This window comes from Nocardia wallacei, from assembly GCF_029868745.1.
Classification (GTDB): Bacteria; Actinomycetota; Actinomycetes; order Mycobacteriales; family Mycobacteriaceae; genus Nocardia; species Nocardia wallacei_B.
Window position 1 is genome coordinate 1 of sequence record NZ_JARWOP010000292.1, and the last position, 47,297, is coordinate 47,297.

Genomic DNA, 47,297 nt, shown 5'->3' on the forward strand with positions numbered 1-47,297 from the left:
CCCCCCCGCCCCCCGGCCCTGCGGTAAAACCTGTACTACACAAACCACCATAACCCCAAACCCCCGCCGCAACTCCGGCGGCGTTTCGCATTCACCGGCAATACTGCCAAGGCGGTTGCCCCGCAAGCACGAAAACAGCAACCACACTTCCCTCGTCCGAACAACGCGTGCTGCCCTCATCCAAAGGTGCACTCCCCCACCGGGGGCCGCCCCGGGCCTGGACTGACGGAGCGGGGGAGCGAAGCGGAGGAGGGAAGGCCCGGGGTCACGAGGCCCCCGGCCGCCGGAGCGAAGCGGAGGCCAAAAACACATGACCCAGTTGGTGCTGATATTCGTGCTGGCGTTCGCGACCATCCTCGCGCAACCATTGGGCCGCCGAATCGGACTCGCACCGGCCGTCCTGATGACGGTGTTCGGCCTCGCACTCGCGGTGATTCCGGCCGTGCCCAACCTCGATATCAACCCCGAACTGATCCTCCCGCTGGTGTTGCCGCCGCTGCTGTACGCCTCCGCGCGGCGGACCTCGTGGCAGCAGTTCGCGGCCAATGCCGGGCCGATCCTGCTGCGCGCGGTCGGGCTGGTGATCGCCACGGCCGCGGCGGTGGCGGCGGTGTTCCACGCCTGGTATCCGGGCGTGCCGCTGGCTACCGCGGTGGCGCTGGGTGCGGTGGTGGCGCCGCCGGATCCGGTGGCGGCCAGCGCGGTCGCCGATCGGCTGGGGCTGCCGCGCCGATTGGTCGCGGTGCTGGAGGGCGAGGGCCTGTTCAACGATGTCACGGCGGTGGTGCTCTACAACGTGGCGGTGCAGGCGGTGGTCACCGGGCGATTCTCGGCCTGGCACACCGCGCTCGATTTCCTGGTGTCGGCGGTGGTGGCGATCGCGGTCGGGCTCGCTCTGGGCTGGGCAGGAAGTCGCCTGATGCGCACATTGAGCGAGGCCGCCTGGCAGGTGGCGCTCGGCCTGCTGCTGCCGTTCGCCGCGTACGGGCTGGCGGAGGCGTGGCACGGGTCGGCGGTGCTGGCCGTGCTGGTGTGCGCGCTGTACCTCACCGACGCGGCCGCGGATTTCAGCGACAGCGCGTACCGCATCGTCGGCGATTCGTTCTGGGATGTGATCGACCTGCTGGTGACCGGCGTGGCCTTCGGCCTGATCGGTCTCGAGCTCACCACCATCCTGGCCGCGACGGGACCGGACTGGCAGCGGCTGCTGGGCGGCGCGGCCGCGGTGGTCGCCGTGGTGGTGCTGCTGCGCCTGGTCTGGCTGCTGGTCACCACCGAGGTGTTCCAGCGCTGGTGGGGTCGGCGCGACACCGACGAGCCGCACACCTGGCGGGAGTCGGTCGTGACGTGGTGGGCGGGGATGCGCGGCGTGGTCACCGTCGCGCTGGCGGTGGCGCTGCCCCTGACGACCGACGCGGGCGCGGACTTCCCGGGACGGGCCGAGGTGCTGTTCATCGCGTTCACCGTGGTCCTGTTCACGCTGCTGGTGCAGGGGCCGACGCTGCCCGCCGTGGTGCGCGGCACCCACGTGCAGGCCGACACCGAGCAGGAGCGAATGCTGGAGCGCCGCTTGTGGATTCGCATCCTGCGCGCCGAACTGGCCCGGCTCGAGGAGATCGCCGACAGCGAGGATCTGCCCGACGAGATCTATCAGCGCATGCGTGAGGGGTTCGAACGGCGTCTGGTCCGCGCGGATCCGGAGGCGGCCGAGGCCGCCGACGACAGCAAGTCGGTCGATCGGAGCCTGCGTTTCACCGGCAAGATGCGGGCCATCAGCAACGAGGTGCTCGAGGCGGGCCGCACCGAGGCGCTGGCCGCCCGCCGCGAACCCGGCATCCCGCCCGACCTGGTCGATCGAATGATGCATCGGCTGGATCTGCGGCCGATGTCCCCGATGTAGGGACTCATGAACGGTGCGGTCGGTTTGCCCGTCGCCTCGCGTGCGTCAAGGGGGGTGAACACCAGATCATGCGGTGGACTCGAGTTTCGACACGCCCGCTACCTGCGCGCATCCGGCCCAGCAAACTCAGCTAATTTCCCTAATAGTTCTGCTGCAAATTTACTACCAGCGAGTACGCCGCTACTGTTCCGGCGTGCCGCCGTAATGCAGTCGGCGGGAAGCGTTCTGGCAAGGAGTCCGCATGCTGGAAGTCAATCACTTCACGTACGGGTGGCTGACGCCCGCACTGGCCTATCTGATGTCCGTCACCGGCTCGTTGCTGGCGCTGCGCTGCATGGTCCGCGCCCGCGGTAGCAGCCGACCCGACGGCTGGATCGTCACGGCGGCCATCGCGCTCGGCGGGACCGGGATCTGGGTCATGCATTTCATTGCGATGCTGGGCTTTTCGGTGCGCAATGCGACGATTCGCTACAACATCCCGATCACCCTGGTGAGCGCAGCGATCGCGATGGGCGTGGTGTGGGTGGGCCTGTCCATCGTCCTCCGGCGGCGGGGCGGCGGTTACGCGCTGCTGACCGGCGGTACCGTCACCGGGCTCGGCGTCGGCGCCATGCACTACGCCGGGATGTACGCCATGAAGACCGACGTCGCGGTGCACTTCGACCCCTGGATCGTGCTGTTGTCGCTGATCATCGCGGTGGTCGCGGCGACGGCGGCACTGTGGTTCGCGTTGCACGTGCGTGGGCTCGCCGCCACCGTCGGCGCGGCGCTGATCATGGGGCTGGCGGTGTGCGGCATGCATTACACCGGCATGTTCGCGATGCAGGCGCAGATGACCGGGCATCTGCACGCTCCGGGCGGCGCACAGGCGCATCAACTGCTGACGCCGCTGATCGTCGGGGTCAGCATGGTCACGCTGCTGCTGTTGCTGCAGGTGGGCATCACCGATGTCGACGAACCGGATCTCACCCGCATCCGCGGCCAGCACGCCAGCCGGTACTGGCCGAGCCGCACGCAGACCCTCGACGGGCCGCCGGACGACTTCGACAGGCGCCGATGGTGAAGCCCATCACGTGTCGATGATCCGACCCGCCGTCGCAGCCACCTCGGCGCGGCCGGAGGTGTCCTTGAGTTCCACCCCGGAGCGGCCCAGCCGCCGCGCCCCGGCCACCAGACCGGCGACCACCTGCGCGGCCGCCGCATAGCCCAGCCCCTCCGGCGGATGGATGTTCGAGACGCAATTACGTTGGGAGTCGGCACATCCGGGCCGCGGCCGGTGGGTGAGGTAGACGCCGAGACTGTCGGCCACCGACAGTCCCGGCCGCTCGCCGATGAGCACCAGGACGGTATCCGCCCGCAGAGCTTGTCCGATGTGATCGCCCAGCGCGACCCGGGCCTGGGTGGCGATGACCGGCGGCGCCAGCCGATATCGCTGTGCCAGTTCGTCTTTCAACGCGGCGAGCACGGCCGGTCCGTGCTCGTGCACGGCGCGGGGCGACAGTCCGTCCGCCAGGATCACCGCGATATCACAACCGTCCGGCGAAAGCTCTTGCGCGAGGTCGGTTTCCGGTAGCCTGCCCAGGTCCGGCCGCCGCAGGTACTCCGATCGGTCGGCGGCGCGGCTGCGCACGTGTATCGGGCGGCCGAGTCCGAGTTCGGTCACGGCTGCCGTCAGGGACGTCACGTCGAGCGGGGTGTGCACCGCGTCGCGGGCCTCGGCGTGCGCCGCCGCGAGCTCCAGCACCCGCCACGTCGGTAGCGCGTCGCCCGCCCGACCCAGTCCGATTCGCGCCTGAGTGACCTTGCGAAGCTCGTCCCAGAAGTCTTGCGCCGCAGCCTGGTTCATCGCCACCGAGCCGACCGGCGGGGACACATCCGCGGCACCGCCGGTCATCGGATCGTCTCGGTTCGCGTTTATCACGACTCCGCCAGCGCGCGCAGGGGCGAGGACAGTGGCGGCACCTCGCGAATGCGGCCGTGGGCGTCCCGCAGGCCGAGCCGGTCGAGCCAGGCCGCGAATTCCGGCGCGGGGTCGAGACCGAGTACCGCGCGGGCGTACAGCGCGTCGTGGAAGCTCAGGCTCTGGTAACCGAGCATGACGTCGTCGGCGCCGGGTACCGCGATGACGAAGGCCGCGCCCGCGGCCCCCAGCAGGGTCAGCAACGTGTCCATATCGTCGGAGTCGGCCTCGGCGTGGTTGGTGTAGCACACGTCGACGCCCATCGGCAGGCCCAGCAGCTTGCCGCAGCAGTGGTCCTCGAGTCCCGCGCGGATGATCTGCTTGCCGTCGTAGAGGTACTCGGGCCCGATGAAACCCACCACCGTATTCACCAGCAGCGGATCCAACGCGCGCGCGACGCCGTACGCCCGGACCTCCAAGGTCTGCTGGTCGACCGGCTTGCCGCCGGTGCCCAGATGCGCGCCCGCGCTCAGCGCCGAGCCCTGGCCGGTCTCGAAGTACATCACGTTGTCGCCGACGGTGCCCCGCCGCAGCGACCGCCCCGCCTCGTCGGCCTCGCGCAGCAGCGAGATGTCCACGCCGAAGCCGGAATTGGCGCCCTCGGTGCCGCCGATCGACTGGAACACCAGATCGACCGGCGCACCGGACGCGATCAGGTCGAGCGTGGTCGTGACATGCGCGAGCACGCAGGACTGGGCCGGAATGTCGTAGCGCAGGCGCACGTCGTCCAGCAGGCGCAGCAGATCCGCTGTGGCCCTGGGGGAATCGGTCGCCGGGTTCACGCCGATGACGGCATCGCCGCAGCCGAGCAGCAGCCCGTCCAGGACGGCCGCGGCGATCCCGCGCGGGTCGTCGGTGGGATGGTTGGGCTGCAACCGGGTGGCGAGGGTCCCGGGATGTCCGATGGTGGTCCGGAATCCGGAGCGCACCCGCACCGCGCGGGCCACCGCGATCAGATCTTGGTTGCGCATGAGTTTGCTTACTGCGGCCACCATTTCGGGAGTCAGGCCTGGGGACACCGCCGTCAGTGCGGTCGAGTCGCCTCGCGCCGCCGCCGACAGCAGCCAATCGCGCAGCCCGCCGACGCTCAGATGTGCCACCGGCGCGAACGCGGCCCGATCGTGGGTGTCGATGATCAATCGGGTGACCTCGTCGGTTTCGTAGGGCACCACCGGCTCGGTCAGGAACTCGCGCAGCGGCACCTCGGCCAGCGCCCACTGCGCGGCGGCCCGTTCGGCGTCGGACTGTGCCGCGCATCCGGCCAGTTCGTCCCCGCTGCGGCGCGGTGTCGCCTTGGCGAGCAATTCCACCAGCCCGTCGAACGCGTAGGTGGTGCCGCCCAAGCTTTGGCGGTATATCGTCACGCGGTCCTCCTGCGGCACTCGGTCGGCGTCCTCCGCGCCGATTCTGGTCCGGCGATGTTGCCGTTCGGTTGGCGTTTGTTGCCGGGGTATGACCCGACACCAACCCGGCCCGAACGTCGGCGTGCCACGCAGGCCCCGGCGTGCGGTGCCGCCGGGGTCGGGGCGCGCCGCCGCGCGAGGGGGCTCGGGACAGGTCACACTTGCTGACGTGCCCGCCTCCGTCCTGCGCCACTATCACTCACCGTGGACCCGGACCGTCGACCTCGGGCACGGCGTGCGGGTGGTGCGGGAGTGGTGGCACGGCCGCCTCCGGGTGTACCGCGCGGCGCGGGCGGTACATGACCATCTCGGTGGCGCCCCGGCCGCCTGCGCGTACGCCTTCACGCTGTTCGTGACCTGGTGGACGATGCGGGGCATCAGCGATATCGCCGGGCACCGCCTGATCCTGTCGGTGTCGACCAATCTGCACAACATGCGCGATGACCCGGTGCAGGTGCTGGTCGCCTCGGCGTTCTGGACCGAGGGCGGCTTCCCGTGGACGATCGTGCTCGGGTTCCTGACCGTGATGGCGTGGGCCGAACGCTGGCTGGGCACCGTGCGCTGGGTGCTGGTCTTCGCCGCGGGGCACGTCGGCGCGACGCTGATCACGGTCACGGGCATCGCCTACGCCGTCGATCACCGGCTGATTCCGCTGAAGGTGGCGGTCGTCTCGGATGTCGGTGCGTCCTATGGCTTCTCGGCCGTCCTGGCGGCGCTGGCGTACCACTTGTCCGGCGTGGCGCGGCTGGTGTGGGCGGGCGGGCTGGTGGCCTGGTTCGGGCTACTCGCCTGGCGCGGGCGCACTTTCACCGATTACGGCCATCTGACCGCGGTGCTGATCGGATTACTGGTCGGGGCGGTAGCGCTCACGGTCGCGCGCCGACTGGAACGGCGGACCAGACGACGCCATGCCACGCCCGAAACCACACGCGGCGAGGCGAATTCGGCCTGATCGTCCGGCCGGGCACGACGGCGCGGCGGCCCGGCCGGCTCAACCGTCCGCGGGCGCGCGGCGAAACGACCGCTGCGCCAGCCCCACCACGGGCTCGACGATCCGCGCGGCGATCGGACCCAGCACGGCCATCAGGAACACGTAAGCCGACGCCAGCGCGGCCAGCTCACCGTCCACCGCGCCCACCGTCACCGCCAGACCCGCGATGACGATGGAGAATTCGCCCCGCGCGACGAGCGCGGCCCCGGCCCGCGCCCGGCCCATCCGCCGGATTCCCTGTCCCGCGGACGCCAGCCAGCCGGTCGCCACCTTCGTCAGCACGGACACCACGGCCAGCAGCACCGCCCAGCCAAGCACCGGCGGAATGGCCCGGGGGTCGGTGTTGAGCCCGAACGCCACGAAGAAGATCGCGGCGAACAGATCGCGCAGCGGTTCCAGCAGCTTCGCCGCGTTCTGCGCGGTCGACCCGGAGATGGCGATGCCGAGCAGGAACGCGCCGACCGCCGCCGACACGTTCAGCGCCGACGCCAGCCCGGCCACCAGCAGCGCGGCGCCGAACAGCTTGAGCAGGAACACTTCTTTGTCGGCGGAATCCACGATGGCCGACACGAACCGCCCGTAGCGCAACGCCACCACCAGCACGCAGGCGATGGCCAGCAGCGCGATCGCCAGCGACCGCAGCCCCGCCAGATAACCCACCCCGGCCAGCAACGTGGTGAGCAGCGGCAGGTACACCGCCATCGTCAGATCCTCGAACACCAGGATCGACAGCACCACCGGCGTCTCCCGGTTACCCAGCCGCCCCAGATCGTTGAGCACCTTGGCCGCGATCCCGGACGAGGAGATGTAGGTGACGCCGCCCATCGTCACCGCGCCGACCACGCCCCAGCCGAGCAGCAGCGCCACCACCACTCCCGGTGTCGCGTTGGCGACGATGTCGAACAGGCCCGCCGCCCAGGAGCGGCGCAGCCCGGTCACCAGTTCGGCCGCGGTGTATTCCAGGCCGAGCAGCAACAGCAGCAGCACCACGCCGATCTCGCCGGCGACATGGCCGAATTCGGCCGCCGATTCCAGCCGGATGACCCCACCGTCGCCGAAGGCCAAGCCGCCCAGCAGATACAGCGGGATCGGGGACATTCCGAAGCCTCCGGCCACGCGCCCGAGCACTCCGAGAACGAACAGGATCGAACCGAGCTGGATCAGCGCGAGCGCGGTGGAGCCCACCGGGTCACCCGTCGGTCAAGATCGCCAGGGCCGCGTCCAGACCGTCGGGTGTGCCGACAACGACCAGCAGGTCACCGGCCGCGAGCACGAAGTCCGGCCCCGGTGACGGATGCACCTGCCCGGCCCGCATCGCCGCGACGATCGAGGCCTTGGTGCGGGTGCGCAGCCGCGTCTCACCCAGCATGCGGCCCTGGTAGGGCGACCGCTCCCCGATCGGCAACTGCCGGGTCACGATGCCCGGCATGTCGCGGTGATCGGCGTTGAGCTTCTCCACCAGTTGCGGCGCGCCGAGCAGGTTGGCCAGGGCCGCGGCCTCGTCGGTGGTGAGCGGGACCTGCGCGGCGCAGGCGTCCGGATCGTCCTGCTTGGAGATGATCAGGTCCAGACCACCGTCCCGGTGCGCGACGACGCCGACCCGGCGGCCCGATCGCACCTCGAAGTCCTTGCGTACCCCGATGCCGGGCAGGGCAGTCACGTCGACGTTCACGTTTCCAGCCTAAATGGGCAACCCCCGCCGCAGGGTCAGGCGGGTGCCCGCGGCGGCGCGCCGAAGCGGCCGTCGGACCCCGGCCGGTAATCGGTGACGGCCGTGACCGCCGCCATCGGCAACGGTCCGTACAGATGCGGAAAACGCATCGAGGCCGGATCGGAGGGCACGCCGGGCTCCCAGCGCACGGGCGCGTCCAGGCGTCCCGGATCCAGCCACAGCAACACCACGTCGTCCCGGCCGGCGAACAGGCGGTTGGCGGGCAGGTGTACCTGCTCCGGCGTGGACAGATGCACGAACCCCGCGTCCGCCAGCGACGGCGGGCGCCGCTCCCCCACCGCCCGGTCGGCCTCCCATTCGGCGCGGGTGCACAGGTGAAGAAGGGTGCCCGCCTTGGCATTTCGAGAGTCGTCGGCGTCCATCGCTCGACCATAGCCGGTGATCACGGGCCCGGCACGCCGTCGAAAACCCCCGGTGGCCTCGAAGTTTGCCATCAGTGGAGTGTGATTGTCGGTGCGCCGGGGTAGTCTCCGGATAGACAACTGGATCGGCCTGTTCACGGAAGTGGGTACCTACGCTTCGCCCGGTACTACCCGGCTGTTCGCTTTCAGCGAAATGCCTGGTCGTGTTAGGGAAAACACAAAGGAACATCTCCGGGAACAAAGCCCCCGTCCCGAACGTCTGACAGAGTAGTCATAGCCCCTGCTGGGAAGTAGCGGTAGCGAGCTCGCGGAAGGGACCGCGGGCCCCACACCAGGTGAACGGTCTTCTGCGCCGGGATCCAGGACGGAGGAGTCATGCCAGGAACACTGACTAGCACCCCACTGACCGCGGTCGATCGTTGCGACCGCTGCGGGGCGGCCGCGCGCGTGCGTGCGATCCTTCCCGGTGGTGGCGAGTTGCTCTTCTGCCAGCATCACGCCAATGAGCACATGGACCGTCTCCGTGAGCTCGAAGCCGTGATCGACACAGAGTCGGCACCGGCGCTGTAATCAGCTCCTTCAGTCCGATCGACAACTGAATCCGTCAACAGAAACCCATAACGGGCGGCCGGGTGGCCGCCCGTTTCGTGTGCGCGGACCTCAACGCGGGAGTGTGGCCTCGATGCCGGTGAGCAGCCGGTCCAACCCGTACTCGAACGCGCCGTCCGGGTCGCCCGGCGCCTGGTACTGCTCCCCGACCGTCGTCCCGACGCGCGCGGAGAGGGGAAATTCCGTGGCGGGCATCACCTGGGCGAGCAAGGGGCCGTGCACTTCCCACCATCGCGCGTCGCTCATCTCGCGGGCGCTGTGCCGCGCCGCGACCGCCATGCGGGCATTGCCGGTGGCGAATTCCGACAGCACCGCGATCACTCGATCCAGCTCCACATCCGTCAGGCCCGTATCCGCCAGGGCGGCCAGCTGGCGTTCGTATCGCCGCAGGCGGCCCGGACCCAGCACCAGACGCCACGGCGGAACCTCGAGCAGCCAGGGATGGGCGATCAGCTCGGCGCGCACGACGTTCGCGATCGCGGCCATGCGGTCCCGCACGGGCAGGGCCGGATCGATCGGCGGGTCCTCGGCGGCGACCGCGTCGACCATCAGGATGATCAGTGCCTCCTTGCTGGGCACGTAGGTGTACAGGCTCATCGGACCGAGTCCCAGCACGGCGGCGACCGCGCGGATGGACACCTTGTCGTAGCCCTCGCGGTCGGCGATCTCCACCCCGGCGCGCACCACCTCGTCGACGCTGACACCCGGCTTGGGGCCGCGTGCTCCGGGGCGGGGCGGCAGCGACTCCCGCCACAGCAGGTTCAGCAGCTGTCTTGCCTGCTCGACGGCCGAATCGTCGGTCACGGCGCTCCTCGCGGAATATCGGTACCCTGTACGAAGTTAGAATACCTCGTACATAGTACGTAGATCAGGAGAGTCGCTCTGCCCACCACGCACGCCACCTACCTGCCGGACCGGCACATGTTCGCGCTGTGGACCTGGAATGGTTCCGCACCGCTACCCGCGTCCGGCGCGGACACCGAACCCGTCTCGCTCGCCGTGCCCGCGCCCGACGGCTCGGGCATGACCGTCGCCTCGGTCGACTGCGAGCTGGCCGAACCCGGCCGGTTCGCGACAGTGCCGCTGTCCGACCCGGGCGCCTCGGTCACCGCCTGGCGCACCGTACTGCGCGGCGCGACGGCCGAACTGCCGCCGGTCGCGCACGCCGTGCCCAATGCCGCGCGGACCGCCGTCGTGTCGGCCGATCGAGCCGTGCGGGCCTGCGCCGGCAGCCAGGCCGTGCTCGCCGAGCTGCGCACGACGTTGCGGGCCGACCTGCGCCCCTACCAGGCCGGCGGCATCGCGTGGCTGCGGGAGACCACCGCGACGCACGGCGGCGCGGTGCTCGCCGACGAGATGGGGCTGGGCAAGACCGTGCAGGCGATCGGCTATCTGCTCGGCCGGGCCGACGACGGACCGCAGCTGGTGGTGTGCCCGACCTCGCTGGTGGGCAACTGGGCACTGGAGATCGAGCGGTTCGCGCCGGGGCTGCGGCCGGTCGTGTGGCGCGGCGGGGAACTGGGCGCCGTGCCCGGCGGATCCATCGTCGTGACCGGTTACCCCACGCTGCGCGGGCACGGCCGGGCGCTGGCCGAACAACACTGGGCGACAGTGGTGTTCGACGAGGCGCAGGTGCTGAAGAATCCCCGCACCCAGGTGGCGCGCGCGGCGCGGGCGCTCACCGGCGGCGCCCGGATCGCGCTGACCGGCACGCCGGTGGAGAACCACCTGGACGAACTGTGGGCACTGCTCAATCTGGTGGCGCCGCAGGCGTTCACGCACAAGACGCAGTTCCGGCGGCGGTTCGTGCGGCCGATCCACGAGGGTTCGCAGCGGGCCGCGACCCGGCTGCGGGACACCCTGGAGCCGATCGTGCTGGCCCGCAAGAAGGTTCAGGTGGCGGCCGCGCTGCCGCCGAAGATCCACTGCGATGTGGTCTGCGACCTCACCGACGAGCAGCAGCGACTGTACGACCGGCTGCTCGATCAGGCGGCGGCCGAGGGATTCGGCAGCGGCACGCAGCGCCAGACCCGGGTGCTGGCGGCGCTGACCGCCCTGAAACAGGTGTGCAACCATCCGGGCCTGGTGACCGGCGAGCTGGACGAACTGGCCGGGCGCTCCGGCAAGTTCGACGTCTGCGCCGACCTGCTCGCCAACAACCTCGAGACCGGCTCTCCCACTTTGGTTTTCACCCAATACCGGCGCACCGGGGAACTACTGGTGCGCCATTGCGCCGAGCGGTTCGGTGTCACCGCGCCGTTCTTCCACGGCGGGCTCGACGCCGCCCGGCGCGCCGAGATCGTGCGGCGGTTCCAATCACCGGACGGGCCGCCAGTGCTGGTGCTCAGCCTGCGTGCGGCCGGAACGGGGCTGACCCTGACCCGCGCCGCCGACGTCGTGCACTACGACCGCTGGTGGAATCCGGCGGTGGAGGCGCAGGCCTCGGACCGCGTGCACCGGATCGGCCAGACCCGGACGGTCACCGTCACCACGCTCACCACCGGGACCACCGTCGAGGAACACATCGCCGGGATGCACGGCCGCAAGTCCGCGCTGGCCGACCTCACCGATGCCGGCGTCACCGGCGCCGAGTCGGGGGTGGCGGCGCTGGCCCGGCTCGACGACGAGCACCTGCTGGAGATCCTGCGCCGGAAGCGAGGGAATTGATTTGCCCGACAACGACTTCGGATATACCGCGTGGGGCCGGGACTGGGTGCGTCTGGCCGAGCCGCTGTCCGTGACGCGGCCCGAGCCGCTGCTCCCCCGCGCCCGCCGGATCGCCCGCAACGACGACGGTGTCGAGTTGGAGATCGGGGGCCGGACGGTGCGCGCCGCCATCCATCGCGGCGCCCAGGCGTCGGTGACCCACGTGGAACTGGCGCCGCTGCCCGCCGCGCGGATCGCCGCCATCACGGCACATCTCCCGCCGGGCACGGCCGAGCTGTCCGACGACGTGCACGAGACCCTGCGCGCCGCAGGCATTTCCGTCGCCCCGCGCCTGCTGAACTCCGATTGTTCCTGTTCGGCCCGCAAATCTCGCTGCCTGCACCTGCTCGCCACCTGCTACGCCTTGGCCCGGCGGGTCGACGAGAACCCCTGGCTCGCATTGGATCTGCAAGGCTACCGGGACACCGCCGCGCCCGGCGATTCGGACACCGCACCGCCCCGGTGGACGCCTCTCGAAACCATCGACCCCGCAACATTTTTCGGCAGCACCGAGGCACCGGCCTCGGCGATGAACACAGGGTGAGAGCACGCGCGCCAGTCGATCAGGCCGGGCGGCGGGCGCGGAAGCGGAAACTTCTCGTGTCCTGATCGATCTCGATGTCGATGAAGCCGATGCGGGCGAGGCGGTCTGGCAGGGTGTCCGGGGGTACGGGGACGCAGGTGTCGCCCAGGTGGAGCAGGCGGAAGGCGACGCTGTCCAGTCCGTCGCTGCCGGCGAAGACGCCGCCCGGGCGCAGGACGCGGAAGGCCTCGCCGAACAGGTCGTCCTGCCGCGGCGGGGACGGGACGTGATGCAGCATGGTGAAGCACACGACCGAGCTGAACTCGTGATCCGGCAGCGGCATCGCGGCGCCGTCACCGTCGAGCACGGTCAGGCGACCGGCCTTGCGATCGCGCAACCGGGCGGCGAGCACGGGATCGATCTCGAGTCCGGTGAGCGCCGGCGCCCGCTGCCGCAAGGCCTCGACGTTCGCGCCGTAACCCGGCCCGACCTCGAGCGCGGAGTCCCCCAGGTCGAGACCCGACACCGCCCACGGCACGATGCGGGTGGCGCTGGCGCGTTCCCAGGCGGCGGAGCGGCAGAGCAGGCGGTGTACCAGATTCATACCCATGCCCGTGACGGTAGGAGCCCCCGCCGCTGGCCGCGAGACGCTACGCTGCCAGATTGTGTCGCAGAACGGACACCTGCTCGATGTCGCGGCGCCCGCCGGGCCGACCGCGATGGTGTTCGGCGGGCGCGTGCTCCCGGCGGGCCTCTGGTTCGATCGGCATCGGCACCCACAGCACCAAATCGTCTGGGCCTCACGGGGAGTGCTGGCCGTCGAGGCCGGCGGCGGCCAGTGGGTGCTCCCGCCGACCCGGGCACTGTGGATTCCCGGCGGACTGCCGCACCGCACCGGAACCCCCGACGGCGCCGCCATGCGCGGGATCTTCGTCGAGCCGGACCGCTGCCCGGTGCGCTTCACCGCCCCCACCCTGCTGCGCGTCGACCGCCTGCTGCACGAACTGTTCGACTACCTCACCGGCGGCGGCCTCGAAAACACCCGCGCCCCAGAGATATTCCTGCACAGCGCCGATCCGCTCGCGGCGGACCGACGGCGGCGCGCGGAGGCGGTGGTGTTCGACCTGCTCGAACCGGTCGAGGTGGTCCCGGTCGGCGCGCCGCTGCCGACCGACCCGCGCGCCCGCGCCGTCGCCGACGCCCTGCTGCGCGACCCGGCCGACGATCGCACGCTCGCCCAGTTCGCACCGGACGCCACCGCCAGCGCGCGAACACTGGCCCGACTGTTCCTCGCGGAGACCGGAATCACCTTCGGGCAGTGGCGAACTCAGGCGCGGCTGGCCGCCTCGCTGCCCCTGCTGGCCGGCGGACTGCCGCTGGCCCGCATCGCCGAGCGCGTCGGCTACGGCTCGGCCAGCGCCTACGTCGCCGCGTTCCATCGCGCGGTCGGGGTGTCGCCGGGGCGGTACTTCGCCCGCTGATCAGGCGTTGGTGCCGCTGTCGACGGTCACGACGGCGCCGTTGACCGCGCGTCCCGCCGGGCTCGCGAGGAAGGCCACCATGGCGGCCACATCCTCGGGACCGGCGAACCGGCCCAGCGGATTGAACTGCAACTGCTGACCGGCATGATCACCGCCCGCCGGATTCATATCGGTGTCGGTGGCGCCGGGCTGCACCAGGTTCACCGTGATGCCGCGCGGACCTAGTTCCCGCGCAAGGGCTTTGGTGAAGCCGTTGAGCGCGGACTTGCTCAGGTTGTACAGCGCCAAGCCGCCGAACAGCGCCCGCTCGGACAGATTGGAACCGATGCTGATGATCCGGCCGCCCTCGGTCATGTGCCCGACCGCGGCCTGCGCGGCGACGAACGCGGCCCGGGCGTGGATGTGCAACGCCTCATCGATCTCGTCGAGGGTGAATTCCTCGAACGGCTTGGCCGGGAAGATACCGGCGTTGTTGACCAGGATGTCGAGCCGTCCCAGCGACTCGGCGGTGCGGTGGACGGCCGCGACGGTCTCGCCCACGTCGGCGCTGTCGGCCCGCACGACCAGCGCGCGGCGGCCCAGCGCCTCGATCTCGGCCGCCACCTTCGCCGCGTTCTCCGCACCGGCGCGGTAGGTCAGCGCCACGTCGGCGCCCGCCTCGGCCAGCCGCCGCGCGATCGCGGCGCCGATGCCCCGGCTGCCTCCGGTCACGAGTGCCACGGTCCCGGTCAGGTCGTTCATCTCCGCTCCTAATTTTGTGTCGATCAATACATAAATGACTCAAGCAGACGATGGGCGAGGGCGTCAAGGGGTATATTTAACGATTGACACAGAAAGGAGCGGCCGTGGCCGAACGGGGTCGTCCCCGCGCCTTCGATCGGGCGCAGGCATTGCGGCGCGCCATGGAGGTGTTCTGGGAGCACGGATACGAGGGCGCGTCGATGAGCGACCTCACCTCCGCCATGGGCATCAACTCGCCCAGCCTGTACGCGGCGTTCGGCAGCAAGGAGCAGTTGTTCCGGGAGTCCGTGGGGCTCTACGGGACCTCCGAGGGCGGGTACACGGCACGCGCGTTGCGCGCGGAGCCCACGGCGCGCGCCGCCGTCGAGGCCATGCTGCGCGACAATGCCCGCGCGTATGTCGACGGCACCACACCGCGCGGCTGCATGGTCGTGCTGGCCGGCTCCACCTACACCACCCGCAACACCGCCATCCGCGACTTTCTCACCGAAAAGCGCAGGGCCACAGGGGAAGACATCCGCCGCCGGCTCGACCGCGGGGTGACCGAGGGCGACCTCCCCGCCGATACCGACACCGCCGAACTGGCCGCGTTCTACGCCACCGTCCTGTTCGGTCTCTCGGTCCAGGCCCGAGACGGCGCCGACCTGTCTCAGCTGAATCGAGCGATCGACCGCGCCCTCGCGGCCTGGCCGGGGCTACATGCGGCGTAGGGCGGCGATGCGCTGGGAGAGTTGGTCGGCGGTGGCCAAAGCCGTTGGCGGGCCACCACATTCGCGGCGCAGCTCGCCGTGGATGACGCCGTGCGGCTTGCCGGTGCGGTGGTGGTGCATGGCGACCAGGCTGTTGAGTTCGCGGCGCAATTCGCTGAGGCGGTCGGCGGTGGCGACGCGTTCGGCCGCGGCCGCGATGCTGGGGCCGGATTCCGCGCCGGCCGCCGCCGCGCTGCGCTCCTCGACCTGGCGGGTCTGGCGGTCGCGCAGCAGCGCGCGCATCTGCTCGGCGTCGAGCAGGCCCGGGATGCCGAGGTAGTCGGCCTCCTCGTCGCTGCCCGCGAAGGTGGCGGTGCCGAACGAATCGCCGTCGTAGATCACCTGATCCAGTTCGGCGTCGGCGGCCAGCGCGACGAACTTCCGCTCCTCCTCGCCGGGCTCGTCCTGCTGCTTGTTGGCCTCGATCAGCAACTCGTCCTCGAGGCCGTTCTTCTCGCGATGCGGCTTGCCGATGACGTGATCGCGCTGGATCTCCAGCTGCGCGGCCAGGTCCAGCAGCACCGGCACGGAGGGCAGGAAGACGCTCGCGGTCTCGCCGGCTCGGCGGGCGCGCACGAAACGGCCGATCGCCTGGGCGAAATACAGCGGCGTCGAGGCGCTGGTGGCATACACGCCGACGGCCAGGCGCGGCACGTCCACGCCCTCGGACACCATGCGCACCGCGACCATCCACGGATCGGTGCTCGCCGCGAACTCGCCGATCCGCTGGGAAGAGGTCGGATCGTCGGACAGCACCAGCGCCGGCCGTGCCCCCGAGATGTGTTCGAGGAGTTCGGCGTAGTCGCGGGCCCGTTCCTGATCGGTGGCGATCACCAGGCCGCCCGCGTCGGGCATGCCCGTGGCGCGCAGCTGGCGCAGCCGGGTGTCGGCGGCGCCGAGCACCTTCGACATCCAGTCCCCGGCCGGGTCCAGCGCGGTGCGCCAGGCGCGCGCGGTCTGTTCGGCGCTCAGCGGCTCGCCCAGGCGCGCGGAGTACTCCTCCCCCGCGCTGTCGCGCCAGTGCGCGTCGCCGGAGTAGGCCAGGAAGACCACCGGCCGCACGACGCCGTCGGCGAGGGCCTCGGAGTAGCCGTAGGCGTAGTCGGCGCGCGAGCGCGGGAATCCGGACTCGTCGGACTCGTAGTTGACGAACGGAATCTGGGAATCGTCGCTGCGGAACGGGGTACCGGTGAGCGCCAGCCGCCGCGTCGCGTCGCCGAACGCCTCGGCGGCCGCGTCGCCCCAGCTCTTCGCGTCGCCGGCGTGGTGGATCTCGTCGAGGATCACCAGGGTGCGGCGGTTCTCGGTGCGGACGCGGTGCTTGAACGGATGCGACGCCACCTGCGCGTAGGTGACCACCACGCCGTGATAGTCGCCGGAGGTGCCGCCGGTGGAGTTGGAGAAGTTGGAGTCCAGCGCGATCCCGGCGCGCGCCGCCGCCGCCGACCACTGATGCTTGAGATGCTCGGTGGGCGCGACCACCGTCACCTGATCGACGGTGCGGTCGGCCAGCAGCTCGGAAGCCAGTCTCAGCGCGAACGTGGTCTTACCAGCACCCGGCGTCGCGACCGCGAGGAAGTCGCGTGGCTTCGTCGTCAGATATTTGGTGAGAGCCCTGCGCTGCCATGCACGTAACGAACCAGCACCACCCGAAGTCACTCCACAGAGAGTAGCGACCCGCACCGACAGCAAGCCAATCGCATGCCGCCGGACCGCCCTGCGGGTCCCGGGTTCGCGCGGCCCCGGCAGTCCGGATCTCGGTGGCCACCGCTGGCTCCGCAGCGCTGCCCGCGGCGGCTCCGGAAACCCGGTGCGGGGCGTGAGCCGGGCGTGTCGCGCGCGGCGCGCCTGCCCACCGAACGGCGGTCGCCGAGCGACACGTTTCCCGGCCGTTCGCCTAATCGGCGCGGTCGTAGGTGATGCTGTAGGCACGATGGACGCGCACGAACCAACTCCGGACGACAGCGCCGCCCCGAGTCCGGGCGCGGCCGTGGGTCGGCGTGCCCGGCGCGCGCTGCACCGGACCTGGCAGCTCATCGCCCGGGTGGCGGCGAAGGCATGGGACGATTCGATCTTCGCCAAATCGGCGGCCGCGGCGTTCTGGCAGACGCTGTCGCTGGCGCCGCTGCTGCTGGGGTTGCTCGGCAGTCTCGGTTACGTGGGCGGCTGGTTCGGTCCCGACACCGTGCAGATCGTCGAGGGCAAAATCATCAGTTTCAGCCGAAACCTGTTCAGTCCCACCGTGGTCGACGACCTCATCGCCCCCACGGTCGCTGATGTGCTGGGGCGCGGGCGCGGCGCGGTGGTCTCGGTCGGTTTCGTGCTGTCGCTGTGGGCCGGTTCCTCGGCGATGGCGACCTTCGTCGATTCGATCGTCGCCGCGCACGATCAGCAGGACGCCCGGCATCCGGTGTGGCAGCGCATCTTCGCGCTGCTGCTGTACGTGCTGTTCCTGGTGGTGTCCGTGTTCGTGCTGCCGCTGGTGGCGCTGGGCCCGACGCTCATCGGCCGGGCGCTGCCCGAGGGCTGGCGCGAGCCGGGGCTGCGGTTGCTGGACAGCTTCTACTACCCGGGAACCGCGCTGCTGCTCATCGTCGGGCTGACCACGCTCTACAAGCTCGCCCTGCACAAGTCGCTGCCGTGGCACCGGCTGTTCTGGGGCGCACTGGTGGCGGGCGTGTTCTTCATGGCCGCCAGCGACGGGCTGCGCCGGTATCTGGCCTGGGTGACCCGCACCGGCATCAGTTACGGCGCGCTGGCCACTCCGATCGCGTTCCTGCTGTTCACCTTCTTCCTCGGCTTCGCGGTCATCCTCGGCGCGGAATTCAATGCCGCCGTGCAGGAGTTCTGGCCCGCGCGCGCCACCCGCGTCGAGCAATTCAAGCGCTGGCTCGCCCGGCACCTGCAAGGCAAGTCGCAGCCGATGCGGATCGTTCCGTGATCGCTTTCGGTGTGCCCGGGTGTAGCTGGACATCGGTCTCGGATATAGCCGCGCGGCATCGCCGGCGGACGTATCGAGCGGCGGGCACGGGTCAACGCCATGGGCGCAGGATCCGGAACGTCACCGCCAATCCCAGAATTATCAACACAAATGCAATTGCAGATGTAAACCACGATTGCGTGAGCGTGGCTATTCCGCCCGTCAAAATCGAGCAGACCAGCAGAGACAGTGCGACAGACCCCTTCTCGACCCCACGGGCCCGGGCTTTCACTTCAGCCTTGCCGGTCGCGATCACAGAGTGCCCCTATCGCAGAATTATCGGATCCGATATAGCACTTTTACTCACGCAACATTCATAACGCAACCTTGAGAATGTCGACATGCCGGAAACCGGGCGATCACCGGCGAACGAGACATTTATTCGCTACTGCCGGGCACACATATCGGATCGCCCGGCAGGCGCCTCACAACAGACCGTGCCGGCGCGCGTTGGCGACCGCTTGCGCCCGGTTCCGCGCCTGCAGTTTCTGCATGACCGCGCGCAAATAAGACTTGACGGTATTGTTCGACAGCCCGAGCCGGGCGCCGATCTCACCATTGGTATGGCCCGTCGCCACGAGCCGCAGCACATCGTACTCGCGCGGCGTGAGGGCGTCCGCGATATCTTCACGCCGATCGCCGTCCGCCCGGCGCGCCGCCTGCAACGCGGCCGTGGCGTTCTCGGTGTGCCGCTGCAGCCGGATCAGCCGCGCCCGCAACTCCGGATCGTCACCGGCGCGAACGACCAGTTCCGCTACACCGGAACCGATCTCGGACAACAGGACTCGCACGCTGCCGTGCGGATCGGCACCCGGTCCATCGTCAGTGACCGACACCGCGACCTCGCAATCGTCGAACTGGCACCGAGTACAGCATCGATGAAGATCGTTGTCAATCAGTGAAGGAAACTCATATCCAATCAATGAAGGGACCGGATGAACTGCTACGCTCCGTCGGTCGCACGACGAGGAGTGAAGAGGCCATGCGGAAGAAGCCGCTGGCGGAGCAGGACGCCGACCAGCTCCGCGAACTCGGCAGGGTTATCCGGTCGGTCCGGCGCGGCATGCTCAGCCTCGAGGGCCTGGCCCAGCGCGCCGACATCAGCGCGGGCCAGTTGAGTCAGATCGAGAACGGCACCGGAAATCCCACGGTGGAGGTGCTGCTGCGGATTGCCGACACCCTCGGCATGGATCTCACCGAGCTCGTCGAACAACCGCCGGCCCGGCGAACCCTCGTGGTGCGCGCCGGGGAACGCCGCCGGTATCAGCCGCCCGCGATCGACCACGACATCGAGCTGCTGACACCGGTGATCGGGCACGAGCTGGGCGTGGCCTTCGCCGTGTTGCAGCCGGGGGAAGCCCGCGACGCGCGCTCGCAGGTGCACGGCGACGTGCTGTACTACGTGGTGGCCGGTGCGCTGGAGATCGTCAAGGACGGCATCGAATACCTTCTGCACGTGGGTGATTCGCTGTTCATCTCGTTCCCGCACCGCCTCTCCGCCGCCAACGCCGAACCGGTGGAGCACCTGGCGGTGTTCCGGCCGGAGGCCGAGTGATGTCGAGCGAGGATACCGCCGCGGCGCGCGCCCGGCTGGTGCACCGGATCGGGCACCGCATCCGAGAGCTGCGCCGCAACCGGATGACCCTCGCGCAGCTGGCGCAGGCGAGCAACGTCAGCATCGGGTTGCTGAGCCGCTTGGAGAACGGCGTCGGCAATCCGACGTTCGCGGCGCTCGGTTCGATCGCGCGGGCGCTGGACGTCGGCGTCTACGCCTTCTTCGAATCGCCTTCGGATGCTCCCGCCGTCATCCGGGGCGCCGATCGCGTCACCCTGCGCCGGACACCGGCGGATCCCGAACTCGAACTGCTGGCGCCGAGCTTCTCGAGTCGCATCGTCGGGGTGCTCATGACCTTGCCGCCCGGTTGCGGTCCCGACGCCCTGAGCGTCGCGGGTTCGGGACGCCAGTACGAAATCGTGGTGAGCGGTCCGGTCCGGTATCGCATCGAGCACGAGGTGCACGACCTCGAGACCGGCGACTTCATCGTGTTCGAGACCGGCCGCCCGCACGCCCGGCACAACCCCAGCGACACGGGCACGGCCCGGATCATGTGCTTCGCGACCGAAGCCAGGCTGGGCACCTACTTCCCGGGCGAGTCCGCGACGGAATGACAGCGGTACACCCGTTCGGGTGTGCCGGACGGCACCGTCGGCGTGGTCTACTCCAATTCGGTAGCGGCACAGCCTATTCCGTGACCGAAACGAGGAACATCCATCATGACGATCGCCGATACGGCCGACCTCGGCCACGACCCGTACCCCTTCTTCGCCGCACTGCGCCGAGCCGGAGACATCTGCGAGGGCACGGTCATGGACCTGTCCCGGCTGCCCGAGTCCGCCCGTAACCGCCACTGCTACATGGCCGTGTCCTACGAGGCGGTCAGCGCCGTGCTGCGGGACAGCCGCGGCTTCAACTCCAGGAACTACGACGCCACCATCGGAACCCTGATGGGACCGACCATCCTCGCGATGGAGGGCGACCGGCACCGCGCGCACCGCGATCTGGTGGCCGCCGCGTTCAAGTCCCGGTCGCTGGCCGCCTGGGAACCCGCCATCGTGCGGCCGATCTGCACCCAACTCCTCGACGAGGTCGCCGCCACCGGGCACGCGGACCTGGTGCGGGACTTCACCTTCGAGTTCCCCACCCGCGTGATCGCGCGACTGCTGGGGCTGCCGGAGGAGGACATGTCGTTCTTCCGTGCCCGCGCGATCGAGTTGCTCACCTACAACGTCGACTATGCGCGCGGCATGAAAGCCGCTGCGGCGCTGGGTGATTACTTCCTCGAACAGATCGGCCGACGGCGTTCGGCGCCGACCGCCGACATCATCGGCGACCTGGTGACCGCCGAGGTCGACGGCGAGCGGCTGAGCGACGACGCGATCTGCTCGTTCCTGCGACTGCTGCTGCTCGCGGGGCTGGAAACCACCTACCGGTCCTCGGGCAATCTCCTGTTCCACCTACTGCGGCATCCGGATCAGTTCGACCTGCTGCGCCGGGACCGCGATCTGATCCCCGCGGCGATCGAGGAGGGCCTGCGTTACGAGACGCCGCTGACGTCGATCCAGCGGCACGCCACCACCGACGTGGAGGTGCTCGGCGTCCGAATTCCGGCGGGTGCGGTCATCGACGTCTGCCTGGCCTCGGCGAACCGGGACGAGCGCCGCTGGGAGCGCGCCGAGGAGTTCGACATCATGCGGAAGCGCTTGCCGCACATCAGTTTCGCGTCCGGCGCGCATACCTGCCTGGGCCTGAACCTGGCCCGCATGGAAACTCGCGTCGCCATGGAATGCCTGCTGGATCGGCTGCCGAACCTGACCCTCGTGCCGGACCAGGACACCCGGCCGCACGGGCACCCGTTCCGCTCGCCCCGCACGCTGCCGGTGACCTTCGACAGCGATCCGTCCCCGACGGGTTGACGCCCGATCCGGGCTTGCCCGCTGTCCCCTGGTTCCCGCCGATCCGAGTACCGGAAAATGTCCGCATGGAGCGCCGACCGTGCACTCTAGCGCGCCGAGACCGGTGGGCGCTACAGGTCATCGACCCCTTGCGCGAGGGCCTGGAGCAGCCAGTGCTGGGCGTCACCGACGGTGACGGTCCCGGTGACCTCGCTGGTGAGCTGCCAGTAGCGCGGGATGCGATGGTCGGAAATCCTTGCGCCGCATAATAGTTGCCGCCGGAAGCGGGGCGTGTCGCGTTCCTCTCGCGCGGTGGCGTGCGCATCGACGAACCGGTCGAGTTCGGGGCCGGGTCGGGGAGGCTGGTTCGCGGCGAGCAACCGGCCCACGGCCTCGCACGCCTCCCCACCCCGAGCAGCAGCGCCCGCTCATGTCGGACCCGCGCCGTATCCGGCTCGGCCGCACCGTTCCTGGTATCGGGCAGTTCGCCCGACTGCCGCAGCCGCCGCGCCATCGCGACACGGAAGGTGGAATCGGCTGCCAGGGTGGACAATTCGGCGTAGGCCAGGACGTGCCGGGGTTCCGGCGCGGTCGGCAGGGCGGGCACGTGCATCGCGAGGAACGCCTCGACCGTCGCGGGCGGTAAAGGGGTGAGCACGCGCCGCCAGAACGCCACGACCGTATCTCGGGCGCCGCGCCGATCCGCCACGGCGGCAAGCAGTTCCAGGTGCGCGGCCTGCGCGGCGGGCGGCGCGGATTCCACGGCGAGGAGGGCGGCGCGACGCCAGGTCAGTACGGCCAGTTCGGCATCGAGCGCATCGCGTTCGGCGGCGACCGCGGCGGGGATCGTGGTGGTACCGGCCAGGACGTCCACGATCGCGGCGAGACCGAGTCCGAGGGCCCGGAGGCGGCGCACGAGCAGCAGCCGATCGACGGCGACGGCCGGGTCGAACACGCGGTGCCCGCCCGAAGTGCGCCGCGACTCCAGCACCGCTTCGTCGCAATAGAAACGGATGGTGCGCACCGGGACTCCGGTCCGCCGCGACAGCTCGCCGATGCCGATCGGTCCGCCGCCGGATGTGTTGTGGGTCACGATCGCTGGAACCTCCACCTCGGTGGAGTTCCTACCGTACCGGTACACCCCCGGACGATGGAGCGAGCGATGACGATGACCACCGAAGATCTCTGGCGCGCTGTGGCGGCCGAGCGCACGACCCTGGCCGACCTGCTGGAGACGCTGTCGGAAGACCAGTGGGAGCACGGCTCGCTCTGCGCGGACTGGCGCGTGCGGGATGTGGTCGCGCATGTCGTGCTGTCCGCCTCCGCCGGGCCGGGACTGCTGCTGGTCAGCCTGATTCGCGCCCGCGGCAATCTGCACCGGATGATCCGCGACACCGCCATCCGCCACGCCGACCGGACACCGACCGCAGCGTTACTCGGTCAGCTGCGCGACAGCATCGGGCAGCGCCGGACGGCGCCGGGCACCACACCCGCCGACCGCCTGATGGACCTGCTCGTGCACGGCCAGGACATCGCAATCCCGCTCGGGATCTCCCGCCCTGTGCCGGTCGCCGCCGCGCACGCCGCCCTGGACCGAGTCTGGAACACGGGAATGTCCAGCTGCCACAAGACCTTCGGCGGTTTCCGCCTGGCGGCCACCGATACCGAGTGGAGCACCGGCGACGGCCCCCTCATCGAGGGCCCCGCCACCGCCCTCCTACTCCTGCTCACCGGCCGCCCCGCCGCCCACGAACACCTCACCGGCGACGGCGTCACGCACCTGCTCGCCGCCGACCGCGCCGGGTGATCGCCACCGAGCCTTGACGCACCACACGCACCCAGCGACCAAAGACAGGCTTCACCCCGCCATACGCGCCCAATGATCGGCATGCCTGACCATTCCGCCACACGCGGCCAGGGATCAGCGCGCTCGAGTCACCGCGCCACACGCGGCCAGGGATCAGCACGCCCAGGCCACCACGCCATACCCGGCCAGGGATCAGCACGCCCGAGTCACCCCGCCACACGCGGCCAGGGATCAGCACGCCCAGGCCACCACGCCACACGCGGCCAGGGATCAGCACGCCCAGGCCACCACGCCACATGCGGCTAGGGATCGGCGTGCCCGAGTCAGCAACGCTCTACGTACCCAAGGATCGGTGCACCCGGTCTCACCCGGTGAGGTAGTGCGATTGTCGGTGGGGCGGGGCGGGGTGTGGTCATGCGGGGCGGATGTTCTTGTCCGGGGGTTCTTCGCGGTGGGCGGCGGGGGCTGTCGTGTTCGGTGTGGCGTGGGTGGTTTTGCGGCGGGTGCGCTTACCGCGTGCGACCTCGGTGGCGAGCGCGTCGAGCGGTTGTGCGAAGGGGGCCAGTGGGTCGGCGAGTTCGGCCAGCCAGGCGCGTGCGGTCTCCAGGCCGGCGCGGTCGAGGGCGTAGAGGCGCCGGGTGCCCTCCGCACGCACGAGCACCAGCCCGGCGTCGCGCAGCACCTTCAGGTGCTGGGAGACGCCGGGCTGCGAGATCCGCGTGTGGCGCTGCACGGCGGCCACGACGGCGCCCGCGGGCTGCTCCTCGGCGGCGACGAGTTCGAGGATGTCGCGCCGGACGGGGTCGGCCAGCGCCTCGAAGACCTTTGCGGGAGAGAGCCCCATCAGGACGGCTGATCGTCCTCGGGGACGGTGGTGTAGAACGACACCGTCCGCTCGGCGGCCGCGTGGGCGGTGTCCGGATCGTCACCGTCCGCGGCGGCCGCGTCGGCCCAGCCGCGGGCCGCCGTCCGCACGAACGCCAAGCCCTCGGGAGTCGTCGGGAAGGCTTCTCCCGCAGCCGGATCCACCGATTCCCCGCTCGACAGATGCAGGCCCAGCCCCATCAGCGCGAGATCCCAGCCGACACCCACGGCCCCGGGCCCGAACTGCGTCCACAGCTCCGGATCGACGTACGCCTCGTGCACCAGCTCGAGCTGCGTGCCGTCCCCGTCCGCGGTGAGAGTGACCGCGAGCCAGGAGATCTGCGGCCCCATCTCCCAGGTGACGGCGAACCGCCGCGGCTCCTCGCACTCCTCGACGAGTCCCCCGGCGTTCCCCTCGATCTGGTAGCGCCCGCCGACCCGCAATTCGCCGCTGATCGGCAGGAACCAGCGCGGAATCCGCTCGCTGTCGGTGAGCGCGTGCCACAGGTCCGCCCGGTCGGTGCCGTAGGTGCGGCGGGCGACGGCGATGCGGGTGGGCGCGCCGTCGCGGGAACCGGTGCGGACCTCGCGCGCCACCAGTCCCGCGATGGCGGCCGGATCGGTGAGCAGGGACATGACTACCTCCTTGATAAGTTTTTACTTATATTAGCGGATGAGCCATCAGAAATGAACCCTTTCCACCCCGCGCGTTGGCAGCGGCCGCCGCCCCCTGCTGGCAAACGCGGTGCGAAAGTGCTGGTGAGAATGGATTTTCCGGGGCGGTGCGGTAATACTTGCCCCGTGACGGAGCAGACCGGGGAAGTCGTCGACGCGTCGGACGACGACAACCCAGACACCTACCTCTCGCCGACGCGGACAGTGGGTAGCTTCCGCTTCTGGTTCGCCGACCAGCGGTGGGAGTGGTCCGACGAGATCTTCGCGATGCACGGCTACACGCCGGGCGAGATCGTGCCCACGACGGCCCTACTATTGGCCCACAAACATCCCGAGGACCGCGCGCATGTCGAGGAGATTCTCGAGGCGGCAGTGCGGTCCGGCGGATCGTTCTCCAGCCGCCACCGGTTCATCGACACCGCGGGCCGGGAACACCAGGCCATGGTGATCGCCGACCGCATCATCGACAACACGGGCACCGTGATCGGCACGGCGGGCTACTATCTCGATCTCACCGACACCCTCGCCGCGCAGCGGCAGGAAGTACTGGACGAGACACTGCCCGGCCTGTACGAGTCGCGGGCCGTGATCGAACAGGCCAAGGGGGTACTGATGCGGGTCTACAGCATCAGCGCGCACCAGGCGTTCGACGTGCTCCGCTGGCGGTCGCAGGAGACCAACGTGAAACTGCGCGATCTGTCCGCGCAACTGCTGGCCGACCTGGAGACGGCCCAACCGCCGCCGCCGTCGGTCCGCAGCGACTTCGACCACATCCTCCTCACCGCCCATATCCGCGTCGGCCAGGAATACAACGACCCCGACACGGAAACCGCTTAGCGTCAAGCGATCTCCCGGCGAACCCGGCCGCCGACCCAGGCGCCGAGCGCCTCCGCCAGCCCCTCGGCGCCGGGTTCGTCGGCGACCCACGCCGCGTAGCCGTCGGGCCGGACGAGAACGGCGGCGGGCGCGGCGATTTCACCGATGCCGGGAACGGTCCAGCGCTCGTCGCGGACGGCGATGTCGACGATATCGATACGGTCGCGCCAGGCGGACCCATCGGTTTCGCGGTTCCCGTTGCGGCGCAGCAGAATCGGCCGGCCCGTGCGCAGCAGTTCGCATACCCGGGTCTCGCCGGAGTCGGTGGCGAGGTCCACGTCGGGCACGCGCCGACCGGCCAGCGGGTGCTCGCTGCCGGTGTCGTACCGGATGTCCAGGGCGGTGATCATGCGGCCCAGCCGGTGCCGCGCCTGATCGGCGCCGATCAGGTCGCTCATGATGTCGCGCAGCGCGTCGGTGTGCGGACCGGGCCGCGACAGCGCCGTCTGCGCGCGGGTGTTGTGCAGCACGCGCGCCGCGAGGGGCGCGCGCTCGCTCTCGTAGGTGTCGAGGAGATCTCCGGAATCGTTGCCGCGCACGGCGATCGCGAGCTTCCAGCCCAGATTCACCGCGTCCTGCACGCCGAGGTTGAGGCCCTGGCCGCCCGCGGGGAAGTGGATGTGCGCGGCGTCCCCGGCGAGGAAGACACGCCCGGCGCGATACCGGTCGGCCTGGCGGGCGGCGTCACCGTAGTGCGACACCCAGCGCGGGGCGTGCATGCCGTAGTCGGTTCCCGCGATTTCGGTGAAGCTCGCGTAGAAGTCCTCGAAGCTCAGCGTCGCGCCGCGCCCCAGCACCCGGTCGTACCGCTGCACCATGAGGCGGTACCAGCCGGGCTGGAACTGCACCACCGAGAAGTCGCCCACCCCGCGGCGCTGCGCGAAGACGGAACCGTCCGGCGGTGCGGCGAGTTCGACGTCGGCCATCATTCCGGTCATGGTGGCGTCGGTTCCGGCGAAATCGATGCCGGCGAGCTTGCGGACGGCGCTGCGGCCGCCGTCGCAGCCGACGAGGTAGGACGCGCGGAGACGACGCGGCTCCGCCGCACCGCCGACCTCGACCGTCACACCCGCCTCGTCCTGGCGCAGGCCGGTGACCGGCGCGCGCCACCGCACGGGAGCTCCCGATTCCGTTGCGCGACGGTCCAATTCCCGTTCGATCACCGATTGCAGGACCGCGAGCGTATACGGGTAACGGGTGTCGAGATCGCTGAAATCCAATGGCAGACCGCCGAAATGCCCCGCCTGGATCGGGCGGCCCTGCGCCAGTAGCCCGTCGAGCAGCCCGCGCTGATCGAAGATCTCCATCGTCCGGGCGTGAATGCCCCCGGCACGGGATTCACCGGTCCGGGCGGGCAGCGCGTCCAGCAGCACCACGTCGACTCCGGCGAGCCGCAGTTCGCACGCCAGCATCAGACCGGTAGGCCCGGCACCGGCCACCACGACATCGGTTGTCTCCATCACCGTCTCCTTAACAACGTTAAGTTTGCTTTAACGATGTTAAGGAGACCAGAACGTTGTTAAGCTGTCAAGCAATCCAACGGAAAGAGGTGGCGGTGAAGCTCGACACCACGGTGATCGCCGAGGCCGCGCTGGGGCTGCTCGACGAGGTCGGCCTCGACGGCATGACCATGCGCAAGGTGGCCGCGGCGCTGGACGTGCAGGCCCCCGCGCTGTACTGGCACGTGAAGAACAAGCGCGAACTGCTCGACGCGATGGCGCAGGCGGTCTTCGTCTCCGCCGTCACCGGCGTCGAGGCGCCCCGGCAGGGCGAGAGCTGGCAGGACTGGGTGATCGCGCTGGCGAGCCGCCTGCGCCGCGCCATGCTGCGCCACCGCGACGGCGCCAAGGTGCTGGCCGGCACCTACGTCAGCGACGAAGCCATGTGGCGCACAGTGGAATTGACGCTACGCACGCTGGAGGACGCGGGATTCGCGCCCGCCGAGGCGCACCGCGTCTTCCCGATCATGCTGCACTACACGGTCGGCTTCGTCATCGAGGAACAGGCCCGCTCCGGCGCCGAGTACACCCGCGGCAACCCGTACGACGCCGACCACCTCGCCCGTGCCGTCGACGCCGAGCGCTACCCGCGCGCCGCCCGCATGGTCACCGCCGTCTTCGGCACCGATCCCGATGCCGAATTCGAGCACGGCCTGCGGGTCGTCCTCGCCGGGGTCCGCGCCGTGCGCTCACCGAGTCAGTAACGGCCCCGCCGCGGCGGCACCGAATGCCCGACCTCACCGGCACCCCGCGAGGCCGCCGAGGTCACATCGAGAATCCGGGCCGCCGTCTCGCGGAGCAGGTCGCACAGCTGGGCGGTGCGGATCGAGCCGACGAAGTAGTCCACCTGGGTGTCGTCGGCGAGGCGGATATCGCATGCGTACCAGCAGTGACCGGCGGGCGCCGGCAGTTCCAGGGCGCAGCGAGTGGCCAGCTCGTACAACGCCGCGGCAGTTTGCGCGGGGCTGCCGGCATTGCCGACCTGCCACCACGAAACGCCGTAGTCGTCAGGCCGGGAGATCGTCACCTGGTAGGTGAGCAACTCGCTAGCATCCGCCATGCCCAGGAACATACCGGACACTCGGCCAATAGTCACTAGACAGCAAACATCCGCTGTTTCTGCGGGCGGATCGGGCCGCGTTCCGGGTTCGCCGCGAATTCGGACCGCGGGCGCATGTGCGGGGCGCTATTCGCCCTACTCGGGATCGGTTGTCGGCAGTCCCTCGCTGGCCCGCAGCTTGTCGGCCATGGAGGTGAGCAGGTTCAGTGATTCCTCGGAGAGGTCGAAGGCCCGGTTCGATAACCGCCGCAGACCGTAACCGCGTAGGCGGGACAGCAATTCGAGGTCGTGGTCGATCTTGGCGGCGTAGACGTCGTCGGTGAAGTAGGCCGGGTCGACCTTGAAGAACCGGGCCAGCGCGGCGACGGTCTCCGGGGAGGGATTCTTGCGCCGGCCCGAACGCAATTGGGACAGATACGGTTTGGAGATGGGGTGCCCGGCGGTGGTGAGCATGTCGGACACTTCGGCGTTGGTATGCGGCTTACGTCCCGGCGGATGCACCATGTCGAACAGTTTGTTCAGGCGTTCGGCGAAATCAGCCGTCATGAGCAGCCGAACTCCCTTCGCCGCACCGTGCCCCGATCCGGCCGACGCCGGTTCCGCCGATCTTAGCAAACGCCATCGCGGCGGGATGCCGAATCAGCAAGCAGCACAGGGCAAATCGGACGAAAGGGGCCGGTCGCGGCGCTAACTGCCGCGAACCGTGTCGAGCAGCAGTTCCAGACCGTGGTCCACCGTGGCGTCGACGATCTGCGGCGCGTCACCGTCGAGGTCCCGGTGCAGCGACCGCACCCCGGCCCGCGTGGCGACCGCGAACCACACCGAGCCGACGGGTTCGCCGTCCTGCTTGTCCGGGCCGCCGACGCCGGTGACCGCGACGGCGATGTCCGCGCCCATCAGCTCCCGCACCCCGCGCGCCATCGCGACCGCGGCCGACTCACACACCGGCGAGCAGTCCGGCATCCCCAGCACGGCACGCTTGACCTGCGTCGAATACGCGACCACACCGCCGCGGAACCAGTCCCCCGCGCCCGAGGCCGCGCCCAGCGCCGCCGAGAGCCTGCCCGCGGTCAGCGATTCCGCGACCGCGACCGTCGACCCGCGGTCCCGCACGACCGCGGCGATCTCCTCGGCAAGGCGGCTGGTGTCCATGGTCCCTCCCTCGTCGTGCGGCTACCGGTATCCGTCGGCGCGCAGCAGGCGGGCCAGATGCGCGGCGTTGCGCGCCAGCGTGGCGGTCGTCTTCGCGACCGCTTCGGGCGTGCTGTCGAGATCCTTGTAATCGGTTCCGCCCATGGCCTGGTCGTTCCAATACGTCGAACCCTGCGCGGGGATGGTGAATCCGATGTCGCCGAGCGCCTGGAACAGGTCGGCCGCGATCTTGTGCGCGCCGTCCTCGTTGCCGACGATCGCGGCGAGGCCGACCTTGTCGTACATCGCCGGGCGGCCCGCGTCGTCGGTGTTGGACAACTCGGCGTCGAGGCGCTCGAGCACCCGCTGTGCGATCGAGGACATGTGCCCGACCCAGGTGGGCGTCGCGATCAGCACGATATCGGCCGCGGCGACGCGCTCGCGGATCTGCGGCCACTGGTCGCCGTCGCCTTCGTCGGCGGTGATGCCGGGGCGGACGTCGTAGTCCGCGACCCGTACCACCGAGCCCGCGACGTCGTGTGTGGCCAGTTCGGCGAGCACCTGCTCGGCGAGGAGATCGCTGCTGGACGGGTCCGGGGAGCGTTTCAGGGTGCACACCAGCGCGACCGCCGTGAGATCGCGAGTGTCGCTGCCGCCGTGGGGGTCGGGGTCGTTCGCCGTCATCTCGGCCTCCTTCGGTCGTGATCGTGCGCGGTCCGTCTTCCTGCGCGTACCCGCTGATCCGGCAACCAACCGGTACGCCGCCGGGTGAGTCGGTGCGCGGGCGCGCGGCGGATGCGGGCAGGGGTGTGGGCGGCGCCCGCGTCAGCTCTCGCCGCGCTGCTCGACCCAGCGGTAGCGCTCCCGGCGGCGGTGGTTGTAGGCCGCCTTGCGCACCGTCGTATCGTCCTCCAAGCCGGAGCCGACCGCCCCGGCGACGGTGCCGAGAATCGTCGCGGTCAAGGCGATCGTCAGATAGTCGCGAACGCCCGCCGCATGCCCGAGGGTCTTGCCGAGGAAATCCGGTGGGATGACGAGCAATACGGCCGCCAGGGTGAGCAGGTACAGGGTGGCGAAGAACGCCGCGCTACCGACCAGGACCGTGGCGACGGTGCCCGCGTTGCGCAGCCGCCGGTCCGGATCGCTTGTGGCGCCGACGTTCTCGTCGCGTTCCCAGAGACCGTGCCCGGCGATGATCCACACCGTCAGCACCGACAGGGCGGCGACGGTGCTCCCCGCCAGGCGAGCCGGGCCCAGCGCGGTGGCCAGCTGCCAGATCGAGGAGTAGAGCACCCCGAACGCGGTGCCCGCGATCGCGCCGGCCAGTGCCGTGGACAAGCCCACCAGCAACTGCCACGGCCGGTTCGCCCGCACCATCCCGGCCAGCAGGTGCGCCGTCCCGAGCTGCGGGGAACGGAGCACGTGGACCTCGTCGTCGGTGCGGGCCCGTTCGACGCGCACCGCGCGGGAGCCCAACTGCCGGGTGAAGTCCTGGAGCAGGCCGGTCTCCGGCCGATAGCCGGGTTCCATCCGGGCGGTCAGGGCCGCAGCCAGGTCGGTGAGGCGGCGGCGCAATCGCAGGCCGCCCAGCGCGGGCAGGGAGACGAGCGCGACCCGGGAGTCGATGTCGACGGTAGCCATCACGAACCCGCGCGGGCCGCGCAACGGCAGATCGGTGACGCACAACGCCAGGTCCCACTCGGTGGTGCGGACGCGTTCGTGTGCCTTGTCCACCAGTCGGTCGTAGTCGGGATACATGGCCTCGAACGGATCGTCGACCACTTCGGTCCGCCAGGTGACCCGGTCGTCGACGCGGTTCGCCAGCACGCCGGGCAGGGCGTGGCCGAGGTCCCGGGCCAGCCGGGCGGGGAGGTCGGGGTCGGCGAGGATGCCGACCACCACTGTCTCGCGGGAGCGATCGCGATCGTCCACCGTCATGTCACCGCCCTCCGCATGCGCCGCCACAGTCGTACTCGGGCGAGACCGGGCCCGCCCGCACCGGCATATCCGCAGGGGCGGCGGCCAAACCTGGCACACCGGACCCGCTGTGCGACAAAGCATCCCGAGCCGCGCGAAATGCGTTCCGATGGCGCGAGGATTCGCTTCGACGTACGATGCGGCCGTCCTTCCAGCGGTACCCGGCGAATCAGGTGGCGACATTGAGTCTCAGCGGTAAGCGATTCCTCGACATGGCCGGGAGCAGGGAAACGGCCGTGACGGCGCTGGCGACGATCACCGGGCTGTACTACCTGATCGTCGCCGTCACCAACTGCATCGACACCGATACCAATCGGCGCGGGGTCGAGGCCGTGCTGTCGATGCAGGCCACCATTCACCATTCCGGCACCGAGTGGCGCGCGATCACCAACGGCACGGTCGTGCTCATCGCCTACATCCTCGTGGTGATCTGGGAGTATCTGATCGCGTTCGTGCTGCTCGCCGCGGCGGGCACGGGCTGGTGGGCGCTGGCGGGCCGCAATGCGGCGCGGACCGCGGTGGCGGCCAGGCTGTCGAGCCTCGGCTGGACCATGGCGGTGCTGCTGTTCGCGGGCGGCTTCCTCACCATCGGCGGCGAATGGTTCCGGATGTGGGCGAACAAGCAGGTCAACGCGTCCTCGGCGGCGTTGCAGAACGTCCTGCTGGCGGCCGTCGGGCTGATCCTGGTGCACATGTCGGGCCGCGCCGAGACGCGCGCGGCGGACTAGCGAGGCGGCAGCGGCTCAGCCGGCGAGCGACCTCTCGCGGATCTCGTGAATGCGAGTGCCCGCGGCGTCCCTCAGCCGATCCACCAGGCACATCTCCGGTACCGCGTGACCGCTGAGGTGCCCGGCCGGTATCGCGACGACGTGGGCGTCGGCGCGGCGCAGCGCGTCGATCAGCGCGAGGAACTGCGGCGGGAGCAGGCCGGAGTCCATCCGCTGCTCATGGAAGACCTCGCCCAGATCGCAGCCCGCGGCGGCCGCGGTTTCCGCGATGAGCGCGTCCCAGCGGGCCGGGTCGTCCACCAGATGGTCACAGAGATAGCCGAACATCAGCGGCCGTAGCGCAGCCACCGGCTCACCTCGAACCCGTCGGGGTCACGCGCCCGCGATCGCTGATCTGCCAGCAGCCCTTGTACGGGATCGCGACGATCAGACCCCGTGCCTGCAACCGTGCCAGTGCGGCGCGAGTGCTCCAGCTGGTCAAGCGAGCCTGCCGCTGGATCTGCACCGCGGACAGCAGCCCGCCGGGGCGAAGAACGTTCAACACCAGCGATTGTGCCGCCTGCCCGAACTTCATTGCGTTCTCCTCGAAACGCTCGCTACGCCGAATGTGCCGTGGAGCTGTGTGTGAGCTCCGATCACACGGGAATTTCCGAAGATTAGTTGTCGACATCACATGATGTCAACAGCATGTGATGTCAACATTTGTCGGGCCCGAGGTTGTGAGAGGATGCGGGCCATGCCCACCGCCACCGAGGAACCCCGGGGCGAGTCGCGACGTTGGCGGGGCCGCGAACCCGCCGACCGCACCGCGACCCGCCGCCGGCAGTTGCTCGACGCCGGACTGGAGCTGATGGGCAGCGTCGGCGCGGCGGGCATGTCGATGCGCGCGGTGTGCCGCGCCGCGGGCCTGACCGAGCGGTACTTCTACGAGAGTTTCACCAACCTGGACGAGTTACAGCTGGCGGTGCTCGACGAGGTCGTGCTGGGCGCCCGCGACCGGCTGATCGCCGCGCTCACGACCGCCCCGCCCGACCCGGGCGAGATCTTCGCGCACGTCGTCGCGCGCTTCACCGACTACATGGACGAGGATCCGCGGCGCGGCCGCATCATGTTCGTGGAGTCGCAGGCGACGCGGGTGCTCGGGGAGCGCGGCAACGAACTCGTGGTCGAGTTCACCGCGCCCATCGCCCTGAGCCTCGCCGGTACCGAACAGCACCGCAGTCCCGCCGACGAGACCGACATCCGCCTCAACGCGCACGCCATCTTCGGCGCGATGGCGTTCCTGTACCGGCCCTGGCTCGACGGCGCCCTGGACATTTCACGGGAGCGTTTCGACCGGCATGCCACCAGCGCGATCACCGAACTCGCGCGAGCCAGGTCGTCGGTGCGGCCGTAGGCGCGGTCACCAGGGCGTATTCCACTCCCGGGACACCTCCGGCGGGTCGACGGCCGGGGGCAGGGGCGCGGGAGTGCGGGTCACGGGTCTGCCGGTAGCACGGGCCAGGTCCGCGAAGCGGATGGCGTTGTGGATGGCCGCGCCGCCGGGGTCGTTGTTGAAATACACGTAGATGTCCCGGGTCTCGTCCCAGGTCTCGTTCAGCCGCTGCACCCAGTCGGCAAGGACACGCTCGTCGTAGCAGGGCCACGGCGTGCCGGTGCCCTCGTGGAAGCGCAGATAGGCCCAGTCCGCGGTGCGCCACAGCGGTGTGACGGACCGGTCCAGCCGGTCGGCCCAGCACAGCGCCGCGTTGTGGCGTTCCAGCACGGCGCGCACCTCGTCGGTCCACCAGGTCTCGTGGCGCGGCTCGACGACCACGCGCAGATCGCCGGGGATCAGGCGCAGCACCGCGGCCAGCCGGTCCGGCGCGGCGGGCAGGTTGGGCGGCAACTGGATCAGCAGCGGTCCCAGCTTGTCGCCGAGGCCGCGGGCCGCCTCGATCATGCGCTCGAGCGGAATCTCCGGATCGAGCAGCCGCCGATTGTGGGTCAGCACCCGGGTCGCCTTGACCGCCATGACGAAATCGTCGGGAGTGCGTGCGCGCCAGCCTTCGAAACTCGTGCGCGGCATCGGCCGGTAGAAGGCGGCGTTCAGCTCCACCGTGGCGAACGAGCGCGCGTAATGCTCCAGCCAGCGCCGCTGCGCGACGCCCTTGGGGTAGAACACGCCGCGCCAATCCGCGTACTGCCATCCCGAGGTGCCCACGAACAGTGCCATGTCGAGAGCCATTCCCCCGTCCGCGGAAGGCAATCAGGGGAGTCCGCGACGAAATGCGCCGGACGGAAATTGTGTTCCGGCGCAACATTTTCGGCACGTTGTTGTGAATGGTGACCATGTCGGCCACACCTGTCCTGCCGCGCGGCGCGGTCCGGTTCGATGTCACCGGTCGGCGAAGGAGTGTCGGATGTCGCGGAAGAATCGGGCGGGCGGGCTGTGTGTGGTGCTCGCCGTGTGCTGCCTGGGCGGGCACGCGGTGGCCACGGCGGATCCGGGGCGGACGGAGCTCGGCTACACCTCTTCGGCGCCGGTGACCTCGGTGGTCGCGACCGTCGTGACCCGGACGGTGCCGCTGCCCGTCGCGGCCCCCGCTCATCCCGCGGCCTGCGACAGCCTGTCGTATCTGCGCTGGCGCTCGGTGGACGGGCCGGCGGACGCGGCCGACGCCGATCGCGTCCTGGTCGCGCAGCCCGGCATCTTCGAGGGCGCGGGCGCCTTCGACAGCGTCGCGCGCAATACGGTCGCGCGGGCGGCCGAACGCGGCGCGCACATCGAGTTCTGGGCGCTGGACCGCCGCTCCAACTGCCTCGAGGACCACACCGGCACCCGGGCCGCCCTGCGCTCCGGCTCGATCGATAGCGCGACGGACTACTACTTCCACGGCGCGCCGGCGGACGGCCGCCGCTTCGCCGGATACGCCTCCGGTGACGCCGCGGCTTGGCTGCGCGACCAAGGTCTGGCCCAGACCCTGCGCGACGAGTACGACCTGCTGCGCCTCGAACTGCCCGACCAGGCACTGCGCGAGCGGAAGGTGTTGTGCGGCGGGCACTCCCTGGGCGGATTCCTGACCGGCTACTTCGCGGGCTGGGACTTCGACGGCGATCCCGCCACCACCGACGACGCCGGATACCGCCAGTGCGGCGGGTATTTCGCGCTGGACACCAGCATCAGGGCCGGAATCTCGTTGCGCGGCTTCGAGTTTCCGTCGCCGCCCCCAGCCGTGGCCGCCGGTCTGGAGGGCCTGTCACTGCAACTGGACACCGCACTCCCGGTGCTCGCTCTACCGGCGGTGATCAATCCGGAGACGACCAACCTGCTGGCCCTGGCGGGGCTCGCCGCCCGGCTGTCCCCGCAGGGCGTGAACGACCTGGTCCGTCGCCTGCCCGACAATCCGAACATCGCCCTGACCTTGCGCACCCTGCTCTCGCAGGACCCGGTCGCGTTCGCCACCGGCAGCCCGGACGTGCGGACGCTGTCGGCCACCAACGAAGCCGTGCTCGGCGCGCTGCTGGACGACAATTCCCAACCGCTGGGCTTCCTGCAGGCCAGCGCGGGCTTCGTCGCCGGTGGTCCGTTGGGCGCCAAGAACTTTCCGATGCCGGACGCGGTGGCGCGCAGCCCGATCGCCCTGAACTTCTTCGGTGACGCGCCCAAGGTCTCCCCCACGCGTTTCGACCCGCAGACGGTGTACCGCTGGATCGACTACGACGCCGTCGGCGCGGAATCCGGCGGCGCGACCACACCCGGCAGCGAGGTGACGTCGATTGCCCAGCTCGCGCGCAGCCTCTGCGAGCCGCCGCTGGACTTCACCGAGTGGTACTTCCCGTCGCGCCTGGCGCTGGATCTGCAGCAGGGCACCGCGCCCTCGATCGCGGCGCGGCACCTGCACCCCGACGGCGTCGGCCGCCATCCCGCACTCACTTTTCACGGCAGCGGCGGAATCCCGGTGGCCGAATCCGGCAATCCACGCGATACACAGATATTTCTGCCCGGCTACAACCACCTGGATGTACTCACCGCCGCCGAACATCAGAACAATGGGCAGCCCGAAGTGGTATCCACGCGTTTGGCCGAGTTCGCCACGCGGTGAATCACGAATAGTTGAAAGTTGCACCGGATTCGCCGGGTGAGTGAATATCCAGCGACAGCGCATTCCCATGCCCGAGAAGGGGTCGCCGTGACACGGGCGGGAGACTGGTGGTCGAGTTCGTTCCACACGGAAGAAGGTGAACGATGCCATGCTCCACTGGCCCCTCTCCGTCATCGCGGTTGCCGGAACACTGCTGGCGGCATTCGTCGCGATAAACATGGTCGCTCTGCGCGCCGACGGCCGCCGCCGGAAATTACCCGGCGCTCCGGCGCGGAACACCACCTCGGCCCGCCGGAAAATCCCTTCCGAGGACACGTGGCTACCCTCTTCGATGCATCGGCCGCCGGGCCACCCGTTGACGGTGGGCGAGGCGCATCGCGTAATGCAACGGCACCTGAATTGCGGGACGGACAACTGCATCAGCAAGGCGGTCGCATTCTCGGTCCTGGTGCAGCACGGCCGCATCAAGCCGGATTCCTCACGGTCGTCCCGCTAGCCCGGCGCGTCAGATCGGCGCGGTCGCCCACCAGGTGACCCGGCGAGTGCGCGGCGGTCACGCGGCGATCGTGAGGCCCAGGCCGGTCAGCAGGTCGATCACGCGACGGCGCAACTCGTCGCGGATGGGCCGCACCTCGGCCACCGGCAATCCGGCCGGATCGTCCACGATCCAATCCTCGTGCCGCACGCCGGGCAACTGCGGGCACAGGTCGCCGCAGCCCATGGTGACGATCACGTCGGCGGCCCGGATGATCTCGTCGGTCCAGGCCTTCGGGAATTCGTGGGAGATGTCGATGCCCACCTCGGCCATGGCCGCGACCGCCGCCCGGTTGAGCGCGCCGCTCGGTTCCGATCCGCCCGACCAGGCCAGCATCCGGCCCTGCGCGTAGTGCTCGAAGAAGCCCAGCGCCATCTGCGAGCGTCCGGCGTTGAACGTGCAGAGGAACAGCACCACCGGCATGGCGTGCTCGACGCGGCCCTCCACCTTGGCGCGGGCGTGCAGTTGCTGGCGGGCGAAGCGCTCGGCCAGCAGCGGCAGGTAGAGCTTCACCGGCGCCTGCGCCCCGATCTGCGCGTAGGAGTCGTGCAGGAAACGGTGAATGGTGTTGGCGTCGAACAGGATCGTGAACTCACGCTGCAGCCGCCGTTCGGCGCGGGCGAGTGCGGTGGCGTGCACGATATCGAGGAGTCGGTACGCCGGTGTGATCTCGGCGTATCCGGCCCGGAGGGTCCGCTCGGACATAGCCACGTCACCCAGGGTGACACCGATGACCTTCCGCGACAACAAAACCCAGATGAACCGTTTCGGACCTCTTGGCCACCCGCGGCCGTAATGTCGGTGTCCATGGCCCCTGGCATTGGGGACCTACGTGCCCGGGCCGCGAGACAAGATGGTGCCAGCCACATTTGCGCCGGTGAGGTCGGCGCCGTCCAAGCGCGCGTTCGACAGATCCGCCCCTGCGAGATTCGCGCCGGTCAGATTCGCGCCGCTGAGGTCGGCACCGGCGAGATTCGTTCCGGCCAGATTGACCCGGTGCAGGTCGGCTCCCCGTAGGCGCGCACCGATCAGGCAGGTCTCGCCGAGATCGATGTCCGTCCCCGCCGTGTCGTACGGGGTGTAGCGCCGGCCGATCACCGTGATCACGGTCTGCACATCGTATTCCAGCCTGCCGGGCTCGCCGGGCTTGCCCACGAGCCGGCACTTCCACACCGGCGATTGGGTGTGCACATACGACGCCAGGATCGAATAGATCGTCGAGTGGTCCGCGGGCGAATCCTTGGCCAGCCGTTCCAGCAGGAAGACCGCGGACAGCCGGGCCTCGAGCTTGTCGACGGTCAGGTGTTCGACGGCCTTGTGCACGCGATCGGTGACGACGGTCTGCTGGGACAGCGCGTACTGATCCTTCGTCGCGCGCAAGGACTGCCCCGTGAACCACAGGGCGCCGACCGCCGCGATCGTGGTCGCCATCGCGACGAGGTTCGTCCAGCCCTTCCAGACCAGTACCCGGTGCAGGGTATGTGTGATCCGTTGCCCGCGAACGGGTTCGGGTCTGCGCAGGGACCGGCCGGTTCCGGCGACCCGAACCGGTCGTGGTGACATCCTGTCTCGCATCGCTGTTCCTGCCTGCTCGATACCGTCACGGGTCCATCTCGAGGCACATCGGCGGACCATCATGCCAGCGGACAGCCGCTGAGGAGGGCCGTTTCGCGCGTGGTGCACCCTCACAGCCGGGGTGGCGACAGGTTGTGTGGTGGCAGGTTTTCGGCTCGGTCCGTTCTCCGGTCATCACGGGAGTATTACGATCACACCGCGAGGAATTGCCGAGTATTTCTCTGGCACTTCGCTTTTCGGCATCGCACGGGCACTGGTGAGGCAGCGCGCCGGTGTGATTCGCCGACACGTCGTCATCGTGTGCACACCGAATGATTTCGGACCGGAATTTCAGTGCTTTCGCACATCCGAATTGGGGAGGAAACGTTATGCCGGACAGCGATGTCGTCGCGCGGGACCGCAGTACGGTCGTCGCTGTCCCGGCCGGGGCGCGGTCCGCGCCCGCAGCGGTTCCGCCTTTCGCCTGGCGCGACGCCGGCCTCGTCGCCGCACTCGCGGCGGCATTGTTCACCGCTCGGGTCGGGCGCTATCCCCTCGGCGGCGACGAACTGTATTTCATTGCGGCAGGCCATCGTCCGGCGTTCGGGTATGCCGATCAAGGGCCGGTCGTGCCGCTGCTGGCAGCCGCCGCGGATCTCCTCGCACCGGGTTCGGCGGTGCTGCTGCGGTTGCCCGCGGTGCTGCTGACCGTGGTGGCGATCCTGCTCAGCGCGGCGGTCGCGCGGGAGTTCGGCGGCGGTCGAGGGCCGCAGGCGCTGGCGGCCGCGGCGTACGCCGCCACGCCCATGGCGGTGACACAGTCGGCGATGCTGAGCACCTTCGCCGTCGACGTGACACTGACCGGGCTCGTGGCGTGGCTGTGGATCCGCTGGGTGCGCACCCGCTCCGATCGCTTGCTGTTGCTGGCCGGACTGGTTGCGGCCGTGGACTTTCAGGTGAAGTGGCTCGTTCCGATCGTGTGGGCGGGCCTGACGGTGGGCGTGGCCGTCTTCGGCCCCCGCGACATGCTGCGGCGCCCGGCCTGGTGGGGCGGGTCGGCGCTACTGGTCGCCTCGGCGATACCGACCGTGCGGTGGCAGCAGGCCCACGGCTGGCCGCAGCTGGCGATGGGCGCGGTGGTCCGCGCGGAGCAACTCGCGACCAGCGGCCTGGCGGGCATGCCGATGCAGATCGTCCAGGTGACCGGGCCGCTGGGATTGCTGCTGCTGGTGGGCATGTGGGCCGGACTGCGCTGGGATCGGTTGCGGCACTACCGTTTCGTGATCCCGATGGTCGCGATCGGATTGGTCGGCGTGGTCGCCGGCGGCCTGCGGCCGTACTTCGTGGCCGGGGCCTTTCCCGGGCTGTTCGCCGCCGGTGCGGTGTACCTGGCCGATCGTGAGCTGTCCCGGCGCGTGCGGGCGGCCGGCGCCGGGCTCCTGGCGCTGGCCACCGCGGTGACCGTGACCGCGGTGCTGGTGCTGCCGCTGCCCACCGCCCGGATGACCGAGCCGACCGACAGGTACTCCCAGATCGATTGGCGCAGCCGACTTTACGGCTCGAGCGGCTGGGACCGGCTGGTCACGACGGTCACGGAGGCGGTGCGCCGCATACCACCCGAGGAACGCCGCGACCTGGTGATCGTCACCCAGAACTATTGGCAGGCCGCGGCTCTCGAACGATCCGGCTCGGACACCCTCCCCCGCGTGTACAGCCCCAACCGCGGCTACGGCTACTTCGGTCCCCCGCCGGACAGCGCCTCGACCGTGCTGTACGTCGGAGTCGACGATCCACGCACGGCGCTACGGACGGAGTTCGCGGCGGCCACGCCCGTGGCGCGGATCGACGAGCGGCTCGGGTTCCCCAGCGTCGACCGTGGAGTCACCCTGTGGCACTGCGGGTTTCCGAGCGAGCCGTGGTCGCGGGCATGGCCGCGAATGCGGACGCTGCCGATGGTCGACGGCACCGTGCGCTGACGACGGCGGCCCATCTACTCCGTGAGGGCCGCGCCGAGCACCGGCCACGAATTGTGCAGATCCTGCTGCCAGTAACCCCACGAATGTGTGCCGTTGGGTCGCAGGTCGAAGGTCGCGGGAATGTCCAGCTCCCGCAACCTGTCTCGCAACTGCGCGGTGCAACGCCCTGCCACCGCGTCCAGCAGTCCGCCGATGACGAGCTGATCGATCAGTTTCACCGGGTTGTCGTGGATACCGGGTCCGGCGAGGGTGTCCAGCGGACCCGCCGCGCCATTGCCGCTGGCCACGTAGAGAGCGGTGCCGCGCAGTTCGGCCGCGTGCAGGTACGGGTCGTTGGCCGCCCAGGCGGGGTCGGTCGGCGGCCCCCACATATTGAGGGTGTTGCCGCGCCGGGCGGTGACGATGGCGTCGACCATGACCTGGCCCATCGGGTCGCTGGTGCGCGCGCAGCCGCTGTAGGAGCCGATCGCGCGGAACAGCCCCGGCGCGGCCAGCGCCAGCTGGAATACCGAGATACTCGCCATGGACAGACCGGCGATGGCATTGGCGCCGCTGCCGTGGAAGGCCGAGTCGATAACCGGCGGCAGTTCACGAGTCAGGAAGGTGGTCCAACGCTGCCGGCCGTGCACCGGATCGTCGGCGCGCCAGTCGGCGAAGAAGCTGCCCCCACCGCCGATCGGGATGACCACGTTGACCTGTTTATCGGCGAAGAACTCGGCCACGTCGGTCTTCGTCAGCCAGTTGCTGCCGTCGCGCCAGTCGCCGGTATCGGTGCCGCCGTCGACCCCATTGAGCAGATACAGCGTCGGCGCGGGTTGCGAAATATCCGCTGCGGGAAGGACTTCGACGGCCAGCGGGCGTCCCATGGCCGCGGAGTACACGGTCAGGTCGACCACGCGGCCCGGACCCTGCACGGCGGTGAGCAGGCGGGAGCCGTCGTCGGCCGGTTCCGCGGCGGCAAGCGCGCGCACCGGCACCGGTGTGTCGAGCGTGGGGTCGGCTGCCGCCAGGCCGCTCGTGCAGGTCAACGCGGCGGCGCAGCACAGCACGGCCAGCCGCCCCGGGTACGCGCGGCGGACCGGGCGTTGCCGTGCGCGGACACTCATACGACGACCTCCCTGCCGGAACCCGACTGCGCCGACGCTAGGCCGCGCGTACGCGAACCGGCAAGATTCCTCCCACGGTTCTGAGAATTCTCGGTAACCGGGCGCGGTGTGCACGGGTAGATGCCACAACGGCGGATTTCGTGGAGCGTCCAGCAACCGCAGTGCTATATCCTCACGCGGTTTCCGCTCCGACCGTGATGTCCACCGAATCCGCGTGTGCGTTAGGTGGACACATATGTGGCGATTACCGTGAGTCCGGATAGGCGAGGGTGGTGTCCGTCCGAGGCCGGGAGCGCGCAAACTATGTGGGGACCATCGAGATCATTACGGGCAATTACGGTCGGCCTGCTGGCCGCATGCCTCTTGCTGACACAACAAGGTCCCGCGGGCGCGGACGAGGGCGAACCTGCCTCCCCGAACGGTTTTCAGGACTGGATCGATCGCACCGTCCCGCCGCCGCTGCTGCCGCAGGCGCCGTCGCCGCCCAGCGCGGAGCTGACGCCGGAACTGTCGGCGCTGTGGCGGGGCGTGCTGTCGCCACCGGCGAACGACCCGATCTTCGACACCTGGCCCGCCGACCTCGACGGGCGCGACCCCGGCGACATCATCCAATGGCGGGACGTGACGGCGACGGCCGCGCCGCTGTCGGTGGTGCCGATCCGGCGCGCGATCCTGGTGAAGTTCCGGACGACCGCCGCGTCGGGCGTGCCGTCGTTCGGCACGGCGACGCTGGTGATCCCCGCCGCCGAATGGACCGGCGGAGGCGACCGCCCGGTTCTGATCAACGCCCTGCCGATCAACTCGCTGGGGCTGCGCTGCACGCCCGGCTACGCCATGGCACACGGCCTGCACAGCAAGTTCAACGCCGGTGATCTGTTCCCGCCCACCACCTGGTGGGGGCTGAGTCGCGGATACGCGGTGCTGATCCCCGATCACGAGGGCCCGTGGATGTCCTACGCCGAACCGACCGTCGCCGGGCACGTCGTGCTCGACGCCGTCCGCGCGACGCGGGCCGTGGCGCCCGACGAGTTCGACGACAGCCGGTTCGCTGTCGGCGGTTACTCCGGCGGTGCGATCGCCGCCTACGCCACCACCATGCTGCTCCACGAGTACGCGCCCGAACTGGCCGGAGTACTGGTCGGCGCGGCGGTGGGCGGACTGGTCACCGATTACCGCGCGATCGCGCACGCTTTCAACGGGAATATGGCCTCCGGCATTCTGCTGGTGGTGGCCGCGGCGATGGCCCGCGAGCACCCGGACATCTTGCGGTATATGAACCATCTCGGGCAATGGCTGGCGACCTCGCCGATCAAAGACACCTGCGGCGACAGCAACGGCCCGCTCGGCGTCACCGGAATTCCGATCGAGGTCGCCGCCGATACCGCCGATCCGCTCGGCAGCGATATCGCGGATCGAATCTTCCGGCAATCGGATCTGCGGGATCGCACATCCGGTGCGCCGCTGTATATCTATCACGGCGCGCACGACATCTGGATTCCCGCCGAACAATCCCAGGCCCTCTATCGGGAGCAGTGCGCGCGGGGAATTCCCGCCGTTTCCCGGCAGGTGCCCGGCGAACATGTCATCGGCCTGCTCGCCGGTTTCCCGGGCGCCATCGATTGGCTCGATCAACGGTTACGGGGCGAGCCCGCGCCGGACGAATGCCCCGCGGTACCGTCCACGGGGCATTCGTAGCGTCACCCCTGACCGGTGATGGCGTCCACGTCGATGCCATCGGCGCCCGGCGGGGAGCCCGGCAGGGGCGAGTTGTCGAGATAGCGGATCTCGTAGGTGCGTTCGGCGAACTTCCAGCCGTCGGCGGTCCGCCGGTAGCGGTCGTGGTAGATGGCGTAGTTCAGATGCGAACTGCCGCCGCGCAGGCGGCCGAACTCGCAGATGTGGGCGCGGCCGGTGGCGGTGTCGCCCTCGATCTCGGTCACGCCGGGATGGGTGTGCTGGACGAAGTACTCCCAGGCGTCCTGCATGCGCGGCATGGTGTCGCGGAGTGCGGCGCGACCGGCGACCTCGATGCGCGCGTCGGGAATCCGCAGCACCGCGTCGTCGGTGAACAATGCCGCCAGGCGGTCGAAGTCGCGCATCATCACCGCGTCGGGGAACGCGGCCCGCAGCGCCTCGATCTCGACGTGATCGGCGAGTGACCGGAAGTCGTTGTGGCTCATCATGATCGGGCTCCTATCGGGTCGATCCGGTCGGCCTGCCGGAGCGGCGCGAGCGCGTCGGTCCAGGCGATGACCTGATCCAGTAGCGCGTGCAGGGCCGTCTCGTGCTGGTCGCCGGGCACGAAGGTGGTGTAGTTCTCGAAATCGGTGAGCACCGAGAGGGCGACCTGGCGGCCCACGACGGCCATACCCAGCCCGCCGCACACCAGCCGCAACTGCTCCGCCGCGCGCACACCGCCACTGACCCCGTAGGAGACGAATCCGACCGCCTTGTCCACCCACTCCGCGTACAAGTGGTCGATGGCGTTCTTCAGCACGCCGGGCGCCCCATGGTTGTATTCGGGCGTGACGATCACGAACCCGTCGAACGGGGCGATCCGCGCGGCCCAGGCGCGGGTGTGCTCGTGGGCCGACGGCCCGAACATCGGGGCCACGGGCTCGTCCAGATGCGGCAGCGGGTGGTCGATCAGATCGATCAGCTCGAATTCGGCGTCGCCGCGCCGCGCGGCCGTGTCCAGGACCCACCGGGCGACCTGCGGGCCGTTGCGGTTGGGCCGGGTACTGCCGAGGATGATGCCGATATTCGTCATGGCCGGAACTCCTGCTCTGCTGAATGTGTCACGACCTTCCGACGACGCGGCCCGCCGGAATGTCAGGCCGCCTCACAGTCCGGGTCGCCATTTCGTCGTATCGGTGAGGGCCGCATCGACCGAAGGAGCCGAACCATGACCGACCCGCACCTGCGCGCGGTGATCAGCGAGCGCCGCCAGCTGATCAATCTCGCCTACCGGCTACTGGGCTCGCTGGCCGAGGCGGAGGACGTGGTGCAGGAGACCTACGCACGCTGGTACGCGCTGTCGGAGCCGCAGCGGCGCGAGGTCGCGGCGCCGGGCGCATGGCTGACCACCGTCGCCAGTCGCATCTGCCTCGATCTGCTCGGCTCGGCGCGCGCCCGGCGCGAACGTTATGTGGGCGAATGGATTCCGGAGCCGGTGCCCGACCGCGCCGACTGGCTCGGCGGTCCGGCTCCCGCCGATCCGGCCGACCGGGTCACCCTCGACGAGTCGATCAGCATGGCCTTCCTCGTCGTGCTGGACGCCATGACACCGGCCGAGCGCGTGTCGTTCGTGCTGCACGACGTGTTCCGCTACTCCTTCGCCGAGGTCGCCGGCATCGTCGGGCGCACTCCGGCGGCCTGCCGCCAGCTCGCCTCCTCCGCCCGCCGCCGCCTGCGCACCGCGCCGGGCCCGGCGACACCGCAACGCGCCCAGGTGGTCCGAGATTTCAAGCGGGCCTGGGAAACCCGGGACATCGAGGCGCTGATCGGCCTACTCGACCCGCACGCCACCGCGACCGCCGACAGCGGCGGCCTGGCCCCCGCCTTCCTGCACCCGATCGACGGCGGCGAGCAGATCGCCCGCACCTGGATCGAGATCGCCGCCCGGGCCCCGGAGGTCACCCTGGCGGAACGCACGGTGAACGGCCAGCCCGGCCTGGTGGCGCAGCAGGACGGCACCATCGTCTCGGTCTACGCCTTCGACATCGCCGACGACCGGATCACCCGCATCTGGGCGATCCGCAACCCGGACAAGCTGCGGGCCTGGATCACCGACTGAACCGTCAGGAGGCCGTTACGCGCGGCGGTGTGGTCGTCCGGAATCGACGGCGGTAGTCGGTCGGGGTGGTGTTCAGCCGGCGGCGGAAGGCTCGGACGAGGGTGTCGGTGGTGCCGAAGCCGCACCGGGCGGCGATGCGGTCGAGCGTCTCATCGGAGCTTTCCAGTTCGCGGCGAGCCTGTTCCACGCGCAGCGATTCGATGTAGGCGTGCGGCGTCGTGCCCAGTTCGGTCTTGCACAGCCGGGTCAGGTGACGGTCGCTGACGTGGGCGTACGCGGCGAGGTCGGCGACGGTGAGCGGCTCGGCCAGGTGGCGCAGGATGTAGTGGCGTAGGTCTTCGATGCGCCTGGTGGTGGAGACCTGGTCCAGCGGAATGCTGAACTGGCTCTGCCCGCTGGGGCGTTTGAGGTACATGACGAGCTGCCGCGCCACCCGCAGGGCGACGTCCTCGCCCAGGTCGTCGGCGATGAGCGCGAGCGAAAGGTCCAGGCACGCACTGATTCCGGCGCCGGTCCAGACGTCGCCGTGCCGGATGAAGATCGGGTCGGCGTCGACCTCGATCTCCGGATGGTCGTGGGCAAGTTGGCGAGCGGTCGACCAGTGCGTGGTGGCGCGCTTGCCCGCCAGGAGCCCGGCGGCGGCCAGCAGGTGCGCGCCGACGCACACGGAGGCGACCCGGCGCGCGCGGTCGGCGAGCTTGCGCACCCAGGCCACCAGATCGGGATCGATGACGGGGCGCACCCGGCCCGCGCCGTCGGTCTCGACGGCACCCGGCACGACGAGCGTATCGATGGGCTCCGCCGCGGCGGAGTCGAAGGTGATGTCGGGCAGGACCCGCACGCGGGCTCCGGTGGTGACGGGGTCCAGGGTGCGCGCGGCCAGCACGACCTCGTAGCCCGCCGCCTCCTCGGTCTCGCGCCGGGCGAGGCCGAAAACCTCTGGGGGACCGGTGATGTCGAGAAGGTCCGCGCCGTCGAAGACGACGATGACGATACGGCGGCGCGGCAGGTGCGGCACGGAAACTCCTTCGCCCGAGGATGTCGGTATCTGCATGTTATACGTCATTGCCGACATCTGCGGCGGTGCATACCGTGGTGATCACGGCCGACGCACCCGCGCGCCGCTCCCCCTCCCTACTAATTCCAGGCGGTTTTCCCATGTCCCGAACCACCCTGCGCGAAGTCCACGGCCTCGACCAGACGCCGGCGAAACTGGCCGATTCGACCCTGCTCCTGATCGACTTCCAGAACACCTACACCCGGGGCGTGATGGAACTCGACGGCTGGGAGGCCGCGCTCGAGGCCGCCGCTCGCCTGCTCGAGCGCGCACGCCGGGAAGGCGCCGGGGTGGTGCACGTGATCCATGACAGCGGGCCCGGCACGCCCTACGACATCCGCTCCGAGATCGGCGCGATCCATCCCCGCCTCGCGCCGATCGAGGGTGAGCCCGTCGTGGTCAAGCACGCCCCGGACGCCTTTCACGCCACCGATCTCGAGACGCACGTTCCGGCGGGCGGGGATGTGGTGATCGCGGGCTGGATGACGCACATGTGCGTGACGTTCACCGCGCAGGGCGCCTTCCTGCGCGGCAACCGGCCCACGGTGGTCGCGGAGGCCACGGCGACTCGCTCGCTGCCCGTCGCGGGCGCCGACCTGACGGCCGACCAGGTGCATCACAGCGCCCTGGCCACCATCTCCGATCTGTACGGGGTCGTCGTCTCCTCGCAGGAGGAACTCGGCTAGCCCGCCGGCCGACACCCGGGCAAATCTTCGGCATGCCCGCGGCGCGCGCCCCGGCCCGGCGCCCGCGCCGCGGCGCGTGACATCGGACACTTGTCAGCCGTGAGAACCGCGCGCAGCGCGCCGTGATGAGCGATCACAGCCCTGTTGGAGCCGGTCACAGTGTGGGTGAGGGCTGTCTCAGGTGTGGTGACAGACCCCGCAACACTCGCTGGGAAGGCCCCTTGACGATAGCTACGCTGTGCGAGTTCATCCGACTCGAGGACGAGGTCCGTGAAAACCCTTCTGGCAGTTCTAG

The 47,297-nt window shown here is 69.9% G+C and carries 51 protein-coding genes and 1 pseudogene; 23 read left to right on the top strand and 29 right to left on the bottom strand.

Annotated features, from left to right (window positions below; all coding sequences use genetic code 11):
- Nucleotides 1-310: 310 nt before the first annotated feature.
- On the top strand, nucleotides 311-1,900 hold the full coding sequence (locus tag QH470_RS26435) for a Na+/H+ antiporter (RefSeq protein ID WP_280275059.1): 1,590 nt from the start codon (nucleotides 311-313) through the stop codon (nucleotides 1,898-1,900).
- Between the two features lie 241 nt (nucleotides 1,901-2,141).
- Nucleotides 2,142-2,963 carry an MHYT domain-containing protein gene (locus QH470_RS26440; RefSeq protein ID WP_280275060.1) on the top strand — a complete coding sequence of 274 codons (822 nt, stop codon included), beginning with the start codon at nucleotides 2,142-2,144 and terminating at the stop codon, nucleotides 2,961-2,963.
- 6 nt (nucleotides 2,964-2,969) lie between these two features.
- On the opposite strand, the gene eutC is transcribed toward QH470_RS26440, so the two are convergent.
- Both eutC and QH470_RS26450 read right to left on the bottom strand, forming a co-directional pair.
- Nucleotides 2,970-3,746 (bottom strand): ethanolamine ammonia-lyase subunit EutC, encoded by a 777-nt coding sequence (gene eutC, locus QH470_RS26445; protein ID WP_280275106.1) that lies wholly within the window; start codon nucleotides 3,744-3,746, stop codon nucleotides 2,970-2,972.
- A 71-nt stretch (nucleotides 3,747-3,817) separates the two neighbouring features.
- Nucleotides 3,818-5,224: an ethanolamine ammonia-lyase subunit EutB gene (locus tag QH470_RS26450; protein WP_280275061.1), complete on the bottom strand. Its 1,407-nt coding sequence runs from the start codon at nucleotides 5,222-5,224 to the stop codon at nucleotides 3,818-3,820.
- A gap of 208 nt (nucleotides 5,225-5,432) precedes the next feature.
- Between QH470_RS26450 and QH470_RS26455 the strand changes: the two genes are divergently transcribed.
- Entirely contained in the window at nucleotides 5,433-6,215 is a 783-nt protein-coding gene (locus QH470_RS26455) for a rhomboid-like protein (RefSeq protein WP_280275062.1), read from the top strand.
- 39 nt (nucleotides 6,216-6,254) lie between these two features.
- Here the strand turns inward: QH470_RS26455 and QH470_RS26460 are convergent, their stop codons facing one another.
- Genes QH470_RS26460 through QH470_RS26470 form a run of 3 tightly spaced genes read right to left on the bottom strand, consistent with a single transcriptional unit; the run spans nucleotide 6,255 to nucleotide 8,348 of the window.
- Entirely contained in the window at nucleotides 6,255-7,439 is a 1,185-nt protein-coding gene (locus QH470_RS26460; RefSeq protein WP_280275063.1) for a cation:proton antiporter, read from the bottom strand.
- 4 nt (nucleotides 7,440-7,443) lie between these two features.
- Nucleotides 7,444-7,926 (bottom strand): cation:proton antiporter regulatory subunit, encoded by a 483-nt coding sequence (locus QH470_RS26465; RefSeq protein ID WP_280275064.1) that lies wholly within the window; start codon nucleotides 7,924-7,926, stop codon nucleotides 7,444-7,446.
- A 35-nt stretch (nucleotides 7,927-7,961) separates the two neighbouring features.
- Nucleotides 7,962-8,348 (bottom strand): DUF952 domain-containing protein, encoded by a 387-nt coding sequence (locus QH470_RS26470; protein WP_280275065.1) that lies wholly within the window; start codon nucleotides 8,346-8,348, stop codon nucleotides 7,962-7,964.
- 375 nt (nucleotides 8,349-8,723) lie between these two features.
- Here QH470_RS26470 and QH470_RS26475 point away from each other — a divergent pair, with 375 nt between their 5' ends.
- Entirely contained in the window at nucleotides 8,724-8,918 is a 195-nt protein-coding gene (locus QH470_RS26475; protein ID WP_024805954.1) for a DUF7455 domain-containing protein, read from the top strand.
- Between the two features lie 90 nt (nucleotides 8,919-9,008).
- Here QH470_RS26475 and QH470_RS26480 read toward each other — a convergent pair whose 3' ends face one another.
- A complete protein-coding gene (locus QH470_RS26480; protein WP_280275066.1) occupies nucleotides 9,009-9,761 on the bottom strand; it encodes a TetR/AcrR family transcriptional regulator in 753 nt (250 codons plus the stop codon).
- Between the two features lie 117 nt (nucleotides 9,762-9,878).
- Between QH470_RS26480 and QH470_RS26485 the strand changes: the two genes are divergently transcribed.
- Both QH470_RS26485 and QH470_RS26490 read left to right on the top strand, forming a co-directional pair.
- Nucleotides 9,879-11,624: a DEAD/DEAH box helicase gene (locus QH470_RS26485; RefSeq protein ID WP_280275067.1), complete on the top strand. Its 1,746-nt coding sequence runs from the start codon at nucleotides 9,879-9,881 to the stop codon at nucleotides 11,622-11,624.
- Between the two features lies 1 nt (nucleotide 11,625).
- Nucleotides 11,626-12,207, top strand: a complete 582-nt coding sequence (locus QH470_RS26490) for an SWIM zinc finger family protein (RefSeq protein WP_280275068.1) — start codon at nucleotides 11,626-11,628, stop codon at nucleotides 12,205-12,207.
- Between the two features lie 19 nt (nucleotides 12,208-12,226).
- Here QH470_RS26490 and QH470_RS26495 read toward each other — a convergent pair whose 3' ends face one another.
- On the bottom strand, nucleotides 12,227-12,796 hold the full coding sequence (locus QH470_RS26495) for a class I SAM-dependent methyltransferase (RefSeq protein ID WP_280275069.1): 570 nt from the start codon (nucleotides 12,794-12,796) through the stop codon (nucleotides 12,227-12,229).
- Nucleotides 12,797-12,851: 55 nt separating this feature from the next.
- Here QH470_RS26495 and QH470_RS26500 point away from each other — a divergent pair, with 55 nt between their 5' ends.
- Nucleotides 12,852-13,667: an AraC family transcriptional regulator gene (locus tag QH470_RS26500; RefSeq protein ID WP_280275070.1), complete on the top strand. Its 816-nt coding sequence runs from the start codon at nucleotides 12,852-12,854 to the stop codon at nucleotides 13,665-13,667.
- Here QH470_RS26500 and QH470_RS26505 read toward each other — a convergent pair whose 3' ends face one another.
- On the bottom strand, nucleotides 13,668-14,408 hold the full coding sequence (locus QH470_RS26505; protein WP_280275071.1) for an SDR family NAD(P)-dependent oxidoreductase: 741 nt from the start codon (nucleotides 14,406-14,408) through the stop codon (nucleotides 13,668-13,670).
- A 104-nt stretch (nucleotides 14,409-14,512) separates the two neighbouring features.
- On the opposite strand from QH470_RS26505, the gene QH470_RS26510 reads away from it, so the two are divergent.
- The gene (locus QH470_RS26510; RefSeq protein WP_280275072.1) at nucleotides 14,513-15,118 is read left to right on the top strand and encodes a TetR/AcrR family transcriptional regulator; all 606 of its coding nucleotides are present in this window, start codon (nucleotides 14,513-14,515) and stop codon (nucleotides 15,116-15,118) included.
- On the opposite strand, the gene QH470_RS26515 is transcribed toward QH470_RS26510, so the two are convergent.
- On the bottom strand, nucleotides 15,104-16,816 hold the full coding sequence (locus tag QH470_RS26515; RefSeq protein WP_280275073.1) for a DEAD/DEAH box helicase: 1,713 nt from the start codon (nucleotides 16,814-16,816) through the stop codon (nucleotides 15,104-15,106). The genes QH470_RS26510 and QH470_RS26515 overlap by 15 nt on opposite strands.
- Before the next feature lie 274 nt (nucleotides 16,817-17,090).
- Here QH470_RS26515 and QH470_RS26520 point away from each other — a divergent pair, with 274 nt between their 5' ends.
- On the top strand, nucleotides 17,091-18,098 hold the full coding sequence (locus QH470_RS26520; protein ID WP_280275074.1) for a YihY/virulence factor BrkB family protein: 1,008 nt from the start codon (nucleotides 17,091-17,093) through the stop codon (nucleotides 18,096-18,098).
- 464 nt (nucleotides 18,099-18,562) lie between these two features.
- Here the strand turns inward: QH470_RS26520 and QH470_RS26525 are convergent, their stop codons facing one another.
- Nucleotides 18,563-19,060 (bottom strand): response regulator transcription factor, encoded by a 498-nt coding sequence (locus tag QH470_RS26525; RefSeq protein ID WP_280275075.1) that lies wholly within the window; start codon nucleotides 19,058-19,060, stop codon nucleotides 18,563-18,565.
- A gap of 59 nt (nucleotides 19,061-19,119) precedes the next feature.
- On the opposite strand from QH470_RS26525, the gene QH470_RS26530 reads away from it, so the two are divergent.
- The 3 genes from QH470_RS26530 (at nucleotide 19,120) to QH470_RS26540 (ending at nucleotide 21,611) form a co-directional block, all read left to right on the top strand.
- Complete coding sequence (locus QH470_RS26530; RefSeq protein WP_280275076.1) at nucleotides 19,120-19,692, top strand: helix-turn-helix domain-containing protein; 573 nt, start codon at nucleotides 19,120-19,122, stop codon at nucleotides 19,690-19,692.
- Complete coding sequence (locus QH470_RS26535) at nucleotides 19,692-20,306, top strand: helix-turn-helix domain-containing protein (protein ID WP_280275077.1); 615 nt, start codon at nucleotides 19,692-19,694, stop codon at nucleotides 20,304-20,306. The genes QH470_RS26530 and QH470_RS26535 overlap by 1 nt, the downstream gene beginning before the upstream one ends.
- Before the next feature lie 105 nt (nucleotides 20,307-20,411).
- The gene (locus tag QH470_RS26540; RefSeq protein WP_280275078.1) at nucleotides 20,412-21,611 is read left to right on the top strand and encodes a cytochrome P450; all 1,200 of its coding nucleotides are present in this window, start codon (nucleotides 20,412-20,414) and stop codon (nucleotides 21,609-21,611) included.
- 110 nt (nucleotides 21,612-21,721) lie between these two features.
- On the opposite strand, the gene QH470_RS26545 is transcribed toward QH470_RS26540, so the two are convergent.
- The gene (locus QH470_RS26545; protein WP_280275079.1) at nucleotides 21,722-21,979 is read right to left on the bottom strand and encodes a hypothetical protein; all 258 of its coding nucleotides are present in this window, start codon (nucleotides 21,977-21,979) and stop codon (nucleotides 21,722-21,724) included.
- Nucleotides 21,980-22,509: 530 nt separating this feature from the next.
- A pseudogene (locus tag QH470_RS38310) lies at nucleotides 22,510-22,896 on the bottom strand (MerR family DNA-binding transcriptional regulator); the annotation flags it as partial.
- Here QH470_RS38310 and QH470_RS38315 point away from each other — a divergent pair.
- A complete protein-coding gene (locus QH470_RS38315; RefSeq protein WP_425302788.1) occupies nucleotides 22,786-23,397 on the top strand; it encodes a maleylpyruvate isomerase family mycothiol-dependent enzyme in 612 nt (203 codons plus the stop codon). The pseudogene QH470_RS38310 and the gene QH470_RS38315 overlap by 111 nt on opposite strands.
- Nucleotides 23,398-23,809: 412 nt before the next feature.
- Here QH470_RS38315 and QH470_RS26555 read toward each other — a convergent pair whose 3' ends face one another.
- Both QH470_RS26555 and QH470_RS26560 read right to left on the bottom strand, forming a co-directional pair.
- Entirely contained in the window at nucleotides 23,810-24,241 is a 432-nt protein-coding gene (locus QH470_RS26555) for an ArsR/SmtB family transcription factor (RefSeq protein ID WP_280275081.1), read from the bottom strand.
- A complete protein-coding gene (locus QH470_RS26560) occupies nucleotides 24,241-24,897 on the bottom strand; it encodes an SRPBCC family protein (RefSeq protein WP_280275082.1) in 657 nt (218 codons plus the stop codon). Before QH470_RS26560 ends, QH470_RS26555 begins: the two co-directional genes overlap by 1 nt.
- A 129-nt stretch (nucleotides 24,898-25,026) precedes the next feature.
- On the opposite strand from QH470_RS26560, the gene QH470_RS26565 reads away from it, so the two are divergent.
- Nucleotides 25,027-25,773, top strand: a complete 747-nt coding sequence (locus tag QH470_RS26565) for a PAS and ANTAR domain-containing protein (RefSeq protein ID WP_425302789.1) — start codon at nucleotides 25,027-25,029, stop codon at nucleotides 25,771-25,773.
- Nucleotides 25,774-25,775: 2 nt separating this feature from the next.
- On the opposite strand, the gene QH470_RS26570 is transcribed toward QH470_RS26565, so the two are convergent.
- Nucleotides 25,776-27,272: an FAD-dependent monooxygenase gene (locus QH470_RS26570; protein WP_280275083.1), complete on the bottom strand. Its 1,497-nt coding sequence runs from the start codon at nucleotides 27,270-27,272 to the stop codon at nucleotides 25,776-25,778.
- 95 nt (nucleotides 27,273-27,367) lie between these two features.
- On the opposite strand from QH470_RS26570, the gene QH470_RS26575 reads away from it, so the two are divergent.
- The gene (locus tag QH470_RS26575; RefSeq protein ID WP_280275084.1) at nucleotides 27,368-28,015 is read left to right on the top strand and encodes a TetR/AcrR family transcriptional regulator C-terminal domain-containing protein; all 648 of its coding nucleotides are present in this window, start codon (nucleotides 27,368-27,370) and stop codon (nucleotides 28,013-28,015) included.
- Here the strand turns inward: QH470_RS26575 and QH470_RS26580 are convergent.
- The 5 genes from QH470_RS26580 to QH470_RS26600 form a co-directional block, all read right to left on the bottom strand.
- Nucleotides 28,009-28,371, bottom strand: a complete 363-nt coding sequence (locus QH470_RS26580) for a hypothetical protein (RefSeq protein WP_280275085.1) — start codon at nucleotides 28,369-28,371, stop codon at nucleotides 28,009-28,011. The two genes, QH470_RS26575 and QH470_RS26580, sit on opposite strands and share 7 nt — an antisense overlap.
- Nucleotides 28,372-28,506: 135 nt before the next feature.
- Nucleotides 28,507-28,917 (bottom strand): helix-turn-helix domain-containing protein, encoded by a 411-nt coding sequence (locus tag QH470_RS26585; protein WP_280275086.1) that lies wholly within the window; start codon nucleotides 28,915-28,917, stop codon nucleotides 28,507-28,509.
- 141 nt (nucleotides 28,918-29,058) lie between these two features.
- Nucleotides 29,059-29,523 carry a CinA family protein gene (locus tag QH470_RS26590; protein WP_280275087.1) on the bottom strand — a complete coding sequence of 155 codons (465 nt, stop codon included), beginning with the start codon at nucleotides 29,521-29,523 and terminating at the stop codon, nucleotides 29,059-29,061.
- 21 nt (nucleotides 29,524-29,544) lie between these two features.
- Nucleotides 29,545-30,186, bottom strand: a complete 642-nt coding sequence (locus QH470_RS26595) for a flavodoxin family protein (RefSeq protein ID WP_280275088.1) — start codon at nucleotides 30,184-30,186, stop codon at nucleotides 29,545-29,547.
- A gap of 141 nt (nucleotides 30,187-30,327) precedes the next feature.
- Nucleotides 30,328-31,440 carry a hypothetical protein gene (locus tag QH470_RS26600; RefSeq protein ID WP_280275089.1) on the bottom strand — a complete coding sequence of 371 codons (1,113 nt, stop codon included), beginning with the start codon at nucleotides 31,438-31,440 and terminating at the stop codon, nucleotides 30,328-30,330.
- 221 nt (nucleotides 31,441-31,661) lie between these two features.
- Here QH470_RS26600 and QH470_RS26605 point away from each other — a divergent pair, with 221 nt between their 5' ends.
- Nucleotides 31,662-32,207 (top strand): DUF2165 domain-containing protein, encoded by a 546-nt coding sequence (locus QH470_RS26605; RefSeq protein WP_280275090.1) that lies wholly within the window; start codon nucleotides 31,662-31,664, stop codon nucleotides 32,205-32,207.
- Between the two features lie 15 nt (nucleotides 32,208-32,222).
- On the opposite strand, the gene QH470_RS26610 is transcribed toward QH470_RS26605, so the two are convergent.
- A complete protein-coding gene (locus QH470_RS26610; RefSeq protein ID WP_280275091.1) occupies nucleotides 32,223-32,555 on the bottom strand; it encodes a hypothetical protein in 333 nt (110 codons plus the stop codon).
- Nucleotides 32,556-32,559: 4 nt separating this feature from the next.
- On the bottom strand, nucleotides 32,560-32,781 hold the full coding sequence (locus QH470_RS26615) for a hypothetical protein (protein ID WP_280275092.1): 222 nt from the start codon (nucleotides 32,779-32,781) through the stop codon (nucleotides 32,560-32,562).
- 162 nt (nucleotides 32,782-32,943) lie between these two features.
- On the opposite strand from QH470_RS26615, the gene QH470_RS26620 reads away from it, so the two are divergent.
- Nucleotides 32,944-33,603, top strand: coding sequence for a TetR/AcrR family transcriptional regulator (locus QH470_RS26620; RefSeq protein WP_280275093.1), 660 nt, complete (start codon nucleotides 32,944-32,946; stop codon nucleotides 33,601-33,603).
- A 6-nt stretch (nucleotides 33,604-33,609) separates the two neighbouring features.
- Here QH470_RS26620 and QH470_RS26625 read toward each other — a convergent pair whose 3' ends face one another.
- The gene (locus tag QH470_RS26625) at nucleotides 33,610-34,422 is read right to left on the bottom strand and encodes a DUF72 domain-containing protein (RefSeq protein WP_280275094.1); all 813 of its coding nucleotides are present in this window, start codon (nucleotides 34,420-34,422) and stop codon (nucleotides 33,610-33,612) included.
- A gap of 187 nt (nucleotides 34,423-34,609) precedes the next feature.
- Between QH470_RS26625 and QH470_RS26630 the strand changes: the two genes are divergently transcribed.
- Nucleotides 34,610-36,292 carry a hypothetical protein gene (locus QH470_RS26630; protein WP_280275095.1) on the top strand — a complete coding sequence of 561 codons (1,683 nt, stop codon included), beginning with the start codon at nucleotides 34,610-34,612 and terminating at the stop codon, nucleotides 36,290-36,292.
- Nucleotides 36,293-36,440: 148 nt separating this feature from the next.
- Nucleotides 36,441-36,788, top strand: a complete 348-nt coding sequence (locus QH470_RS26635; protein ID WP_280275096.1) for a hypothetical protein — start codon at nucleotides 36,441-36,443, stop codon at nucleotides 36,786-36,788.
- Nucleotides 36,789-36,845: 57 nt separating this feature from the next.
- Here QH470_RS26635 and QH470_RS26640 read toward each other — a convergent pair whose 3' ends face one another.
- The gene (locus QH470_RS26640) at nucleotides 36,846-37,532 is read right to left on the bottom strand and encodes an arsenate reductase ArsC (RefSeq protein ID WP_280275108.1); all 687 of its coding nucleotides are present in this window, start codon (nucleotides 37,530-37,532) and stop codon (nucleotides 36,846-36,848) included.
- 123 nt (nucleotides 37,533-37,655) lie between these two features.
- Nucleotides 37,656-38,258, bottom strand: a complete 603-nt coding sequence (locus QH470_RS26645; RefSeq protein WP_280275097.1) for a pentapeptide repeat-containing protein — start codon at nucleotides 38,256-38,258, stop codon at nucleotides 37,656-37,658.
- A gap of 512 nt (nucleotides 38,259-38,770) precedes the next feature.
- Here QH470_RS26645 and QH470_RS26650 point away from each other — a divergent pair.
- Nucleotides 38,771-40,357, top strand: a complete 1,587-nt coding sequence (locus QH470_RS26650; RefSeq protein WP_280275098.1) for a glycosyltransferase family 39 protein — start codon at nucleotides 38,771-38,773, stop codon at nucleotides 40,355-40,357.
- 14 nt (nucleotides 40,358-40,371) lie between these two features.
- On the opposite strand, the gene QH470_RS26655 is transcribed toward QH470_RS26650, so the two are convergent.
- Complete coding sequence (locus QH470_RS26655) at nucleotides 40,372-41,463, bottom strand: alpha/beta hydrolase (RefSeq protein ID WP_280275099.1); 1,092 nt, start codon at nucleotides 41,461-41,463, stop codon at nucleotides 40,372-40,374.
- 363 nt (nucleotides 41,464-41,826) lie between these two features.
- Here QH470_RS26655 and QH470_RS26660 point away from each other — a divergent pair, with 363 nt between their 5' ends.
- Nucleotides 41,827-43,158, top strand: coding sequence for a lipase family protein (locus QH470_RS26660; RefSeq protein WP_280275100.1), 1,332 nt, complete (start codon nucleotides 41,827-41,829; stop codon nucleotides 43,156-43,158).
- Nucleotides 43,159-43,160: 2 nt separating this feature from the next.
- Here the strand turns inward: QH470_RS26660 and QH470_RS26665 are convergent, their stop codons facing one another.
- Together QH470_RS26665 and QH470_RS26670 are read right to left on the bottom strand one after the other, a co-directional pair.
- Nucleotides 43,161-43,646, bottom strand: coding sequence for a nuclear transport factor 2 family protein (locus tag QH470_RS26665; protein WP_280275101.1), 486 nt, complete (start codon nucleotides 43,644-43,646; stop codon nucleotides 43,161-43,163).
- A complete protein-coding gene (locus QH470_RS26670) occupies nucleotides 43,643-44,233 on the bottom strand; it encodes an NADPH-dependent FMN reductase (RefSeq protein WP_280275102.1) in 591 nt (196 codons plus the stop codon). Before QH470_RS26670 ends, QH470_RS26665 begins: the two co-directional genes overlap by 4 nt.
- A 135-nt stretch (nucleotides 44,234-44,368) precedes the next feature.
- Here QH470_RS26670 and sigJ point away from each other — a divergent pair, with 135 nt between their 5' ends.
- Nucleotides 44,369-45,259 carry an RNA polymerase sigma factor SigJ gene (gene sigJ, locus QH470_RS26675; protein ID WP_280275103.1) on the top strand — a complete coding sequence of 297 codons (891 nt, stop codon included), beginning with the start codon at nucleotides 44,369-44,371 and terminating at the stop codon, nucleotides 45,257-45,259.
- 4 nt (nucleotides 45,260-45,263) lie between these two features.
- On the opposite strand, the gene QH470_RS26680 is transcribed toward sigJ, so the two are convergent.
- Nucleotides 45,264-46,277 carry a GlxA family transcriptional regulator gene (locus QH470_RS26680; RefSeq protein ID WP_280275104.1) on the bottom strand — a complete coding sequence of 338 codons (1,014 nt, stop codon included), beginning with the start codon at nucleotides 46,275-46,277 and terminating at the stop codon, nucleotides 45,264-45,266.
- 140 nt (nucleotides 46,278-46,417) lie between these two features.
- On the opposite strand from QH470_RS26680, the gene QH470_RS26685 reads away from it, so the two are divergent.
- Entirely contained in the window at nucleotides 46,418-47,002 is a 585-nt protein-coding gene (locus tag QH470_RS26685) for an isochorismatase family protein (RefSeq protein WP_280275105.1), read from the top strand.
- Nucleotides 47,003-47,297: the final 295 nt, after the last annotated feature.

What these genes read in the sequence shown, in the direction of transcription:
- QH470_RS26435 (WP_280275059.1), top strand. Translation starts at nt 311, where the DNA reads ATGACCCAGTTGGTGCTGATATTCGTGCTGGCGTTCGCGACCATCCTC.
- QH470_RS26440 (WP_280275060.1), top strand. Translation starts at nt 2,142, where the DNA reads ATGCTGGAAGTCAATCACTTCACGTACGGGTGGCTGACGCCCGCACTG.
- eutC (WP_280275106.1), bottom strand. Translation starts at nt 3,746, where the DNA reads ATGAACCAGGCTGCGGCGCAAGACTTCTGGGACGAGCTTCGCAAGGTC.
- QH470_RS26470 (WP_280275065.1), bottom strand. Translation starts at nt 8,348, where the DNA reads ATGGACGCCGACGACTCTCGAAATGCCAAGGCGGGCACCCTTCTTCAC.
- QH470_RS26475 (WP_024805954.1), top strand. Translation starts at nt 8,724, where the DNA reads ATGCCAGGAACACTGACTAGCACCCCACTGACCGCGGTCGATCGTTGC.
- QH470_RS26485 (WP_280275067.1), top strand. Translation starts at nt 9,879, where the DNA reads ATGTTCGCGCTGTGGACCTGGAATGGTTCCGCACCGCTACCCGCGTCC.
- QH470_RS26495 (WP_280275069.1), bottom strand. Translation starts at nt 12,796, where the DNA reads ATGGGTATGAATCTGGTACACCGCCTGCTCTGCCGCTCCGCCGCCTGG.
- QH470_RS26505 (WP_280275071.1), bottom strand. Translation starts at nt 14,408, where the DNA reads ATGAACGACCTGACCGGGACCGTGGCACTCGTGACCGGAGGCAGCCGG.
- QH470_RS26520 (WP_280275074.1), top strand. Translation starts at nt 17,091, where the DNA reads ATGGACGCGCACGAACCAACTCCGGACGACAGCGCCGCCCCGAGTCCG.
- QH470_RS26530 (WP_280275076.1), top strand. Translation starts at nt 19,120, where the DNA reads ATGCGGAAGAAGCCGCTGGCGGAGCAGGACGCCGACCAGCTCCGCGAA.
- QH470_RS26535 (WP_280275077.1), top strand. Translation starts at nt 19,692, where the DNA reads ATGTCGAGCGAGGATACCGCCGCGGCGCGCGCCCGGCTGGTGCACCGG.
- QH470_RS26540 (WP_280275078.1), top strand. Translation starts at nt 20,412, where the DNA reads ATGACGATCGCCGATACGGCCGACCTCGGCCACGACCCGTACCCCTTC.
- QH470_RS26555 (WP_280275081.1), bottom strand. Translation starts at nt 24,241, where the DNA reads ATGGGGCTCTCTCCCGCAAAGGTCTTCGAGGCGCTGGCCGACCCCGTC.
- QH470_RS26560 (WP_280275082.1), bottom strand. Translation starts at nt 24,897, where the DNA reads ATGTCCCTGCTCACCGATCCGGCCGCCATCGCGGGACTGGTGGCGCGC.
- QH470_RS26565 (WP_425302789.1), top strand. Translation starts at nt 25,027, where the DNA reads ATGGATTTTCCGGGGCGGTGCGGTAATACTTGCCCCGTGACGGAGCAG.
- QH470_RS26570 (WP_280275083.1), bottom strand. Translation starts at nt 27,272, where the DNA reads ATGGAGACAACCGATGTCGTGGTGGCCGGTGCCGGGCCTACCGGTCTG.
- QH470_RS26580 (WP_280275085.1), bottom strand. Translation starts at nt 28,371, where the DNA reads ATGGCGGATGCTAGCGAGTTGCTCACCTACCAGGTGACGATCTCCCGG.
- QH470_RS26585 (WP_280275086.1), bottom strand. Translation starts at nt 28,917, where the DNA reads ATGACGGCTGATTTCGCCGAACGCCTGAACAAACTGTTCGACATGGTG.
- QH470_RS26590 (WP_280275087.1), bottom strand. Translation starts at nt 29,523, where the DNA reads ATGGACACCAGCCGCCTTGCCGAGGAGATCGCCGCGGTCGTGCGGGAC.
- QH470_RS26595 (WP_280275088.1), bottom strand. Translation starts at nt 30,186, where the DNA reads ATGACGGCGAACGACCCCGACCCCCACGGCGGCAGCGACACTCGCGAT.
- QH470_RS26600 (WP_280275089.1), bottom strand. Translation starts at nt 31,440, where the DNA reads ATGACGGTGGACGATCGCGATCGCTCCCGCGAGACAGTGGTGGTCGGC.
- QH470_RS26615 (WP_280275092.1), bottom strand. Translation starts at nt 32,781, where the DNA reads ATGAAGTTCGGGCAGGCGGCACAATCGCTGGTGTTGAACGTTCTTCGC.
- QH470_RS26620 (WP_280275093.1), top strand. Translation starts at nt 32,944, where the DNA reads ATGCCCACCGCCACCGAGGAACCCCGGGGCGAGTCGCGACGTTGGCGG.
- QH470_RS26625 (WP_280275094.1), bottom strand. Translation starts at nt 34,422, where the DNA reads ATGGCACTGTTCGTGGGCACCTCGGGATGGCAGTACGCGGATTGGCGC.
- QH470_RS26630 (WP_280275095.1), top strand. Translation starts at nt 34,610, where the DNA reads ATGTCGCGGAAGAATCGGGCGGGCGGGCTGTGTGTGGTGCTCGCCGTG.
- QH470_RS26635 (WP_280275096.1), top strand. Translation starts at nt 36,441, where the DNA reads ATGCTCCACTGGCCCCTCTCCGTCATCGCGGTTGCCGGAACACTGCTG.
- QH470_RS26640 (WP_280275108.1), bottom strand. Translation starts at nt 37,532, where the DNA reads ATGTCCGAGCGGACCCTCCGGGCCGGATACGCCGAGATCACACCGGCG.
- QH470_RS26645 (WP_280275097.1), bottom strand. Translation starts at nt 38,258, where the DNA reads ATGGCGACCACGATCGCGGCGGTCGGCGCCCTGTGGTTCACGGGGCAG.
- QH470_RS26650 (WP_280275098.1), top strand. Translation starts at nt 38,771, where the DNA reads ATGCCGGACAGCGATGTCGTCGCGCGGGACCGCAGTACGGTCGTCGCT.
- QH470_RS26655 (WP_280275099.1), bottom strand. Translation starts at nt 41,463, where the DNA reads ATGAGTGTCCGCGCACGGCAACGCCCGGTCCGCCGCGCGTACCCGGGG.
- QH470_RS26665 (WP_280275101.1), bottom strand. Translation starts at nt 43,646, where the DNA reads ATGATGAGCCACAACGACTTCCGGTCACTCGCCGATCACGTCGAGATC.
- QH470_RS26670 (WP_280275102.1), bottom strand. Translation starts at nt 44,233, where the DNA reads ATGACGAATATCGGCATCATCCTCGGCAGTACCCGGCCCAACCGCAAC.
- sigJ (WP_280275103.1), top strand. Translation starts at nt 44,369, where the DNA reads ATGACCGACCCGCACCTGCGCGCGGTGATCAGCGAGCGCCGCCAGCTG.
- QH470_RS26685 (WP_280275105.1), top strand. Translation starts at nt 46,418, where the DNA reads ATGTCCCGAACCACCCTGCGCGAAGTCCACGGCCTCGACCAGACGCCG.